The sequence below is a fragment of the Kribbella sp. NPDC050820 genome, from assembly GCF_040653975.1.
In the GTDB taxonomy this organism is placed as follows: Bacteria; Actinomycetota; Actinomycetes; order Propionibacteriales; family Kribbellaceae; genus Kribbella.
Window position 1 is genome coordinate 1 of record NZ_JBFAHB010000057.1, and the last position, 55,720, is coordinate 55,720.

57 protein-coding genes (1 of these 57 cut by a window edge) are annotated in these 55,720 nt (G+C 69.4%); 30 read left to right on the top strand and 27 right to left on the bottom strand.

Annotated elements, in window-relative coordinates; genetic code table 11:
* Positions 1-132: 132 nt before the first annotated feature.
* Entirely contained in the window at positions 133-519 is a 387-nt protein-coding gene (locus AB0H36_RS34815) for a hypothetical protein (protein WP_360533662.1), read from the bottom strand.
* Between the two features lie 159 nt (positions 520-678).
* On the opposite strand from AB0H36_RS34815, the gene AB0H36_RS34820 reads away from it, so the two are divergent.
* Positions 679-1,917 carry a carboxylesterase family protein gene (locus AB0H36_RS34820; RefSeq protein WP_360533665.1) on the top strand — a complete coding sequence of 413 codons (1,239 nt, stop codon included), beginning with the start codon at positions 679-681 and terminating at the stop codon, positions 1,915-1,917.
* Here AB0H36_RS34820 and AB0H36_RS34825 read toward each other — a convergent pair.
* Genes AB0H36_RS34825 through AB0H36_RS34835 form a run of 3 tightly spaced genes read right to left on the bottom strand, consistent with a single transcriptional unit; the run spans position 1,906 to position 4,076 of the window.
* Positions 1,906-2,535: a maleylpyruvate isomerase family mycothiol-dependent enzyme gene (locus tag AB0H36_RS34825; RefSeq protein WP_360533668.1), complete on the bottom strand. Its 630-nt coding sequence runs from the start codon at positions 2,533-2,535 to the stop codon at positions 1,906-1,908. The two genes, AB0H36_RS34820 and AB0H36_RS34825, sit on opposite strands and share 12 nt — an antisense overlap.
* A 24-nt stretch (positions 2,536-2,559) precedes the next feature.
* Positions 2,560-3,741 (bottom strand): RNA polymerase sigma factor, encoded by a 1,182-nt coding sequence (locus tag AB0H36_RS34830; RefSeq protein WP_360533671.1) that lies wholly within the window; start codon positions 3,739-3,741, stop codon positions 2,560-2,562.
* Complete coding sequence (locus tag AB0H36_RS34835; protein WP_360533674.1) at positions 3,738-4,076, bottom strand: YciI family protein; 339 nt, start codon at positions 4,074-4,076, stop codon at positions 3,738-3,740. The genes AB0H36_RS34830 and AB0H36_RS34835 overlap by 4 nt, the downstream gene beginning before the upstream one ends.
* A gap of 195 nt (positions 4,077-4,271) precedes the next feature.
* On the opposite strand from AB0H36_RS34835, the gene AB0H36_RS34840 reads away from it, so the two are divergent.
* The 4 genes from AB0H36_RS34840 (at position 4,272) to AB0H36_RS34855 (ending at position 8,476) form a co-directional block, all read left to right on the top strand.
* The gene (locus tag AB0H36_RS34840; protein WP_360533677.1) at positions 4,272-4,658 is read left to right on the top strand and encodes a VOC family protein; all 387 of its coding nucleotides are present in this window, start codon (positions 4,272-4,274) and stop codon (positions 4,656-4,658) included.
* Between the two features lie 46 nt (positions 4,659-4,704).
* On the top strand, positions 4,705-5,475 hold the full coding sequence (locus AB0H36_RS34845; RefSeq protein WP_360533680.1) for a phytanoyl-CoA dioxygenase family protein: 771 nt from the start codon (positions 4,705-4,707) through the stop codon (positions 5,473-5,475).
* 25 nt (positions 5,476-5,500) lie between these two features.
* Positions 5,501-6,994 carry a glucose-6-phosphate dehydrogenase gene (gene zwf / locus AB0H36_RS34850; protein ID WP_360533683.1) on the top strand — a complete coding sequence of 498 codons (1,494 nt, stop codon included), beginning with the start codon at positions 5,501-5,503 and terminating at the stop codon, positions 6,992-6,994.
* A 252-nt stretch (positions 6,995-7,246) separates the two neighbouring features.
* A complete protein-coding gene (locus AB0H36_RS34855; RefSeq protein ID WP_360533686.1) occupies positions 7,247-8,476 on the top strand; it encodes a serine hydrolase domain-containing protein in 1,230 nt (409 codons plus the stop codon).
* A gap of 42 nt (positions 8,477-8,518) precedes the next feature.
* On the opposite strand, the gene AB0H36_RS34860 is transcribed toward AB0H36_RS34855, so the two are convergent.
* A complete protein-coding gene (locus AB0H36_RS34860; protein WP_360533689.1) occupies positions 8,519-9,484 on the bottom strand; it encodes an ABC transporter substrate-binding protein in 966 nt (321 codons plus the stop codon).
* A 245-nt stretch (positions 9,485-9,729) separates the two neighbouring features.
* On the opposite strand from AB0H36_RS34860, the gene AB0H36_RS34865 reads away from it, so the two are divergent.
* From AB0H36_RS34865 to cobF, 6 genes are read left to right on the top strand one after another with little or no spacing between them, the layout of a single operon-like run.
* Positions 9,730-9,963 carry a hypothetical protein gene (locus AB0H36_RS34865; RefSeq protein WP_132213771.1) on the top strand — a complete coding sequence of 78 codons (234 nt, stop codon included), beginning with the start codon at positions 9,730-9,732 and terminating at the stop codon, positions 9,961-9,963.
* A 14-nt stretch (positions 9,964-9,977) separates the two neighbouring features.
* The gene (gene frdA, locus AB0H36_RS34870; protein ID WP_360533693.1) at positions 9,978-11,717 is read left to right on the top strand and encodes a fumarate reductase (quinol) flavoprotein subunit; all 1,740 of its coding nucleotides are present in this window, start codon (positions 9,978-9,980) and stop codon (positions 11,715-11,717) included.
* A gap of 2 nt (positions 11,718-11,719) precedes the next feature.
* Positions 11,720-12,463, top strand: a complete 744-nt coding sequence (locus AB0H36_RS34875) for a succinate dehydrogenase/fumarate reductase iron-sulfur subunit (RefSeq protein ID WP_360533696.1) — start codon at positions 11,720-11,722, stop codon at positions 12,461-12,463.
* Positions 12,460-12,840 carry a fumarate reductase subunit C gene (locus tag AB0H36_RS34880; protein WP_360533699.1) on the top strand — a complete coding sequence of 127 codons (381 nt, stop codon included), beginning with the start codon at positions 12,460-12,462 and terminating at the stop codon, positions 12,838-12,840. The genes AB0H36_RS34875 and AB0H36_RS34880 overlap by 4 nt, the downstream gene beginning before the upstream one ends.
* On the top strand, positions 12,837-13,193 hold the full coding sequence (gene frdD / locus AB0H36_RS34885; protein ID WP_360533702.1) for a fumarate reductase subunit FrdD: 357 nt from the start codon (positions 12,837-12,839) through the stop codon (positions 13,191-13,193). Before AB0H36_RS34880 ends, frdD begins: the two co-directional genes overlap by 4 nt.
* A 15-nt stretch (positions 13,194-13,208) precedes the next feature.
* Positions 13,209-13,964, top strand: a complete 756-nt coding sequence (gene cobF / locus AB0H36_RS34890; protein WP_360533705.1) for a precorrin-6A synthase (deacetylating) — start codon at positions 13,209-13,211, stop codon at positions 13,962-13,964.
* A gap of 158 nt (positions 13,965-14,122) precedes the next feature.
* On the opposite strand, the gene AB0H36_RS34895 is transcribed toward cobF, so the two are convergent.
* Together AB0H36_RS34895 and AB0H36_RS34900 are read right to left on the bottom strand one after the other, a co-directional pair.
* Positions 14,123-15,553, bottom strand: a complete 1,431-nt coding sequence (locus AB0H36_RS34895) for a DHA2 family efflux MFS transporter permease subunit (RefSeq protein ID WP_360533708.1) — start codon at positions 15,551-15,553, stop codon at positions 14,123-14,125.
* A 48-nt stretch (positions 15,554-15,601) separates the two neighbouring features.
* Positions 15,602-16,084 carry a MarR family winged helix-turn-helix transcriptional regulator gene (locus AB0H36_RS34900; RefSeq protein WP_360533711.1) on the bottom strand — a complete coding sequence of 161 codons (483 nt, stop codon included), beginning with the start codon at positions 16,082-16,084 and terminating at the stop codon, positions 15,602-15,604.
* A 133-nt stretch (positions 16,085-16,217) separates the two neighbouring features.
* Between AB0H36_RS34900 and AB0H36_RS34905 the strand changes: the two genes are divergently transcribed.
* The 7 genes from AB0H36_RS34905 to AB0H36_RS34935 all read left to right on the top strand — a co-directional run bounded on the left by AB0H36_RS34905 (position 16,218) and on the right by AB0H36_RS34935 (position 22,980).
* On the top strand, positions 16,218-17,393 hold the full coding sequence (locus AB0H36_RS34905) for an MFS transporter (protein ID WP_360533714.1): 1,176 nt from the start codon (positions 16,218-16,220) through the stop codon (positions 17,391-17,393).
* Between the two features lie 10 nt (positions 17,394-17,403).
* On the top strand, positions 17,404-18,519 hold the full coding sequence (locus AB0H36_RS34910; protein WP_360533717.1) for a precorrin-3B synthase: 1,116 nt from the start codon (positions 17,404-17,406) through the stop codon (positions 18,517-18,519).
* Positions 18,516-19,154: a precorrin-8X methylmutase gene (locus AB0H36_RS34915; RefSeq protein WP_360533720.1), complete on the top strand. Its 639-nt coding sequence runs from the start codon at positions 18,516-18,518 to the stop codon at positions 19,152-19,154. Before AB0H36_RS34910 ends, AB0H36_RS34915 begins: the two co-directional genes overlap by 4 nt.
* Positions 19,151-20,677 (top strand): precorrin-2 C(20)-methyltransferase, encoded by a 1,527-nt coding sequence (locus tag AB0H36_RS34920; RefSeq protein ID WP_360533723.1) that lies wholly within the window; start codon positions 19,151-19,153, stop codon positions 20,675-20,677. The genes AB0H36_RS34915 and AB0H36_RS34920 overlap by 4 nt, the downstream gene beginning before the upstream one ends.
* Before the next feature lie 76 nt (positions 20,678-20,753).
* Positions 20,754-21,458: a hypothetical protein gene (locus AB0H36_RS34925; protein ID WP_360533726.1), complete on the top strand. Its 705-nt coding sequence runs from the start codon at positions 20,754-20,756 to the stop codon at positions 21,456-21,458.
* An 87-nt stretch (positions 21,459-21,545) separates the two neighbouring features.
* On the top strand, positions 21,546-22,187 hold the full coding sequence (locus tag AB0H36_RS34930; RefSeq protein WP_360533729.1) for a hypothetical protein: 642 nt from the start codon (positions 21,546-21,548) through the stop codon (positions 22,185-22,187).
* A gap of 91 nt (positions 22,188-22,278) precedes the next feature.
* Positions 22,279-22,980, top strand: a complete 702-nt coding sequence (locus AB0H36_RS34935; protein ID WP_360533732.1) for an SDR family oxidoreductase — start codon at positions 22,279-22,281, stop codon at positions 22,978-22,980.
* A 36-nt stretch (positions 22,981-23,016) separates the two neighbouring features.
* Here the strand turns inward: AB0H36_RS34935 and AB0H36_RS34940 are convergent, their stop codons facing one another.
* Entirely contained in the window at positions 23,017-24,213 is a 1,197-nt protein-coding gene (locus AB0H36_RS34940) for a transposase (protein ID WP_360533735.1), read from the bottom strand.
* A 111-nt stretch (positions 24,214-24,324) separates the two neighbouring features.
* Here AB0H36_RS34940 and AB0H36_RS34945 point away from each other — a divergent pair, with 111 nt between their 5' ends.
* On the top strand, positions 24,325-24,807 hold the full coding sequence (locus AB0H36_RS34945; protein ID WP_360533738.1) for a 2,4'-dihydroxyacetophenone dioxygenase family protein: 483 nt from the start codon (positions 24,325-24,327) through the stop codon (positions 24,805-24,807).
* Here the strand turns inward: AB0H36_RS34945 and AB0H36_RS34950 are convergent.
* Entirely contained in the window at positions 24,797-25,675 is an 879-nt protein-coding gene (locus AB0H36_RS34950) for a LysR family transcriptional regulator (RefSeq protein WP_360533741.1), read from the bottom strand. The two genes, AB0H36_RS34945 and AB0H36_RS34950, sit on opposite strands and share 11 nt — an antisense overlap.
* Positions 25,676-25,686: 11 nt before the next feature.
* Complete coding sequence (locus AB0H36_RS34955) at positions 25,687-26,670, bottom strand: alpha/beta hydrolase (protein WP_360533744.1); 984 nt, start codon at positions 26,668-26,670, stop codon at positions 25,687-25,689.
* A 70-nt stretch (positions 26,671-26,740) separates the two neighbouring features.
* Here AB0H36_RS34955 and AB0H36_RS34960 point away from each other — a divergent pair, with 70 nt between their 5' ends.
* Both AB0H36_RS34960 and AB0H36_RS34965 read left to right on the top strand, forming a co-directional pair.
* Positions 26,741-27,271 (top strand): TetR/AcrR family transcriptional regulator, encoded by a 531-nt coding sequence (locus tag AB0H36_RS34960; RefSeq protein ID WP_360533747.1) that lies wholly within the window; start codon positions 26,741-26,743, stop codon positions 27,269-27,271.
* Between the two features lie 67 nt (positions 27,272-27,338).
* Positions 27,339-28,388, top strand: a complete 1,050-nt coding sequence (locus AB0H36_RS34965; protein ID WP_360533750.1) for an FAD-dependent oxidoreductase — start codon at positions 27,339-27,341, stop codon at positions 28,386-28,388.
* Positions 28,389-28,406: 18 nt separating this feature from the next.
* Here the strand turns inward: AB0H36_RS34965 and AB0H36_RS34970 are convergent, their stop codons facing one another.
* The 3 genes from AB0H36_RS34970 to AB0H36_RS34980 form a co-directional block, all read right to left on the bottom strand.
* The gene (locus AB0H36_RS34970; RefSeq protein ID WP_360533753.1) at positions 28,407-31,238 is read right to left on the bottom strand and encodes a glycosyltransferase; all 2,832 of its coding nucleotides are present in this window, start codon (positions 31,236-31,238) and stop codon (positions 28,407-28,409) included.
* Positions 31,239-31,446: 208 nt separating this feature from the next.
* A complete protein-coding gene (locus AB0H36_RS34975) occupies positions 31,447-32,493 on the bottom strand; it encodes a DUF5937 family protein (protein ID WP_360533832.1) in 1,047 nt (348 codons plus the stop codon).
* 17 nt (positions 32,494-32,510) lie between these two features.
* Positions 32,511-32,984, bottom strand: coding sequence for a GyrI-like domain-containing protein (locus tag AB0H36_RS34980; RefSeq protein ID WP_360533756.1), 474 nt, complete (start codon positions 32,982-32,984; stop codon positions 32,511-32,513).
* A gap of 102 nt (positions 32,985-33,086) precedes the next feature.
* Here AB0H36_RS34980 and AB0H36_RS34985 point away from each other — a divergent pair, with 102 nt between their 5' ends.
* Positions 33,087-34,379, top strand: a complete 1,293-nt coding sequence (locus AB0H36_RS34985; RefSeq protein ID WP_360533759.1) for a glycoside hydrolase domain-containing protein — start codon at positions 33,087-33,089, stop codon at positions 34,377-34,379.
* Between the two features lies 1 nt (position 34,380).
* Here AB0H36_RS34985 and AB0H36_RS34990 read toward each other — a convergent pair whose 3' ends face one another.
* Positions 34,381-34,752 carry a cupin domain-containing protein gene (locus AB0H36_RS34990; RefSeq protein ID WP_360533762.1) on the bottom strand — a complete coding sequence of 124 codons (372 nt, stop codon included), beginning with the start codon at positions 34,750-34,752 and terminating at the stop codon, positions 34,381-34,383.
* A 60-nt stretch (positions 34,753-34,812) separates the two neighbouring features.
* Between AB0H36_RS34990 and AB0H36_RS34995 the strand changes: the two genes are divergently transcribed.
* Entirely contained in the window at positions 34,813-35,274 is a 462-nt protein-coding gene (locus AB0H36_RS34995; protein ID WP_360533765.1) for a MarR family transcriptional regulator, read from the top strand.
* On the opposite strand, the gene AB0H36_RS35000 is transcribed toward AB0H36_RS34995, so the two are convergent.
* The 3 genes from AB0H36_RS35000 to AB0H36_RS35010 form a co-directional block, all read right to left on the bottom strand.
* Positions 35,271-36,539 carry a serine hydrolase domain-containing protein gene (locus tag AB0H36_RS35000; RefSeq protein ID WP_360533768.1) on the bottom strand — a complete coding sequence of 423 codons (1,269 nt, stop codon included), beginning with the start codon at positions 36,537-36,539 and terminating at the stop codon, positions 35,271-35,273. The two genes, AB0H36_RS34995 and AB0H36_RS35000, sit on opposite strands and share 4 nt — an antisense overlap.
* 70 nt (positions 36,540-36,609) lie before the next feature.
* Positions 36,610-39,429 (bottom strand): DEAD/DEAH box helicase, encoded by a 2,820-nt coding sequence (locus AB0H36_RS35005; protein WP_360533771.1) that lies wholly within the window; start codon positions 39,427-39,429, stop codon positions 36,610-36,612.
* Positions 39,430-39,438: 9 nt separating this feature from the next.
* A complete protein-coding gene (locus AB0H36_RS35010; RefSeq protein WP_360533774.1) occupies positions 39,439-40,320 on the bottom strand; it encodes an alpha/beta hydrolase in 882 nt (293 codons plus the stop codon).
* Between the two features lie 79 nt (positions 40,321-40,399).
* Here AB0H36_RS35010 and AB0H36_RS35015 point away from each other — a divergent pair, with 79 nt between their 5' ends.
* Entirely contained in the window at positions 40,400-40,867 is a 468-nt protein-coding gene (locus AB0H36_RS35015; RefSeq protein ID WP_360533777.1) for a MarR family transcriptional regulator, read from the top strand.
* A 17-nt stretch (positions 40,868-40,884) separates the two neighbouring features.
* On the opposite strand, the gene AB0H36_RS35020 is transcribed toward AB0H36_RS35015, so the two are convergent.
* From AB0H36_RS35020 to AB0H36_RS35035, 4 genes are all read right to left on the bottom strand, one after another.
* On the bottom strand, positions 40,885-41,757 hold the full coding sequence (locus tag AB0H36_RS35020) for a YegS/Rv2252/BmrU family lipid kinase (RefSeq protein ID WP_360533780.1): 873 nt from the start codon (positions 41,755-41,757) through the stop codon (positions 40,885-40,887).
* Positions 41,757-42,587 carry a twin-arginine translocase subunit TatC gene (gene tatC / locus AB0H36_RS35025; RefSeq protein ID WP_360533783.1) on the bottom strand — a complete coding sequence of 277 codons (831 nt, stop codon included), beginning with the start codon at positions 42,585-42,587 and terminating at the stop codon, positions 41,757-41,759. Before tatC ends, AB0H36_RS35020 begins: the two co-directional genes overlap by 1 nt.
* A 15-nt stretch (positions 42,588-42,602) precedes the next feature.
* Positions 42,603-42,905: a twin-arginine translocase TatA/TatE family subunit gene (locus tag AB0H36_RS35030; protein ID WP_360533786.1), complete on the bottom strand. Its 303-nt coding sequence runs from the start codon at positions 42,903-42,905 to the stop codon at positions 42,603-42,605.
* Positions 42,906-42,967: 62 nt separating this feature from the next.
* Positions 42,968-43,159 (bottom strand): hypothetical protein, encoded by a 192-nt coding sequence (locus AB0H36_RS35035; RefSeq protein ID WP_360533789.1) that lies wholly within the window; start codon positions 43,157-43,159, stop codon positions 42,968-42,970.
* Positions 43,160-43,360: 201 nt separating this feature from the next.
* Here AB0H36_RS35035 and AB0H36_RS35040 point away from each other — a divergent pair, with 201 nt between their 5' ends.
* Positions 43,361-44,551: a winged helix DNA-binding domain-containing protein gene (locus AB0H36_RS35040; protein ID WP_360533792.1), complete on the top strand. Its 1,191-nt coding sequence runs from the start codon at positions 43,361-43,363 to the stop codon at positions 44,549-44,551.
* 111 nt (positions 44,552-44,662) lie between these two features.
* On the opposite strand, the gene AB0H36_RS35045 is transcribed toward AB0H36_RS35040, so the two are convergent.
* Together AB0H36_RS35045 and AB0H36_RS35050 are read right to left on the bottom strand one after the other, a co-directional pair.
* Positions 44,663-45,640 carry a WYL domain-containing protein gene (locus AB0H36_RS35045; RefSeq protein ID WP_360533795.1) on the bottom strand — a complete coding sequence of 326 codons (978 nt, stop codon included), beginning with the start codon at positions 45,638-45,640 and terminating at the stop codon, positions 44,663-44,665.
* Positions 45,637-46,593, bottom strand: a complete 957-nt coding sequence (locus AB0H36_RS35050; RefSeq protein WP_360533798.1) for a WYL domain-containing protein — start codon at positions 46,591-46,593, stop codon at positions 45,637-45,639. Before AB0H36_RS35050 ends, AB0H36_RS35045 begins: the two co-directional genes overlap by 4 nt.
* 87 nt (positions 46,594-46,680) lie before the next feature.
* On the opposite strand from AB0H36_RS35050, the gene AB0H36_RS35055 reads away from it, so the two are divergent.
* From AB0H36_RS35055 to AB0H36_RS35065, 3 genes are all read left to right on the top strand, one after another.
* Complete coding sequence (locus tag AB0H36_RS35055; RefSeq protein ID WP_360533801.1) at positions 46,681-47,754, top strand: DUF3866 family protein; 1,074 nt, start codon at positions 46,681-46,683, stop codon at positions 47,752-47,754.
* A complete protein-coding gene (locus AB0H36_RS35060; protein ID WP_360533804.1) occupies positions 47,751-48,749 on the top strand; it encodes a hypothetical protein in 999 nt (332 codons plus the stop codon). Before AB0H36_RS35055 ends, AB0H36_RS35060 begins: the two co-directional genes overlap by 4 nt.
* 76 nt (positions 48,750-48,825) lie before the next feature.
* Positions 48,826-49,260, top strand: coding sequence for a hypothetical protein (locus AB0H36_RS35065; RefSeq protein WP_360533807.1), 435 nt, complete (start codon positions 48,826-48,828; stop codon positions 49,258-49,260).
* Positions 49,261-49,337: 77 nt separating this feature from the next.
* On the opposite strand, the gene AB0H36_RS35070 is transcribed toward AB0H36_RS35065, so the two are convergent.
* A complete protein-coding gene (locus AB0H36_RS35070) occupies positions 49,338-50,306 on the bottom strand; it encodes an FKBP-type peptidyl-prolyl cis-trans isomerase (RefSeq protein WP_360533810.1) in 969 nt (322 codons plus the stop codon).
* Positions 50,307-50,486: 180 nt separating this feature from the next.
* Positions 50,487-51,848: a Pup--protein ligase gene (gene pafA, locus AB0H36_RS35075; RefSeq protein ID WP_360533813.1), complete on the bottom strand. Its 1,362-nt coding sequence runs from the start codon at positions 51,846-51,848 to the stop codon at positions 50,487-50,489.
* A 183-nt stretch (positions 51,849-52,031) separates the two neighbouring features.
* On the opposite strand from pafA, the gene AB0H36_RS35080 reads away from it, so the two are divergent.
* Together AB0H36_RS35080 and AB0H36_RS35085 are read left to right on the top strand one after the other, a co-directional pair.
* Positions 52,032-52,295 (top strand): hypothetical protein, encoded by a 264-nt coding sequence (locus AB0H36_RS35080; protein WP_360533816.1) that lies wholly within the window; start codon positions 52,032-52,034, stop codon positions 52,293-52,295.
* Positions 52,252-53,565 (top strand): hypothetical protein, encoded by a 1,314-nt coding sequence (locus AB0H36_RS35085; RefSeq protein WP_360533820.1) that lies wholly within the window; start codon positions 52,252-52,254, stop codon positions 53,563-53,565. Before AB0H36_RS35080 ends, AB0H36_RS35085 begins: the two co-directional genes overlap by 44 nt.
* Before the next feature lie 459 nt (positions 53,566-54,024).
* Here the strand turns inward: AB0H36_RS35085 and AB0H36_RS35090 are convergent, their stop codons facing one another.
* Positions 54,025-54,762 carry a pseudouridine synthase gene (locus AB0H36_RS35090; protein WP_360533823.1) on the bottom strand — a complete coding sequence of 246 codons (738 nt, stop codon included), beginning with the start codon at positions 54,760-54,762 and terminating at the stop codon, positions 54,025-54,027.
* Positions 54,755-55,720: the 3' portion of an SMC-Scp complex subunit ScpB gene (gene scpB / locus AB0H36_RS35095; protein ID WP_360533826.1), read on the bottom strand. The gene runs 1,512 nt beyond the window's last position; only the last 966 of its 2,478 coding nucleotides appear in the window; its start codon lies off the right edge, out of view; it ends in the stop codon at positions 54,755-54,757. The genes AB0H36_RS35090 and scpB overlap by 8 nt, the downstream gene beginning before the upstream one ends.

Below are 55,720 nucleotides of genomic sequence, written 5' to 3' on the forward strand. Positions count from 1 at the left end.
TGTCGGAGCTGATGCGGCTCGCGTGGCGCACGGTCGGGGCGATCGTACGGCGGGTTTGTGCCGCCCCGGAGGGGCTTCGCCCCCCGGACCCCCCTTGGCTGTGGTTGCTGTCGGCTGTTCGGTGCGGGTTTGTTAGTCGTCGGGTAGTGCGATCAGGGACATGAGGACTCTGGTCTTGCCTGGTCTCTGCTGTCGGTGGGGTTCTAGGAGGGCGTTGATGGTCTCGCGGAGGTTCGTCAGCTCGGTCGGGTCGGCGTAGATGAGCTGCTGTGAGTAGGTGGGTTGGTTGAGGGTGAGGGTTCGCTCTGTCGTTCCTCTGACCTTGCGTTCTCGGACGACTGTTAGGTAGCCGGCGTCGATGAGGGTGGCTACGTGGCGGTAGAGGGTGGTGGTGGGGACGTCTGGGAGGTCTTGTTTCAGGGCTGTGGTGGTTACTTCCCGGCCTAGGGCCCGTTGGGCTATGCGCCAGCGGATGGGGTGGAGGAGGGCGTCTGGGACGGGGGTTTGGGGCTTGGGCATGGGGTCTCCCCATTGGTTTCAAGTTTGGTAATAATAGCGCGGATGGAAGCATTTCCCTTCGGCCGCGGCTGGTGGTACGTCGTGGGGCGTAGTTGGGAGGTTGACTGCTGCGCCGGGTGAGGTAGTGGAAGTCGGGCCTGTGCGCGGACGTCTTGCCACGTGAGCTACACAGGTGTGCCGTACGCCGCTCCCCCGGTCGGCGACAAGCGATGGCGTCCACCTGCTCGGCCGAAACCGTGGTCGGGGGTGCGCGACGCTACGGCGCCGAGCACCCCGTGTGCGCAGCAACTGGGGGCAGTCGGCTCAGAGGACTGCCTCTACCTCGACGTCCGGGTGCCACGTGGCGTGCGGCCGGGTGAGCGGTTGCCGGTCCTGGTGTGGTTGACGGGCGGCGGCTTCGTGACCGGAGCGGCCAAGGAGTACGACGGCACCGAGCTGGCCACGTCCGGCCGGCTGATGGTTGTCACGGTCAACTATCGCCTCGGAGCACTCGGCTACCTCTCGTCCCCCGCGCTCGGCGAAGGCAACTACGGTCTGATGGACCAGGCCGCTGCACTGCGCTGGGTACGGCGCAACGCCGCCGCCAGCTTCGGTGGAGACCCCGCCAACGTCACACTGGCCGGTCAGTCCGCTGGAGCACGCTCGGTGTGCGCACTGCTGGCCTCACCGCTCGCCCGCGGCCTCTTCGACCGTGCGACCGTCCAGAGCGGCGCGTGCGAGAACAGAGTGCCGACGCAGGCCGAGGCACGAGCGTTCGGCGCCCGCGCAACCGAGGAACTGGGCTGCACGGCCGCGCCTGATGTCGCAGCCTGCCTGCGCGAACGCCCTGCAGGCAAGGTGCTTGAGGCGCTCTCGCGGCAGTCGTCGTCGCTGACGGCAGCGCAGTACAAGGCGGTGCTGGTCGAGACGTTCGGCGACCGGGCGGACGCCGTACTCGCGAAGTACCCGGTGACCACCAGTCCGGCGCTGGCGTTGGCGACTGTGCTCAGTGACTGGGGTGGCTTCATCGGTGCGTGCGCTGTGCTGCGGACTGCCCAGGCGGCCGCCAGGCATCAGCCGGTCTACGCCTACGAGTTCGCCGAGGACAGCGGACGGGTGCTGCCGGACGGCTACCCGCTCGGCGCCTTCCACAGCTCGGACCTGCCGTACCTGTGGGCCGTCGATATGCCGCAGAACCCGTTCCCGCCACTCACCCCAGACCAGGAACGCCTGTCCGACACGATGATCGGCTACTGGTCGGCGTTCGCTCACACCGGCAACCCCAACGGCGCCGGACGTCCCAAGTGGTCCACCTTCAACAACTCCGGCACGGTATTGGGACTTGCCACGACTGGGGTCGCGCCAACGCCGTACGGCGCCAACCACCAGTGCGGCTTCTGGCAGGGTCTACCGCGCTGAGTGCGTGGTGAAGCGCGCCGCAGGGCCGCCAGTCAGGTGGTCCGATGGGAGGGTGCGGCCGCAGAGCACGAGGAGGAGGTCTTGGGCCTGGCCGGACAGGACCTCCCCGGTGCCGTGCGTCCAGTCGAGGTCGGTGGCGCGAAGCTGGACGCCGGTGAGGTCCACGCCGAAGTACTTGAGGTGACGGGGATTCACACCGTCGAGGACGCGACGCAGACGGTCCTCGGGCACCCGCCGGTCGATGCCCAGCGCAACGGTGATGTCGAGGCCGTGGACGACGTCGTGGGAGAGCGCACCCTCGTACCCGCCGCCCGGTGGCTTCCACGGGTGGTTGACGTTCTGCCGCAGGCACTCCGTGAGCTCGTGCCGCGAGAGCTCGGCGGCGTCCTGCCGCGCCTGGCGGTCCGAGAGCTTGTTGAACTTCCCGCCGGCCCGGACCATCCCCAGCAAGAACCGAGGCATGGACATCCGGTAGGGCATGGTGATGTGAGCGACGACCTCGCGCACCCGCCACCCCTCGCACAGGCTCGCCCTGTCCCAGTCCTCATCCCGCAACCCGCCCAGCAGCTCAGCAAGGTCAACTCGCTCCCCCGCCACCAACGTTCTGATCTCCGTCATACCCCACCGACGAACGGCCTCCGCTCAGACAGACAGCTCGTCCAGCCGGCGTCGCAGGTATTTCCGTTCGGCGTCTGTGGTGGCGAGGTCCAGGGCCTCGCGGTAGGACGTTGCGGCCTCGTGGTGTCGGCCGAGGCGGCGGAGGAAGTCGGCGCGAGTGGCTGGGAGCAGGTGGTAGCCGGCTAGTGGGCCGGCGGCGAGGTCGTCGAGCAGTTTCAGGCCTACTGCGGGACCGTCTGCCATCCCGATCGCTACTGCGCGGTTGAGTGCGACCACTGGGGTCTGCTTGAGCTGGCCGTACAGTCCGGCGATCTGCGGCCAGTCCGTGTCGGCCGCCGTACGCGCGGTCGCGTGGCAAGCCGCGATGGCGGCCTGCACCTGGTACGGACCGGGGCTGCCGCGGCGCAGGGTTGCATCCAGCAGCTCGACGGCCTCGGTGATGGCTGCGTGGTCCCAGCGGGTGCGGTCCTGGTCGTCCAGCGTCACCAGTACGCCGTCTGCGGTCAGGCGCGTGTCCCGCCTTGCGTCGTGCAGCAGCATCAGTGCGAGCAGTCCGGCGGCCTCGGGCTCGTCCGGCATGAGTTGCACGAGCAGTCTGGCCAGTCTGATCGCTTCACTGGTCAGGTTGCTGCGGAGGACGTCGGAGTACCCCTCGTTGAACAGCAGGTACAGCACAGCCAGTACGGCGGGCGTCCGCTCAGGCAGCAGGTGGGCAGGCGGGACGCGGTACGGGATGCCGGCGTGCTGGATCTTCTGCTTCGCCCTGGTCAGCCGCTTCGACATGGTCGTCTCCGGGACCAGGAACGCGCGTGCGATGTCCGCCGTACTCAGACCTGCCAGCGTCCGCAGCGTCAACGCGACGCGCGCCTCCATCGCCAGCGCCGGATGGCAGCAGGTGAACATCAACCGCAGCCGGTCGTCGGGTACGTCGTACGGCTCGTCGGGCTCGTACTCCACAGCAGCCACCTCTTTCAGCTTCGCGACGCCGACCGCCTCACGACGCAGCCAGTCGATCGCGCGGTTGCGCGCAGTGGTGGTCAGCCAGGCACCGGGCCTGTCCGGTACGCCGTCCCGCGGCCAGCGCTCCAGCGCCGCCGCGAACGCCTCCTGGGCGCACTCCTCGGACAGCTCCCAGTCACCGGTCACGCGGATCAGGGTGGCGACCACCTGGCCCCACTCCTGCCGGTAGATCTCCTCGAAGGTCACACGATCCCCGGCGGCGGCTCCAGCACCGGGCGGATCTCGATCGTCCCGTAGGTCGCGAACGGATGCTTGGCGGCGATCTCGATGGCCTCGTCCAGGTCGGCGCAGTTGATCAGCACGAACCCGCCGATCTGCTCCTTGGTCTCCGCGAACGGACCGTCGGTGAGCAGTAGCTCGTCGTTGCGAACCCGCACGGTGGTCGCCTCGTTCGGCGGCCGCAGCCCGGCCCCGCCCTCGACCACGCCGCGCTGCTCCATCTCCTCCGACCAGCCGCCGCACCCCTCGTTCGCGTGCGCCTCGGCCGTCTCGTCACCGCAGATCATCAGCAAGTACTTCACAGTCCTCCTCCAGGGGTCTCACCCCACCGACGAACAGCTCCAGCGGAAACAGACACCCCCACCGTAGAACGCCGGCGTCCCCGAGCACGTCGTACCCGGTCGGTGCCTTTCCGGGCGGTTTCTTGTTCGCTTTCCGGCCGGAGCGGACTAGCGTCGAAGGTGACGGATCGCCGGTGTCGAAGGGGAGGACTTGCGATGACCGGACGAGTAGTGCATTTCGAGGTGCCGTACGACGACGCCGACCGGGCGCGGGCGTTCTACGCCGACGTGTTCGGCTGGCAGGTCAACGTGATGCCGGAGCTGCAGTACACCAGTGTGTCGACCGGGCCTGTGACCGAGGAGGGGTTCCCGAAGGAGCCCGGCTACATCAACGGCGGCATGTTCGAGCGCGCCGGGGCGCCGGTCACCATCCCGGTGATCACCATCGACGTCGACGACGCCGACGCTGCGCTGGAGTCGATCGAGCAGCACGGCGGCAAGACGGTCGCGGCCAAGTTCGCGGTCGGCGAGATGGGCTTCGCGGCGTACTTCGAGGACTGCGAGGGGAACGTCCTCGGGCTCTGGCAGTCCGCGACCAGCTGAGTAATTCGGTCGCGGCCGGTCGCCGTACGCGGTCAGAGTGGTGAGCATGGTGACAGCGGCTCAGCATGAGGAGTTCGACCGCACCGGCCTGCTGCGGGTGCCCGGGGCGATCCCGGCGGGTGACGCGGCCGCGATGTGCGACCGGGTCTGGGACCACGTGCGCGCGGAGCATGGGATGGAGCGCGGCGATCCCGCGACCTGGCGCGTCGAGGAGCGGCTGTCCGGCCTGCGCAAGATTTCAGGCGGCCGGGAGTTCGAGCGCGTTGGCAGCCCGGCGGTCCGGTCCACCCTGGACGGGCTGCTCGGCGCATGGACCGAGCCGTCGAGGTGGGGTGTCCTGCTGGTCACGTTCCCACGCCATGAGCAGGCCGAGTGGGACGTTCCGTACGACGTCTGGCACAACGACTTCGTCCCGTACGACGCCGGCCGCGGGCTCCGCGCGGTCCAGATGTTCGTCCTGCTGAACGACATCCGGCCGCAGGGCGGCGCGACGCTCGTACTCACCGGCTCGCACCACCTGGTGGCCCGGTACGCCGACCCCGCCGAGGACGGCCCGCATCCGAAGCGGCTGCGGAAGGTGCTGACGGGCGTCGACCCGTGGTTGCGGCAGCTGTGGGTGCGCGACGATGCCAACGGCAACGACCGGGTCCGGCGGTACCTGGCCGACGGCGGCGAGGTGGACGGCGTACCGCTGCGGGTGGTCGAGCTGACCGGCCAGGCCGGTGACGCGTACTTCATGCACTGCGACACCTTCCACTCGGCCGCGCCCAACTGCGGGGACGCGCCGCGGATGATGGCGACGAACATGATCCGCTGACCGCCGGGTGCCTACACTTTCGGGTATGCCCGACCGCATCCAGACCATCGCCTATCCCGCGCCCGGATCGCGCCCGTCGCGACGGGATCCGGAGCCGCTCGCGCCGCACGTGATCGTGCTGTTCGGGGCCACCGGCGACCTGGCCAAGCGCAAGCTGCTGCCCGGGTTGGCGTACCTGCAGCAGTCCAAGTTCGCTCCCGACGTACGCATCATCGGGATGGCGACAGAGCAGCTCAGCTCCGACGAGTTCCGGGAGAAGGCCCGGGACGCGGTGGAGCGGTTCGGGACGCACCGGATGAGCAGCGAGGACCTCACCCAGTTCACCGACCGGCTCGAGTACGTGCCGGCCACCGCCGGGCCGGAGGCGCTCGCGACCGCGGTGAAGGCGGCCGAGGCCCAGCTCGGGCCGGACGCCTGCCGGCTGCACTACCTGTCCGTGCCGCCGAAGTCCGCGCAGGCGGTGGTCGCGATGCTGCGAGACGCCGACCTGGTCGACCGGGCCCGGGTGGTGATGGAGAAGCCGTTCGGCGACGACCTGGCCACCGCGATCCGGCTCAACGACTTCGTGCACGAGACGTTCGACGAGGCGCAGATCTTCCGGATCGACCACTTCCTCGGCAAGGAGGCGGCACTCAACATCCTCGCCTTCCGGTTCGCGAACGGCCTGTTCGAGCCGATCTGGAACCGCAACTTCATCGACCACGTGCAGATCGACATCCCCGAGTCCCTCGGCCTGGACCAGCGAGCCACCTTCTACGAGCCGACCGGCGCGTTCAAGGACATGGTCGTCACCCACCTCATGCAGGTGATGTCGTTCGTCGCGATGGAGCCGCCGACCGCGCTGGAGCCGCGGGCGATCTCCGAGGAGAAGAACAAGGTCTTCCGCTCCATGCTGCCGATCAACCCGGCCGACGTGGTCCGCGGCCAGTACAGCGGATACCGAGGCGAGGAAGGCGTCGCGCCGGACTCCGACACCGAGACCTTCATCGCGCTGAAGGTCGGCATCGACAACTGGCGGTGGGCCGGCGTCCCCTTCTACCTGCGCACAGGCAAGCGGCTGGCCGAAGGCATGCGGATCATCTCGATCGCCTTCAAGGAGGCGCCGAAGACCATGTTCCCGGCCGGCTCCGGCGTCGGAGGCCAGGGCCCCGACCACCTGACCTTCGACCTGGCCGACTCGTCGCGGGTCTCGCTGTCCTTCTACGGGAAGCGACCCGGCCCCGGGATGCGGCTGGAGAAGCTGTCGATGCAGTTCTCGACGCAGGAGACCGAAAGCGCGGGCGACGTACTGGAGGCGTACGAGCGCCTCATCCTCGACGCAATGCGCGGCGACCACACCCTCTTCACCACCGCCGAAGGCATCGAGTCCCTCTGGGACCGCTCCGCCCTGCTCCTGGAGGACCCACCCCCGGTCAAGCCCTACCAACCCGGCACCTGGGGCCCCAACGCCATCCACCAACTCATAGCCCCCCGAGCCTGGCGCCTCCCCTTCGAACGCGAATGGCGCGAGTCCAAGTAAGTCTTTCCCACGCTGCGACCACGCTTCGCTCCGCTCGCTCGCGCGGCTCCCGCCCGCCCTTGGTTCTGCCGGCAGAAATGTGGGCGGGCGGGAGCCGGGCGGAGCGGGCGACGGAGGAGCACGCGTAGCACGGCGTGGGAAAGAACTGCGTGGGGAAGAACTGCGTGTCAGGGCTGTGGCGGCTTCGTGTCAGGGCGGGCCGGGAGGGTTGCTGTCATGAGCGCGACCACACGGTATGAGGGAGATATCACGATGGGAACTGGCAGCACTGGCTTCTCGGCGGCAGGGGTGCGCCGACTGCACGACGTACTGCAGCGGCATGTCGACTCCGGGAAGGTGCCTGGGGTCGTGGCGCTGGTCAGCCGGGGCGGGGAGACGCACGTCGAGGCGATCGGGACGATGCGTCACGACGGCGGCGCCGACGTACGGCGGGACACGATCTTCCGGATGGCGTCGACGTCCAAGCCGCTCTCGATCGCGGGGGCGATGGTGCTGCTCGACGAGTGCAGGCTGCGGCTGGACGACTCGGTCGAGCAGTGGCTGCCCGAGCTCGCCGACCGGCAGGTGCTGAAGCGGATCGACGGTCCGGTGGACGACACCGAGCCGGCGCGGCGGCAGATCACCGTGCGGGACGTGCTGACGTCGACGTTCGGGCTCGGCATGGACATGACGGTGATCGGTACGCCGATCATGGGCGCGATCTTCGAGCAGGGGCTGACCCCGAACCTGCCGGAGCCGATGCCCGAGCCGGACGAGTGGATGCGCCGCCTCGGCACGCTGCCGCTGATGCACCAGCCCGGCGAGCAGTGGCAATACCAGCTCAGCAGCGACCTGGTCGGCGTACTCGTCGCCAGGGTCACCGGCCAGTCGTTCGAGTCGTTCCTGCGGGAGCGCATCTTCGAGCCGCTGGGGATGAAGGACACCGGCTTCCACGTGCCCGAGGACAAGATCGACCGGCTGCCGGACCTCTACGCCCCCGACCCGCAGACCGGCGAGTTCCTGGTCTGGGACGAGGCGAAGGGCGGACGGTGGAGCAAGCCTCCGGCGTTCCCGGGCGGCGGTGGCGGGCTCGTGTCCACCGCTGACGACTACCAGGCCTACTTCCAGATGCTGCTGAACGGCGGGATGCACGGGAACGAAAGGATTCTGTCCCGGGCCGTCGTGGAGCTGATGACCACCAACCGCCTGACCCCGGAGCAGACTGCCGCCCGGACCGACCTGGCGCGGGACAACGTGCACATCTCGTTCGGCCAGGGGCAGCACGGTGGCTGGGGCTTCGGGATGGCGGTGCGCACCTACCGGGGTGACTACGCGCCGGTCGGCCAGTTCGGCTGGGACGGCGGCAGCGGCACCTCGACGTACGCCGACCCGGCCAACCAACTGACCGGAATCCTGCTCACCCAAGTCGGAGCCTCCGCCCCCAACTCGATTCACTTCATGCACGACTTCTGGACCACCCTCTACCAGGCAATCGACGACTGACACCGAGGCCAGGGCCGGGGCGCCGCTCCGGCCCTGGAGTGGTCAGCCGGTGTGGAGGATCCGGAAGTTCGCGGGGTCGGCTGGGTCTCGGTCGACTACCTGGACCGGTGGCCAGGTCCATTGCCAGACGCTGATGCCTTCGGTGCGGGAGAAGCTGATCTGGCCGCGGGTTCCTGCTACTGAGACCTGCGGCCAGGATTGGCCGGTGCGGAGTACCTCTGCGAGTACGGCGATCGCGTCGTACCCCTCATACGCGACGAAGGACGGGGTTCCGTTGAGGGTCTTCTCGACTCGGGTGCCGAGTGGAGTGAGGTGCTCGGGAAGATAGCGCAGGAACGGGATCGCGGCGCCGTCGTCGCCGAGTAGCCTCGCCCACTCGGTGAACTCTGGTTGGCCGGCTGGGGCGCCGATCAGGGTGCCGGCGAGGCGCTGGTCGCCGCGGACGGCCTTGACGATCGGGACGGCCGGGTCTGGGATGCCGACCAGGAGGAGCAGGGCTGTTGCTTGGTTGGCGACTAGCTCGTCGCACACGTCAGTAGGGGTGAGGGTGGTTATGTCGAGTGCGATGACTGCGCCGCCGTGGGAGGCGACGTAGTCCTGCAGGATGCGGGTGCCGGTTGCCCAGTAGACGCTCGGTTGGGTTGCTACGGCGATGCGGGTGTGGCCGGCGCTGAGTAGGAAGTCCGCGTAGATCCTCCAACCGCGGGATTGCGGCGGGGAGAGGCGCGCTACCCAGTCGGTCGGCTGCTCGGTGAGCGCGTCGAGGACGGCTGACGAGCAGAGGTACGGCAAGCCGAGCGCGTCGGCGCGGGCGGCGGCCGATCGAGCGACAACGCTGTGGTACTCCCCCACCAAGGCAGCCACGCCTAGGTCCGCCAGCTCATCCACAGCGGCCGCAGCCTTCTGCGGATCGGCCGCGGTGTCCCGCACCACCAACTCGAGCGGCCGCCCGTCGATGCCACCCGCGTCGTTGACGTCGCTCAACCCCAGCGCCAACCCGGCGAGCAACTGTTCCCCCGCCTCAACCCACCCAGGCCGACTGAGCGGAGCAAGGGCACCAACCTGAACCGACGATCCCACCGGCGTGACCATGCCGCACATTGCATCCGCCACCATCACCGATCGGCAAGCCGATTACCTGCTCGCCCGAGGCGTGGGAAGGAACTGAGGCATTGCCCGGGGTTGGTTGTCGGGCGCACTATCGAGGTGTGATGTGAGTCACAAACATCTGGGTGGGGTCTGGAGGTGGGCGGATGACCGGGACCAGGACGCACATGACTGCGGAGCGGGCGCCGTGTGGGCGGGTGGGTGACGCCGACCGGAGCCAGGAGGACGACTTCGAGGGGTTCCGGATGGACGATGTGCGGTACGCCTGCGGGTGCCGCCGGATCCGGCACGAGTTTCATGACGGGAGTGTGCGGATCCAGACCGTGCGGCACGACGGCAAGATCCTGATGGACGAGCACAGCGGCGATCACGAAGCCTGACGGGGCGGGCGGACATGACATTTCACGACGTCGTGGTGATTGGTGGCGGCGGCGCGGGGTTGCGGGCTGCCATTGCGGTGGCGGAGACGAATCCGGCCTTGCGGGTGGCGGTGGTGTCGAAGGTCTATCCGATGCGCAGTCACACGGTGTCGGCCGAGGGTGGCGCCGCGGCGGTGGCGGCGGACGACGACTCGCTCGACGAGCACGCCTACGACACGGTGTCCGGCAGCGACTGGTTGTGTGACCAGGACGCGATCGAGGCGTTCGTGCAGGAGGCGCCGCGGGAGTTGCTGCGACTGGAGCACTGGGGTTGCCCGTGGAGCCGGCAGCCGGACGGGCGGATCGCCGTCCGGGCGTTCGGCGGCATGAAGAAGAAGCGCACCTGGTTCGCCGCCGACCGGACCGGCTTCCATCTGCTGCACACCCTGTTCCAGACCGCGCTGTCCTACACCGACATCATCCGGTACGACGAGTGGTACGTCACCAAGATCCTGGTCGACGACGGACGCGCGTACGGCGTCGTCGCGATCGAGCTGGCGACCGGCCGGATCGAGACCATCACGGCGAGCGCGGTGATCGTGTGCACCGGCGGCTGTGGCCGGGTCTACCCCTTCACCACGAACGCGAACATCAAGACCGGCGACGGGATGGCGCTCGCCCTGCGCGCCGGCGCCGCGCTGAAGGACATGGAGTTCGTCCAGTACCACCCGACCGGCCTGCCGTTCACCGGCATCCTGATCACCGAGGCGGCCCGCGCCGAAGGCGGCTGGCTGCTGAACAAGGACGGCTACCGCTACCTGCAGGACTACGACCTCGGTACGCCGTCCCCGACTCCGGTGATGCGCAGCATGGAGCTCGGTCCGCGCGACCGCCTCTCGCAGGCCTTCGTGCACGAGCTCGACAAGGGCCGCACGATCGACACGCCGTACGGGCCGGTGGTGAACCTGGACCTGCGGCACCTCGGCGCGAAGCTGATCGACGCCAAGCTGCCGTTCGTCCGAGAGCTGTGCTCGAAGTACCAGAACATCGACCCGGTCAAGGAGCTCGTGCCGGTCCGGCCGGTGGTGCACTACATGATGGGCGGCATCCACACCGACATCCGCGGCGCGACCTCGCTCGAGGGCCTGTACGCCGCCGGCGAGGTGGCCTGTGTCAGCATCAACGGCGCGAACCGGCTCGGATCGAACTCGTTGCCGGAGTGCCTCGTCTTCGGCAACCGGGCCGGCCGGGCCGCGTCGGTGTTCGCCGGCCGCTACCGCACCGCCGTACCGAAGGCGATCGAGGCGCAGGGACGCGACGAGGTACGACGGCTGACCGAGGAGCTGACCCGGCACGCCGAGGGGCACGAGCGGATCGCGGACATCCGGACCGAGATGCAGACCACGATGGAGAACGGCGCCGGGATCTACCGGGACGGCGACTCGCTGGCGAAGGCGGCCGAGCAGCTCGCGGAGCTGCGGCTGCGGTTCACGCATGCAGCGATCGACGACCACAGCACGAGGTTCAACACCGAGCTGATCGCGCTGCTGGAGCTCGACTTCATGCTGGACGTTGCCGAGAGCATCATCGCCTGCGCGCTGCGCCGGGAGGAGTCGCGGGGCGCACACCAGCGCGTCGACTTCCCGGCCCGCGACGACGAGCGGTTCCTGGCGCATTCGCTGGTACGGCGGGACCCGGACGGAACCAGCCGCGTCACGTACCTGCCGGTGACCATCACCCGCTGGCCGCCGGGAGAACGGGTGTACGGGAGGTAGGGATGGCAGACGAGATCACCCTGGAGGTAGCGCGCTACCGGCCCGACCAGGACTCCGAACCGGTGATGCAGTCCTACCAGGTGCCGCTGCGCGAACACTGGGCCGTGCTGGACGGGCTGTCGTACATCAAGGACAACCTGGACGGCACGCTGTCGTTCCGTTGGTCGTGCCGGATGGGCATCTGCGGTAGCTGCGGTATGACGATCAACGGCGAGCCGCAGCTGAGCTGCGCGACCTTCCTGACCGACTACGCGCCCGGTCCGGTGCGGGTGGAGCCGCTGCGCAACTTCCCGGTGATCCGCGACCTGGTCATCGACATCGACGACTTCATGACCAAGCTGCCCGAGGTCAAGCCCTGGATCGTCCGGGACGTGCACAGCCCGGTCGAGGAGGGTGAGTACCTGCAGACGCCGGAGCAGCTGGCCGAGTACCAGCAGTTCAGCATGTGCATCAACTGCATGCTGTGCTACTCGGCCTGCCCGGTCTACAGCCTCGAGCCGGAGTTCATCGGGCCGGCCGCGATCGCGCTGGCCCAGCGGTACAACCTGGACTCGCGCGACGAAGGGGCTGAGGAGCGTCGCGCCGTACTGTCGTCGCCGGAAGGGATCTGGGCGTGCACCTTCGTCGGTGAGTGCAGCGCGGCGTGCCCGAAGGGTGTGGACCCGGCCGGCGCGATCCAGCGGTACAAGCTGACCGCGGCGACGCAGTCGATCAAGGACCTGCTGATGCCGCGGAGCCGGCGATGAGCACGTACCAGCGGCCGCTCAACCTGTTCTGGTGGCTGGAGCGCCGGTCGTACCTGCTGTTCGTGCTGCGTGAGTTGAGCTGTCTCTTCGTCGCCTGGTTCGTCGTCTTCCTGCTCCTGCTGGTGAAGGCGGTCAGTGACGGACCGGCGGCGTACAAGGACTACCTCGACTGGAGCGGGCAGTGGTGGATGATCGCGATCAACGTGATCGCGATGGCGTTCGTGCTCCTGCACACGGTCACCTGGTTCGGGCTGGCGCCGCGGGCGATGGTGATCCGGCTGCGTGGACAGCGGATACCTCCGCCTCAGGTGGTCGTCGGGCACTACCTGTTGTGGCTGGTGCTGTCGGCGGTCGTCGCCTGGCTGGTACTGCGATGAACCGCCGCCGCCCGTACCCGGAACCGCTGCTCTGGATGCTGTTCAGCTCCGGCGGCATGGTCGCCGCGTTGATGGTGCCGATCCTGCTGTTCCTGTTCGGCATCGCGTTCCCACTGGACCTGCTGTCGCCGCCGGACCACTCGCACCTGCTCGCCATACTGCAGAACTGGATCACCCGGCTGGTCCTGTTCGGGCTGTGCGCACTGTGCCTGTTCCATTGGGCGCACCGCTTCCGCTTCACCCTGTACGACGGGCTCCAGCTCAAGCGGTACGGCGCACCGATCGTGGTGCTGTGTTACGGCGGCGCCGTAGTCGGGACCGTGGTCGCCGCCGCACTCCTGCTGTCCGTCTGACGTAGGGTCTGCGGCATGCGGGAGATCGTGGTGATCGGCGTCGGGGCGGGCGATCCGGAGCAGGTGACGATGCAGGCCGTGTCGGCGCTGAACCGGGTCGACGTGTTCTTCGTACTGGACAAAGGCGAGGTCAAGCAGGAGCTGGTCGACCTGCGGGAGGAGATCCTGCGCCGGTACGCGACGGACAAGGACTACCGGGTCGTCGTCGGCCGCGATCCGGAGCGGGACCGGACCACCAGCGCGTACGTCGAAGCCGTCGACGACTGGCGACGGCGCCGGGCCGACGTGTGCGCGGAACTGATCGCTTCCGAGCTCGGCGAAGGCCAAGTGGGCGCGTTCCTGGTCTGGGGCGACCCGTCGCTGTACGACAGCACGCTGGCGATCCTGGACGACATCCTGGCGCGGGGTGAGCTGGCGTTCGAGGTCGAGGTGATCCCGGGGATCAGCAGTGTGTCGACGCTGGCGGCACGGCACCGGGTCGGCCTGAACCAGGTGGGCCGGCCGATCCAGATCACCACCGGGCGCCGGCTGGCGAAGGCGTGGCCCGAGGATGTGGACGACGTGGTCGTGATGCTGGACGCGCAGACCGCGTTCACCGAACACCTCGACCAGGACGCGGACATCTACTGGGGTGCCTACTTGGGAACGCCGGATGAGCTGCTCATCTCCGGCCCGCTGCGCGAGGTGGCGTCGGAGATCGAGAAGGTCCGCGCCGAGGCGCGAGACCGCAAGGGCTGGATCATGGACACCTACTTGTTGCGCAGGAAGTAGACCAAAGGTGTAGGTGGGTTCGTCTTCGGGCCGAAGCGGGACCGGGGTGGTCTGGCTGACGCCCCACTGTCCGAGACGCAGCAGGTGCTGTCGAACCAGATGATCGACTACTGGACCGCATTCGCCCGCACCGGCAACCCCAACGGCTGCACCTCTGGTCAGGCATCCGCTGATCGACGGAGCAGCAGAGCGACAGTGAGTACGAGCGCCGCGAGGACGAAGCCAGCGGCAGCAAGCCACGCGGCGCCGTACCCATCTCGAAGAGCCAGTACGTCGCTCGCACCCTCACCCAACCGGCTAGCAGTCGTCGACGCAGCCAGCGTGGCCAGTACGGCGGTGCCGACCGCAGCGCCCGCCTGCTGCGCAGTGTTGTTGAGTCCGGAGGCCAGACCGGCGTCACCGGGCTCCGCACCCGACATGGCGAGCATGATCGCGGCCGGGATGGCCAGACCGATGCCGGCGCCCATCACCGCGAGCACTGGCGCGACGTTGACGACGTACGAGCCGTCGACAGGTGCCTGGCTGATCCACAGCAGGGCGACAAGGAAGGCGGCGAGTCCACCGGTGAGCATGACTCGTGGGCCGAAGCGGACTGTCAGGCGCGGTGCGATGGACAGCGACATCACGGCGTTCATCAGCGGCGCGGGGAGGAATGCCAGGCCAGTGGTGAGCGAGTCGTAGCCCAGCACGCGCTGCACGTACAGCGCGGTCGTGAACTGGAAACCGAAGCCGGCTGCGAACAGCAGCACCACGACGACGTTCGCCACCGTGACCTGTCGCTTGCGGAAGATGTGCAGGGCGAGCAGGGGGTTGGCGATGCGCGCCTGCCGCAGTACGAACGCAGCCAACAACAGCACCGAGACCATAGCCAGGATGAGCGTGCGCAGCAGCGACGCGTGCGGCTCAGCAGTCTGGACGATGGTGTAGACGCCAAGCGAGAGTCCTGCGGTCACCAGTACGGCGCCCAGCACGTCAGCGCCGTTGCCGAGGCCCAGGCCCCGCTCCCCCGCCAGCACCCGTACGGCGAATGCCAGCGAGAGCAGTCCGATCGGCACGTTGATCAGGAACGCCCAGTGCCAGCCGACGGTCTGGGTGATCACGCCGCCGAAGATCAGGCCGATGGACGCGCCGCTCGCCGCGGTGAAGCTGTAGACACCCATCGCCCGGGCCTGCTCACCCGGAGCCGGGAACAGCTTGACGATCATGCCGAGGATGACGGCGGACGCGAGCGCCCCGCCGACGCCCTGCAGGAACCGCCCGACGATCAGCACGCCGGCGCTGGTGGCGAGGCCGCACAGCAGCGAGGCGGCGGTGAACAGGGCGAGACCGGCGACGAAGACGCGCTTGCTGCCCAGCAGGTCGCCGACCCGGCCGGCCAGCAGCAGGAGGCCGGCGAAGGCGATCAGGTACGAGTTCATCACCCAGGCCAGGCCGGCCTGCGAGAAGCCGAGGTCCTCCTGGATGGTCGGCAGCGCGACGGTCACCACGGTGCCGTCGAGGATGATCATCAGCTGCATCACGCACAGCACGACCAGGGCCTTCACGCGGCCGTCGATCGTGGGTGCAGGGGTTGCCGAAGTGGTCGTCATGAAAACGACCATAACAGATAGTTCCGTAACAGACGATCTTTTAATGGATCATGGAGTGCGCTGGCGGGCTCGTCGTACCGGCTGCGCCTCGACCGGGGTGGACAGGTGGCCGTCGACGAGCTCGGCGAGGGCGTGCACGAACGGCGTGCGCTCGTCGGCGGCGAGCGCGGCCAGGGCCTCGGCGTGCACCCGGTCGACGATCCGCTGGCCTTCGTGCGCGATCTCGGCGCCGACGTCGGTGACTGCGATGATCCGGGCCCGGCGGTCGGTGGCCGACGGTTTGCGCTCGGCGTACCCGGCCTTCTCCAGCGCGTCGACGGTGACGACCATGGTCGTCTTGTCCAGATACGCCAGCTCGGCGATCTGGATCTGCGTCCGCTCCGCCTCGAGCGCATGCCGCAGGACGCACTGCATCCGCAGCGTGAGCCCGACCTCCGCCAGCGCCGCGGACAGCTGCGTCTCGAGCACATGACCGGCATGCGTCAGGTAGCCGGTGAGGTCTGGAACTGTCCGAGCTGGGGTTGCCGCCATACCTCGAGACTATCCCGCGCCAGATAATCCCGTCCCGGATCATCCCGGCGGAAAAGCGACATCGCGGTGCGCAGGTACGGCGAAGGCGGGAATCCGCCGGTGTTCGGCCAGTCGCACAGGTGGGGTGGAGGGCATGGCGACTGGGACGGTGGTGCGGGCTGGAGTGCGGGCTGGAGTGCGGGAGTGGTTGGGGGTGGGGGCGGTGACGTTCGGGATCTTCTCGATCGTCACGGCGGAGATGTTGCCGGTGGGGCTGCTCGGGCCGATGGGCAGCACTTTCGGGCTGTCGGCCGGGCGGACGGGGTGGTTGATGACCATGCCGGGGCTGGTCGCCGCGGTGGCGGCTCCGGTGGTGACGGTGGCGACTGCTCGGCTCGATCGGCGGGTGATGCTGTGCGCGCTGATGCTCGTGCTGGCTGCGGCTGACCTGCTCGCGGCCGCAGCGTCGGCCTACTGGCTGGAGCTGCTCTCGCGTGTCCTGGTCGGGCTGGTGATCGGCGGGTTCTGGTCCATCGGCGCGGGGCTGGCCGGGCGACTGGTGCCGGAGCGGCACGCAGTAGGGGCCACGGCGGTGATCTTCTCGGCGGTGCCGTTGGGCTCGGTCCTCGGTGTGCCGGCCGGGACCTACCTCGGCGACCTCGCGGGCTGGCGCACGGCGTTCGCCGTACTCGGGTTGCTGACACTGGCCGTGCTGGGTGGCCTCTATGCCTTCGTGCCGCCACTACCGCCTCTGCAGGTGACACGCCCCGCAGTCCTGCAGGCAGCGCTGAGACAACGTGACACCGGTGTGGCGCTGGCGCTCACCTGTCTGATCGTGACGGCACACTTCGGCACGTACACCTACGTCACCACGTTCCTGCGCGAGTCCATACAGCCGGAGCTCCTGAGTGGACTGCTGCTCGTCTACGGCGTAGCCGGCCTGGTCGGCAACCTCGTCGCCGGCAGCACCGCGGGCCGGCACCTACACGCGACGTTCCTGACCTGCGCGGGCCTCATAGCGGCCGCCACGCTGCTGTTGCCCATCCTCGGACGCAGTACGGCGGGAGCGGTGATCCTCCTGGTCGTCTGGGGACTCGGGTACGGCGGAGTGCCCGTCTGCTCGATGAGCCTCTTCGCCAAGGCGCTCCCCCGGACCCGCGAGGCGGCGACCGTGTTGTTCACCTCGTCCTTCCAGGCCACGCTGTCCGCCGGTGCTCTGCTGGGTGGGCTGGTCGTCGACGCGTGGTCGGTCTCGGTCGCGATGGTCTCCGGCGGGCTGTGCGCTCTGCTCGCCTGCACCGTGCTGCTGGGGTTCAGAAGGGCCACGTAGCATCTCGTGGATGCGTAGGACTGAGGCGGATCGGTGCCCCGGGGTGCTGGCAGTACATGAGGCGGCCGATGGAGGACTGGCTCGGGTGCGGGTGCCGGGTGGGGTGCTGAGCCTTGCGCAGCTCCAGGTGCTGCGGATGGCTGCGAGTGAGCTGGGTGACGGACGGCTCGAGCTGACCTCGCGGGGGAACGTACAGGTCAGAGGGCTGACGGAGGACGGTCCGCGGGAGCTGTCCCGGCGGTTGTACGACGCTGGACTGCTGCCGTCGATCACGCACGAGCGCGTGCGCAACATCCTCGCTTCACCGCTATCCGGTCTGGACGACCAGGGCACGTACGACGTACTGCCGCTCGTCAGCGCGGTCGATCGGGCCTTGTGCTCGCGTCCGGGGCTTGCGGAGTTGCCCGGGCGGTTCCTGTTCGCGCTGGACGATGGGCGCGGGGATCTGAGTGGAGTGCAGGCCGATGTGCTGGTGCGCGCGGTGGACGAGCGCGAGGCGCTTCTGAGCCTGGGTGGCTCGGCAGTGCGGGTCAGTTGGGCTGAGGTACCTGAGGTGATGGTCGCGGCGGCGGAGGCATTCCTGGCGGAGCGCGACGGCCAGGAGTGGCGGATCGCCGAGCTCGACGACGGAGGACGCCGGATCCTGAACCGCCTCGGACTGCCGACGACCGAAGAGCTGCCGACCGACACGGAAACCACCGGATCCTCGGTGATCACCGCCGGGAGGCACGGGTCGGCCCTGGTGGTGACGGTTCCGCTGGGCAGTCTCGGCCAGGAGCAGGCGGTTGTCGTCGCCGACGTGGCCGAGCAGGTCCGGGTCACGCCTTGGCGGTCGCTGGTCCTCGTCGCGCCGGCGGATCAGGGGGCGCGGCTGGAGGAGGTTGGCTTGGTCACAAAGGCGGACTCGCCGTGGAACGGTGTGACAGCGTGTGCTGGTCAGCCGGGGTGCGCGAAGGCGCTCGCGGACGTCCGGGCGGAGGCCTGGCGGGTGACCCCGCGGCTGCCGCGGCACGGACGGCCGATGCACTGGTCCGGGTGTGCGCGGCGGTGCGGGAAGCCGTCCGGTGAGTTCGTGGATGTGCTTGCGCTAGGCAACGGGTATTCGATCGACGGAGAGCGGATGTGAGTGGGTTCGAGTACGTGAAGGACGGCGCCGAGATCTACCGGCGGTCCTTCGCGACGATCCGGGCCGAGGCGGCGGGCGCGCTCGGCGGGCTCCCGGCCGACCTGGCGCAGGTCGCCGTACGGATGATTCACGCGTGCGGGATGACCGACCTGGTCGCGGACCTCGCGGCATCGCCCAACGCGGTCAAGAACGCGCGGGCCGCGCTGCAGGACGGGGCGCCGATCCTCTGTGACGCCCAGATGGTCGCGGCCGGCATCACCCGGAAGCGGCTGCCGGCGGACAACCAGGTCATCTGCACGCTCCAGGACCCCCGGACGCTCGAGCTCGCCGAACGCCTGCAGACCACCCGCAGCGCCGCCGCGGCCGACCTCTGGCACGACCACCTGGCCGGAGCTGTTGTTGCTATCGGCAACGCCCCGACCACGCTGTTCCGGCTGCTCGAGCTGATCGCTGACGGCGCACCCCGGCCGGCCGCGATCCTGGGCATCCCGGTCGGGTTCATCGGCGCAGCCGAGTCCAAGGACGCGCTGGCCGCGAACGACCTCGGGCTGGAGTACCTGGTGGTGCGAGGTCGTCGCGGCGGGAGTGCGATCACCGCGGCGGCAGTCAACGCGATCGCGAGCGAGGAGGAGTGAGCGGGCGGCTCTGGGGCGTCGGGCTCGGCCCGGGCGATCCCGAACTGGTGACGGTGAAGGCGGCCCGGCTGATCGGCGCGGCGGACGTGATCGCGTTCCACAGCGCGCGGCACGGCCGTAGCATCGCCCGCTCGGTCGCGGCGCCGTACCTCACCGAGGGGCAGATCGAGGAGCACTTGGTCTACCCGCTGACCACGGAGACGACCGACCACCCGGGCGGCTACCAGGGCGCGATGGACGACTTCTACACGGACTGCGCTGCCCGGCTCGCGGCGCATCTCGATGCCGACCGCGACGTCGTCGTACTGGCTGAAGGGGATCCGCTGTTCTACGGGTCCTATATGCACATGCACAAGCGGCTGGCCGACCGGTATCCGTGTGAGGTGGTTCCCGGCGTCACTTCGGTGAGCGCGGCGGCCGCCGTACTCGGTCGGCCGCTGTGTGAGCGGGACGAGATCCTCACCGTGCTGCCCGGCACGCTGCCGCCTGATGTCCTGGCGGACCGGCTGCGGAACACCGACGCGGCCGCGGTGATGAAGCTCGGCCGCACGTTCGCCAACGTGCGCGAGGCCTTCGAACTCGCCGGTCGCGAGGACGAGGCCTGGTACGTCGAACGCGCGACGACCGACGCGCAGCGCACCGCTCCCCTGGCCGACGTGGACCCGGCAGACGTGCCGTACTTCTCGCTCGCCCTGCTCCCGAGCCCGATCAACAACACCTTCACCGCCCCGACCCCCAAGACCGAGGCGGAGGGATCGGTGACCGTCGTCGGTCTCGGACCCGCCGGACCGGAGTGGATGACCCCGGAAGTGCGGGCGGCGATCGCCGGCGCCGACGACCTGATCGGCTACGGCCCGTACGTCGACCGACTGCCGGACCGCGCCCGTCAGCGCAAGCACGGGTCGGACAACCGGGTGGAGTCCGAGCGGGCCGCCTTCGCGCTCGACCTGGCTCGCAAGGGCGCCAAGGTGGTCGTGGTGTCGTCCGGTGATCCCGGTGTGTTCGCGATGGCCAGCGCGGTCACGGAGGTCGCGTCCGAACCCGAGTACGCCGACATCGCCGTACGCGTGCTGCCCGGGATGACCGCGGCCCAGGCGGTCGCCAGCCGGGTCGGCGCGCCACTCGGGCACGACTACTGCGTCCTGTCGCTGTCGGACCGCCTGAAGCCGTGGGACGTGATCGCCGGGCGAGTCTCTGCTGCGGCCGCGGCCGACCTGGCGATCGCGATCTACAACCCGGCCTCGAAGTCCCGCACCTGGCAGGTCGCCGCCACCCGCGACCTGCTCCTCGAACACCGTTCGCCCGGTACGCCGGTCGTCGTCGGACGCGACGTGGGCGGTCCGGAAGAAGAGATCACCGTCACCACGCTCGCCGAACTGGACCCGGAAGCGGTTGACATGCGGTGCTTGCTGGTGATCGGGTCGTCACAGACCCGCACCGTGCCCCGCCCGGCCGGCCCTCTGGTCTTCACTCCCCGCCGATACCCGGCGACGGTGAGTGAGCCCGCGCCAGAGGCCGGTTAAATCCGCCGTTCCGGCTGTGTAGGAACAGCCTCGGTGGGTAGGACCCGCGCGGAGCTGACCAGTGAGGAGATGCGGAATGGTCCAGCAGTACGGCGAGACCGCCACGATGAGGCAGCCTGTCGCCGCGGCGCCGGTGCCTGAGAATGCGGATGCGAACACGACCCAGAAGTACGAGGAGGCGCGGGCGGCAGCCCACCGGGCGATGAGCACTGTCACGATCATTCCTGACCGGCCACTGCCGGTCGAGCCGGTCGTCGACCCCGACCTGCTGTCGTACCGCGGCTTCAAGTTCGGCGCCGCGTTCTTCGGCTGGCTGATCGCCATCGCGATGTCGGTCGTGCTGTCGCTGGCCGTGTCCGCGGCCGCCGTGGGTACGGCGGAGGTCCTCGACTACACCCGGGCCGACGCCGAGGCGCAGGCCGGCGCGGCGGGCATCACGGCTGCGGCCATCGCCGTACTGACGATGTGCCTGGCCTTCTACTGCGGCGGGTACGTCGCCGGGCGGCTGGCCCGCTTCGACGGTGGTCGGAACGGGTTCGGGGTGTGGATGTTCGCGTTCCTGTTCTCCGTGCTGGCGGCCGGGGCGGGTGCGCTGCTGAACAACCAGTACGACCTGGTCTCCGAGGTGAACCGGCCGGACGTGGCGGTGTCCACCGACAGCATCACGACCGCGGGCATCATCGCCGCCGCGGCCCTCGTCGTACTCACGCTGCTGGCCGCCATCCTGGGCGGCAAGACCGGCAAGCGCTACCACGACAAGATCGACCGCCTGCTCGACTAGCGGTCAGTCACCACCTCGCCACGCTTAGCCAGCCCTCCGACGGGTACCGGAGGTGCGACACGGGGCTGTCTGGCGAGGAGAACTGACATGGCCCAGCAGTATCGAGAGGACACGCAAGCTGAGCGGCTCGGCGCGGCCGAGCCCTATGACGACGACCGGCAGGTCACCACGACCGAGCCGCTGTACCGGGCGGATGTCCCGGCCACCGAGGTCGACCCGGCGTACCGGGGCTTCAAAGGTGGCGCCGCGTTCTTCGGCTGGCTGGTCGCGGTCGGCCTGATCGCGCTGCTGAGCGGGATCGTCGGCGCGGTCGCCGCCGCCATCGACTACGCGGTGACGATCGACTGGAACGCGGCCGAGGCAGAGGCCGGCACGATCGGCATCGTCTCCGGCGGCGTGCTGCTGCTGATCCTGGCGATCGCCTACTACAACGGCGGGTACGTCGCCGGCAGGCTCGCCCGCTTCGACGGCGGCCGGCAGGGCTTCGGCGTCTGGCTGATCGGCCTCCTGGTCACCTTGATCGTCGCGGCGATCGGTGCCCTGGCCGGTTCGCAGTACGACGTGCTGGACCGGGTGGACCTGCCGTCCCTGCCGCTGACCGACGAGACGATGACCGCCGGCGGGCTGATCGCCGTCGGCGCGGCCGTGCTGGTGACGCTGTTCGCGGCCGTGATCGGCGGCAAGGCGGGACAGCGGTACCACCGCCGGATCGACGTGAGTGGCGACTGACCTGAGGAACGGGACCCGGGCTGCGGATGGGGGGCATCCGCTGTCCGGGTCTTCGTTGTGCTGACCTGGACAGCGGTGCAGGATGCCGGACATGGCTCGGACCGCGCTTGTCATCGGAGGTACGAGCGGTATCGGCGCGGCCACCGCGCTCCGGCTCGTCCTCGACGGCGCTTCCGTGGTCGCCGCCGGGTTGAAGGTCGCGGAGGCGTCTCCCGAGCTGCAGCGGTCAGCTCAGCTGCACGAGCTCGACCTCCGCGCGCCGGATGCGTTGGAGGAGCTGATCGGGTCGCTCGACCGGCTCGACGTACTGGTCAATGCGGCCGGCATCATCCGGCGCGGCCACGAGCACCGGCCCGAGGTGTTCCGGGAGGTCGTCGAGATCAACCTCACCGGCGCGATGCGGGCTGCCGAGGCCGCGCACGACCTGCTCGCCGCGAGCCGGGGCTGCATCGTCAACGTCGCCTCGATGCTGAGCTACTTCGGCGGGCCGCTGGTCCCCGGGTACAGCGCTTCGAAGGGCGGGATCGTGCAGCTCACCAAGTCGCTCGCGGTCGCCTGGGCGGCCGAGGGCATCCGGGTGAACGCGGTCGCGCCCGGCTGGATCGCCACCGACCTGACCGCCGCCCTGCAAGCCGATCCGGACGCGGCCGCCCGGATCATCTCCCGTACGCCGATGGCCCGCTGGGGCAGACCGGAGGAGGTCGCCGGTGCGATCGCCTTCCTGGCGGGCCCGGACGCGGGATTCGTCACCGGCGCCGTCCTTGCTGTAGACGGCGGCTACCAGAGCATTTGACGTCCTCCCCGCCGGAATCGGTAGGGATTCCAACTACTACGCGGAGGTAGCGTGTTGAGGTTCACGCTTCGGCGAGACCCGTACCGGCGTCTCTCGGCGTGCGCTGACGGCCCGTCCGGCCGCGATATTGACTGCCGCGTTCACGTCCGCGTGCGCCCGATACCTGCAGGCGACGCACCGGAACACCGATTGGCTCTCGCGGTTCTCCGGTGCGCGGTGCCCGCAGACGCTGCAGGTTTGCGACGTGTACGCAGGGTTGATCTTCTCGACCCGTCCCGCTGCCTTGTGCTGGAGGCGCCGGACGAGCAGGCCCCAGCCATTCGAAAGGATGCCGCGGTTGAGTCCGGCTTTGGCGCGGCGACGGTTCGGCAGATGGACGCCGGGCTGTACGGGGTCGGGTTTGGGTTTTGGTCGCTTGGTCATCCGAGCGACCCGCAGGTCCTTCACGCGGATGACGTCGAAGCGCCTGGCCAGGTCGGTGCTGGCCTGCTCGACCCAGTCCTTGCGGCGGTCGGCGACCCGGGCGTGCAGCTTGGCAAGCGCCGCCTTCACCCGTTGACGGCGACGCGACCCACGGCGGCAGCGCGACAGGCGACGCTGAAGCTGCTTCAGCCGCTCATGCTCATGTGCCGACGGACCGGGACAAGACAGCAGCTCCCCAGTGGACAGGGCCGCCGAAACAGCGACGCCGCGGTCCACGCCGACGACCTCACCCGTCCCCGGTGCGGGAATCGGCGGGGGGATCACGGCGAACGCGATATGCCAACGACCCACCCGGTCACAGGTGACCCGGTACGACCTCGCGGCGGGGACAGGTCGGGTCAGCCGGAACCGCACCCAGCCGACCTTGGGCACCAGCACGCCGCCCCACTTCCGGTTCAGCTTCACGATCCGGGACGCCTGGGAGCCGACGATGCGGAACCCCTCATGCAGCCCGGCCTTGCGCCAGGCCGGCCGTCCATGGGTGCCGCTGTAGAAATTCCTGACCGCCTGTCCGAAATCTCGCAGCGCTTGTTGCTGCACAGTCTGCGACCCCGCCCGCAGCCACCCGAACGTCAGTCGCGCCGCGGTCAACTGCCGGCACTGCTCAGCAAAGCCAGGTGCCGGTGTGCTGTCACGGGACCACATCGACCACTGCTCGAGCGCCAGGTTCCACACGTACCGCGCGTGGCCGCAATGCTCCAGCAACGCCACCCGCTGCGTCGGAGTGGGGCACAGCCGGTATCGGGACACGTCGTCAACCCAATCAGTCAGGACCGACAGTCTCTACGCCATGAAAGACGGCGCGGTCGCTGCCCATGCTTGGCGGCTCCACTCCCTACGAAAACATGTGAAGGAGCGTCGATGATCCCGGTTTCGGCAGGAGTTCCCGCGGAGATCGCCGTACCGGCGGTGCCCGAGGACGACCGGTTGTGGGTGCCGCAGGCGCCGGACGTGTGGTTCCGGCCGCTGATGCTGAACACGATCACCGGGCAGTGGTGCAACCTGCTCAAGGTGACCCGGTCGGGCATCGTGTCCCGGCACCGGCACCCGAGCGCCGTGTTCGGCTACGTGATCAAGGGCAAGTGGCAGTACGACGAGCACGACTGGGTCGCCGAGACCGGGTCGTTCGTGTACGAGCCGCCGGGTGAGATCCACACGCTGCGGGTGCCGGAGGACTGCACCGAGATGATCACGTTCTTCAACATCTCCGGCGCGATGATCTACGTCGACGACGCCGGCAACCAGACCGGCTACGAGGACACCTTCACCAAGATCCAGCTCTGCCGCGACCACTACGGCGCGAACGGGCTGGGCAGGGACTACGTGGACCAGTTCATCCGGTGACGGCACGGACCGCTTCGATCACCTGACCCAGCGCGGGCGAGGGCGGGCTGTCGCGCCGGGTGAACAGGCCGACCTGACGCTCGACGCCGGGGTCGGCGATCGGGACCAGACGGACGCCGGCCAGATTCGCGGTGGTGACCGCGAGCTCGTTGGTCACGCCGACGCCGAGACCATGCCGGACCAGCGAGAGCAACGTCTGCGGCTGGTTGGTGCGGAAGGCGGACTCGGGGCTCAGGCCCGCCGACGCGAACGCCAGGTGCGACTCGAACTGCCGCGGCCCGTCGCTCTCGCCGATCGAGATCAGCGGCAGCTCGGCGAGTTGCTTCAGGCTGACGGCCGGGCTGCCCGCGAGCGGGTGCTTCTCAGGGAACACGGCGGTCAGCGGCTCGCGCCACAGCACCTCGTGGGTGAGCGACTCGTCGGCGACCAGCGGGTGGACCGGGCGGATGGCGAGGTCGATGTCGCCGCGGACCAGGGCGCTCTCCAGGTCGACGCTGGGTCCTTCGACGAGGAGGAGCCTGACGTTGGCGGGGAGGCGGCGGACGACCTGGGGGAACAGCCAGGCGGCCGCGCTCGGGTAGGCGCCGAAACGGACCTCTCCCCCGGCGGACATGTTGTGGACGAGGCGCAGGATCTCCTCGGCCTGCGGGAGGAGCGCACGTCCTTCCGGCGTGAGCCGGGCCGGATGCGCGGTGCGGTCGAAGAGCTGGACGCCGAGGGCCTTCTCCAGGTCGGCCACGTGCTCGCTGATCCGGGACTGGCCGCGGAAGACGGCCTTGGCGGCCGCTGAGAAGCCGCCGTGGCGGGCGACCGCGACAAAGCTGACGATCCAGTCCATCCGAAAGCCGTACGCCGCGGTCAGGTCCATCTGCCCAGTATTCAAGCCAGGTCCGTACCACGACTCGCCGCATCCGCGGTGCCGTCGCCGGACTGAATCATCGGCAGTACCCGGCTGACCAGCGCCTCGCGGAAACGCTCGGGTTGAGTGAAGGCTGCGAAGTGGCTGGCGTCCTCGATCAGCGCGATCTCCTTGTGCGGCGCGTCGATGTGCGCGACGTAGTCCTGCGCGAGGTCGGTCAGGGTGAGCACGTCGTCCGCGCCCTGGAAGACGAAGACCGGCAGCTCATAGCGGGCGGGCAGATCGTAGGCGTTGAAGGACATGTACTCACTGAACATGGCCTTCTGGGTGGCCAAAAAGCCGGCGAGCAGATGCCACGCCTCCCGCTTGGTGTAGACCTCCCCCTTGAGTGCCAGCGGGAACAGCAGCTTGCTCACGGCATTGGGCGTGACGGGGTCGGTCGCCATCGTCCACTTCATCTTGATCTGCCACGCCTTGAGGTCCCAGGCGGCCGGGTCGGCGCCGATCTTCTCCAGGGCGCGGACGGCCTTGGAGTTGCCGGCCGCGGTCACCCGCTCCAGGCAGCGGGCGTAGCCGAGGGCCTCGTTGCGGTGCATGTCGGCGTACAGGTCCGTGGTGACCAGCGCGGAGTACAGGTCCGGGCGGCGCTGCGCCAGCGGCAGGCCGATGATCGTGCCCATCGAGCCGGCCATCAGGACGATCTTGTCCTTGTCGAGATGGGTCCGCAGGAACTCGGTGACCTCGATCGCGTCCTCGAGATGCCGCTCGAACGGGGCTGTCTGCTTGGTGCCGCGGGCGCGAGTCTTGCCGCAGCCGCGCCGATCCCACTGGACGACGGTGAAGTCGCGCTCCCAGGAACGGATCAGCGGCGTGAACACCGCGTACGGCGAGCCCGGGCCGCCGTGCAGGACCAGGAGCACGGGGTTGTCGGCGCTCTCGCCGCGGATCTGGATCCACTGCTCGACGCCGCCGATGCGGAGGTAGTGCTGCTCGTTGATCGTCATGTGAAGCATCGTACGCAGGTCTTAGACATCTGTGCAAGACGATTGTCTGAGAACTCTGTATGATGTGGGCATGGGAAACCGGGAAGCCCTGATCCAGGGCGCCAAACAATGCTTGTTCGAGAAGGGCTTCACGCGGACGACGGCACGCGACGTCGCGACCACCGCCGGCGTGAGCCTGGCCGCGATCGGGTACCACTTCGGCTCCACCGAGGCGCTGCTCAGCCAGGCGCTGTTCGAGGCCGTGGGTGAGTGGGGCGCGCGACTCAGTGAGGCCATGGCTGCCGGTGGCGACCCGGCCGCCATCTGGGACGGCGTCATCGCCTCGGTGCAGTCCGACCGTCCGATGTGGACAGTGCAGTACGAGCTGGTCGGGCAGATCGACCGCGCGGAGCAGCTCCGCACGTTCCTCACCGATTCCCAGCGGTACGCGCGAAGCGAGCTGGCGGATCTCCTCGGCTCTCCCACTGGGGACGAGGAGCGGCGCCTACTCGGCGGGCTCTACCAGGCGATCCTGGGCGGCCTGGTCATGCAGTGGCTCATCGACCCGGACAACGCGCCCACCGGCGCCGACATCGTCGCCGCACTCAAGCTCGCCGCCTAGCCGGCACAGCCCCGAACCTCGGAGCTGGCCGGGGAAGAGCCGTCGGGTCCGGGGTGTTGGTCTGGGTGTGAAGGTTGTCGTGATCGGCGCGGGACAGGCGGGGTTGTCGGCTGCCTACCACTTGGTGCGGCTCGGGTTCACGCCGTACGACGAGGTCGTCGTACTGGACCGGAATCCGGCGGCGGGTGGGGCGTGGCAGCACCGGTGGGACTCGCTGACCATGCGGGACGTGCACGGGATCGCGAACCTGCCGGGAGTGCCGGTGCCGCCCAGTGCCGACGGCGACCGGGCGAACGCGTTTGTGCCGGCGTACTTCGCGGACTACGAGCAGCGGTTCGCGTTGCCGGTGCTGCGGCCGGTGGTGGTGTCGAGTGTGCGTCGGGTCGGGTCGCAGTTCGAAGTGCGGACGTCTGGTGAGACCTACCTGACCGAGGCGATCGTGAACGCGACCGGGACGTGGAACCGGCCGTTCATTCCCTGGTATCCGGGGATCGAGAGCTTTCGCGGGCGGCAGCTGCACACGGCGGACTATCGCGGGGCCTCGGCGTTTGCCGGCCAGCACGTGCTCGTGGTCGGTGGCGGCGCGTCGGCGGTGCAGTTGCTGGCGGAGATCTCCGAGGTCGCGACCACGACCTGGGTGACGCGTCGGCCGCCGGAGTGGCGCACGGGTGAGGACTTCAGCCCGGAGTACGGGCGGCAGGTGGTCGCCAAGGTCGAGGAGCGGGTACGCGCGGGACTACCGCCGCGGAGCGTGGTGAGCGTGACCGGCCTGCACCTCCGCGAGCAGGAACAGGACGCGCTGCGGCGCGGCGTCTACGAGCGGCAGCCCATCTTCTCCCGCATCACCCCCGACGGCGTCGAGTGGCCCGATGGCCGCACCTTGCACGTCGACACCATCCTCTGGGCCACCGGCTTCCGCGCCGACCTGGCCCACCTGGCCCCACTCCACCTCCGTGAGCCCTCCGGCGGCATCCGCATGAACGGCACCCAAACCGTCCTGGACCCCCGAATCCACCTCATCGGCTACGGCCCCTCAGCCAGCACCATCGGCGCCAACCGAGCCGGCTTCACCGCCGCCCGAGCGCTACGCAACCTCCTCCAACCAGCCGCCGCCTGAACCACCCCACGCGCCCCGCTACACCCGCTCGTCCGTCGTCGCTCCCTTCGAGGCGTTCTCCCGGTAGGTGTGCCACTTGGTCGGCGGGGGTTCGGGTGGGGCGGGCGAGAGTTGGCGGACGGTGGTGGCGCCGGGGGCCCAGGCGGCTTCGGGCAGCCTGTCGCCCATGACGTCGGCGTACACCGACCGGATGACCTCGGCCTGCGCGGCCCAGGAGAACCGGTGCAGCAGCCGGGGGTCGTCGGCGATGCGCTTGGCGATGCGGTCGCGGTCGGCGAGCACGTTCCAGACCGCCTGGACGAGGCTGTCCACGTCGCCCGCGGTGTAGACGGCGCCGAGGTCGAGCTCGTTCACCAGGTCGGCCTGGGCCGGGGTGTCGCTGGTGATGATGGGCAGTCCGGCGGCGATGTACTCGCAGAACTTGTTCGTCACCGCGATGTCGTGGTTGGGCGCGTGCAGCAGCGGGCTGAGGCCGATGCTGGCCGAGCGCAGGTACAGCGGCACGACCTCGGCGTCGACGAACGGCGCCAGGTGCACGCGGTCGCCCACGCCCAGCTCGGCTGCGCGGGTCAGCAACTCCGCGGTGACGGAGTTGGCCCGCGCAACGATCGCGAGGTGGACCTCGGGCAGCTGGGGCAGTGCCTCGACGACCGTCCCGACGCCGCGGGCGCGGTTGACGCCGCCGCCGTACACCAGCAGCGGGACGTCCTCGGACAGTTGCAGCAGCTCGCGCAGACCCGTGACCTCGGCGTCTTCCGGCGGCTCGACCGGCGCGTTCAGGACGACGTCGGGCAGGCTGGCCAGCTTGTGGTCGCGCTGCAGCCAGCGGGCCAAGGGCTCGGACACCGTGATGACGCGGTCGGCGTCGCGGATGAACTCGCGCTCGAGGTCGCTGTATGCGGCGACCCGGCGCGGGGCGACCACCGGCACGCCCGGGATGTACTCGTGGGCGTCGTAGATGATCTTGATCGTGCGGCCATCCAGGGCCGCCCGGTGCGCCGCGCGCGCCGCGATGCCGAGCATGAACACGTCGTGCACGTGGATGACCTCGATCTGCATCCGGTCCAGCAGCGGGCCCAGCGTCAGCTCTTGGTCGACCAACTCGGGCATCACCCGCCGCCAGCGGCCCGACGGCAGGCGGCGGTGCAGAGCGAGCAGCCGCTCGCGCCGCTTGCCGATGCCCAGGTCGGTGAGGTCGGTCGTCTGGTGCTTGGCCCGCCGGACGAGATAGGCGCGGGCGTGCAGGATGGCGCGACGCAGCCGCAAGGTCCGCCAGGTCACCGCCCGCCGCAGCCGGTCGACGGCCGGCCGCAGGGTCGGCCGGGACGAGCCGCCGGTGCGCTGGCGGTCGCGGCGGTCCCGGCCACGCTCGGCGCGCAGCTCGCGGCTGTCGTACTGCCAGCGGCCGTAGGCCAGCTTGTACTCGGCCTCGGTTCTGAACCACGGGTTGAGGTTGGCCTTGATGGTTGCCCACCGCTTGCGCCAGCCCGTCACCAGGACCTTCGACTGGATGGGCGGGCACAACACCTGCACCTTGCCGAGCCGGCGGATACCCCTGAGTCTGCGCCCGGGGATGCCGATGCAGGTGACGTCGAGGTCCCAGTTGGCCACTGTCTGCGCGTACTTGAGCACGCGGGCGTCGACGACGATCTCGTTGCCGGCCATCATGACGACCTTGGGCCGGACCCACGGCGGCTTCCAGTCCGCCGGCACCGTGCTCGGCTGCTCCACGAACGCGGCGAGCGTCTCGGCCGACCGGCGGCCGTCGTGCACCTGCTCGACAAAGGCCGGCCCGCGCGCCGCGACCGCGCGGGCCCGCTCCGGGTGCGCGATGAGGTCGAGCACGACCTGCTCGACGGTGTCCGGCGTCGCATCCACGATGGGCAGCTCGAGCCCGGTGTCGGCGGCCACGCGGTCGCGGACGTGCTGGGCGATGTGACCCACCACTATCCGGCCCGCCGCCATGGCCTCGCACGCGGCGACGCCGTAGCTGCCGACGCGGAACTGGTCGAGGACGATGTCGGCGTCGCGGTAGACGGCCGGCATGTCCGCCGGATCGACGCCCTCGACCCGGCGGTAGGTGATGAGCCCCCGCTGGGCCAGGCGCTCCATGATCGGGTCGATGAGCTCGGAGCCCTTCATGGCCGACTTGCTGGGCGCGTGGGCCACCACCGGCTTCTCGTGTGCGAGCACCGGGGCGTCGCTGCGCCAGGTGTCGACGTCGACGACCACCGGGCACCACGCAGCGTTCGGGACGTAGTCCAGAAGGTCAGGCGTCGAGACGTAGACCGGGCCCGGGTACGACGTGAACAGCTCGACAGCCCGGGTCGCGTTGCGCTCGAGCAGTTCGACGGTCTCGTCCTCGAGGTCGGGGAACGGCGACCACGGCTCGAGCTCGACGTGCCGGCTCGGTACGCGGACATCGGAGCCGTGCGCCATCAGCCCCAGGTGCAAGCCCTTGGAGATCAGGTGCTGGATGTCGCCGGCCGCGTCCGGTCCGTGCAAGGGACCGAAGATCGGCCGCGCCGCCTCGATCAGCACGTGCGTGTAGTTGCGCACGACATGGTTGTAGAAGTTCAGCTGCCATCGACGATGGCGCCGGTACGTGCGCGCCGGGACGCCGTAGTCGACCGGGTAGTCGAGGACTCCCCTGAAGAACGCGAACGAGGTCGCCAACGTGTCGGGTGCCCGCTCCTCGAGCGCGCGTGCCCATCTGGTGCCCTGCCCCGCGAAGTTGGCCGGGCCGACCAGCAGCCGGACGGGCGCGTCCAGCCGCGCCGGCATCCCGTCCCGGGTCGCCGGTGCGCTTTCCGGGCGCGCGTCCCTGCCCTTGTCTGTACTGCGATCCACTGTGTTGCCCCCCACGCCGCTGACAAGATCGCGCTGCGTTCTTGAGATTGCGGACTATACCGGTATTTGGGCAGGCGCTGCCCAGGACGGTTGCTGCTGGTGGCGCTCTTCCCCCTCTGTGTCCAGCGGGCCCGAGAGGTTGCCTCGGACTACTGGATAGATGCAGCGAACGTGCCGTTTGGTTGCAACGAATCGCGCACTTTCTTCGTCACCTCATCACGAGGTCCAGAAGGTCGGTGCCGAGGTTGCGGAAGGCGTCCTCGTCCAGGCGGTAGGCGACGAAGCGGCCCTGGCGTTCGGCGGTGACCAGGCCGGCTCGGGTGAGGGCGCGGAGGTGGCGGGTGACCTGCGTCGGGTGCAGTCCCCAGAGGCCGGCGATCTCGCCGGCGGTGCGGGGCTCGCTGGCCACGGCCCGGCAGACGAAGAGGCGATCCGGGGCGGCGAGGGCTTCCAGGCGGGCGCGGACCTGCTGGGCCGTGGGCACGGCCGGACCGCGATCGGCGGCCGGGTAGATGATCGTGAGCGGCTCCCCCGGCACCTCGCCGAGGAACAGGTGCGGCGCGATGTAGTTGCTGGGGACAAGCAGGAGCGAGCGTTCACCCAGGTCGATGCGCTTGTTCTGGACTTTCTGGACCAGCAGGCTGTCCTTGTCCCGCACGCTGATCGCGCCGTCCAGCGAGCACAGCATCGCGGCCACCCCGGCGCGGATCGCCAGGTCGCGATCCTGCCGGCCGCGAGCGGCCAGCGCATCCCGGGACTGCTCCCACACCTCCTCGAACCACTCCGACCAGCAGGCGTCGAGCAGGTCGAGGAACCGCCGTACCGGTTCGGCCGGGTCGGTCAGCAGCGCCTCGACGAGGGCGCCGACGGGCCGGCCCCGGCTCCGGGCCCAGCGCAGTACGGCGTCGGCGTCAGTGGCGCGACTGTTCGACGGCAGGCCGCGAAGGGGACGGATCAGGTCGGCCGCCAGGTCCTCGGGCCGGCGGGACCGCAGGGCCTCCAACTCGTCCTGCCAGGTCGGCACGCCGGTCGCCGTACTCGTCGCGAAACAGCGTGAGCGGACCGCCCGCACAGTCCACGTCCACTGCGCGAGCTCGGCCCGCAGGCCGTCGGACAGCGGTACGGCGGATGCCCACTCGGTCCGACCGTGGTGGCGCGGCTCGGCCAGGACGTGCAGGGCGCAGCCGAGCTCGATCAGCGGGGACGCGACATGCCGGATCCGTTCCGGGTCAAGCCGGCTGATCCCGGCGAGCACGTTGGGCAACGGCGGGCTCAGTCCTTGAGCTTGAACTCGAGGTCGGTCTCCCAGTCGTTCATGTCCGGGACCTCGCGCGGGTCGGACCGGTAGATCTCGAGCCGGGCCGTCCAGTTGTTGCCGTGGGCATCCCACTCCAGGCCCTGCTCGGCCGCCCACTCGAGCAGGTCGCGGGTCGCGCCGAGCAGGCCGTCCGGGTGGCCGTGGTGGGTGGCGCTCACGTACCGGCCGGCCGGGAGCACGCCCGCGACGATCTCCCCCTCGCCGTGGTGCAGGTCGTCGACCGGGAACCCGATCTCCAGCACCAGCCCGGCTTCCATGTCGACGACGTCGTACTTGAAGAACGGAGCGTCGTTCGGGGCGACCTCGTGCGCGGCCAGCCAGGACACCACCTCACCCATCCGATCGGCGAACGCGCCGATCCCGTCCATCGCGACTTTCCCCCGCAACGCGACGTACGGCCGCTCCTCGCGCTTCACGATCTCCGGCATCCCACGACCTCCCGACTCGACGCTTCCCTCAACTTAACGCCTGCGCAGGACTGGCGCCCGCCAGGCTCCCGGCTGTCTACTACTCAGGTGGGGGTGATCGTAATGATCCGGGTCAGGGTGCTGGCGGTGGCTGTCGCGGTATTGGCATTGGGGTTGCCGATGACGGCTTCGGCCGAGCCGACGACGCCGTTGACCTATCCGGCGGGGAGTACGGCGACGCGGTTCACCGGGTATGCGTTCGACACGTGCACGGCGCCGACGGTCGCCCAGATGACGGCGTGGAAAGCCTCGCCGTACAAGGCGATCGGGATCTACATCGGCGGCGTCAACCGCAGTTGTGCGCAACCGCAGCTCACGCCCAGCTGGGTCAGCAGCGTGACGCGAATGGGCTTCCGGCTGATTCCGATCTACGTGGGCTACCAGGCGCCTTGCACGTTCCGGACCAACGCCGTGAAGATGACCGCGCCGTCCGCCACCACCCAAGGCGGCCTCCAGGCCAGGGATGCGATCGCCAGAGCCCGGGCGCTCAACCTGCTGGCCGGTAGCGCGATCTACTTCGACCTGGAGCACTACAACGCGGCTGATGCGACCTGCAAGACGACGGTGCTGCGCTTCTTGTCGGCCTGGACGAAGGAGCTGCACCGGCTCGGGTTCCTCTCCGGCGTGTACGCGCACCAGAACTCGGGAGCGCCACACCTCGCGTCGGCGTACAACTCCACGTCGTACGCCCGGCCGGACGCGCTCTGGATCGCCCGCTGGGACGGCATCAGCTCGCTCACCGGCTGGCCGACCGTGCCCAACTCCTTCTGGGCGGTCGGCCAACGCGGCAAGCAGTACCTCGGCGACCACAACGAGACGCACGGCGGCGTGACGCTCAACATCGACAGCGACCGCTTCGACGCGCCGGCGGCGAGTGTCTGGTACACGTACACGGTCCGGACCACGATCCACTCGTACGCCGGCCCGTCTACCGCGTACCCGGTCCGGTCCACGATCGCGGCGAACGCCGGCGTACGGATCGTCTGCCAGACGTTCGGGCCGAAGATCGGCACCACCAGCGTGTGGAACAAGCTGATCGACGGCACCTACGTGACCGACTACTACGTGCGGACACCGAACAAGACCGGCTACTCCGCACCCATCCCCGGCTGCAGCAACGCCTTCCAGACCACGATCAACAACCTGACCCGCCGGCACGGCCCGGGTACGTCGTACGCCGCGTACCCAAGCCCGCTTCCGATCGGGTCCCTGGCCTGGGTGACCTGCCAGCGCGCCGGCTCCAGGGTCGGTACGACGTCCGTCTGGGACCGGCTGAGTGACGGCAGCTGGGTCACCGACTACTACGTCGCCACCACCAGCAACACCACCTACACCGCACCGCTCCGGCGCTGCTGACTCACTGCGCCCACGGCGGCTGAACCGTCGTACCGTCCGCCATCGTCCCGGTGAAGCCGGCGGTGACGGCGACGTACAGCTCGGCCGGGCCGGCGCCGAGGTTGGTCAGTCGGATCGGCTCCCCCGCGGCGACCACGACGGCGTCGCCGGCGCCGAGCTTGTCGCCGTCCGGGGTTACCTGCACAGTGCCGTCGAGCACCATGAACACCTCGTCGCGGTCGACGGTGTGCGGCTGGTCGCCGCCGGCGCCGGGATCGACGGTGAGCTTCCACGTGCACAACCCGGCCGACCCGAGGCTCGGCGCCGCCATCACCGTGAACCGCACGCCGGGCAGCTCGAACACCGGCGCCTCGCCCGCTCGGACAACCTGCATGTCCCCTCCTTCAGATAGTCAAGCTGACTTGACCAAGCCAGCTTGACTATCATGGAGGGCATGACACGATCTGGCAAGCCTGATTTCGGGATCCTGCTGCTGTTGGCCGAGCAGGAGTTCGTCCGGGGGCTGCGGGCCGAGACCGCCGCGCAGGGGTTCGACGACCAGGGCCGGTCGGACGGGTTCGTGCTGCGCACGCTGGGCGCCGGGCCGACGAGTATCAGCGGACTCGCGGAGCGGCTGGAGATCACCAAGCAGGGCGCGAGCCAGATCGTCGACGACATGGAACGGCGCGGATACGTCGAACGGCGTCCCGACCCGTCCGACGCCCGCGCGCGCCTGTTGCACCTGACCCCGCGGGGCGAGGCGGCGCTCAACGCGGCCCGGAAGTTCCACCAGGCCTACGAGCGCAAGCTCCGAAGGCAGTACGGCGACGACGCGATCGACACCGTCCGCGCCGTACTGACCTCGATGGCAGGTGAGGCGCAGGTGCGCACCCCACACTTCAGGTCGCTGTTCTAGCTGAAGTACTTGGAGAAGTAGTCGTGGGTCGGCCAGGTCTGCACGCCGTTGGCCGCGGTCCACATCGCCGCGTCGATGTCGGCGTACGACTTGCCGCTGGCGTCGTCGCGGCGGTTGAAGATGGCCGCCCAACTCATCCCGGACGAGGTCCGGACCAGCAGGCTGTAGGTGCCCGGCAGGCTGCCGGTGTGCCAGGTGTTGCGCCCGGTGCCGCCCGACGTCGGACGCACCTGCCAGCCGAGGCCGTAGTACCAGCCGTTGCTGATGCCGGTCTCCGGCTTCGCCCAGATCGCGTTCAGCGAGGTGGAGTTCAGCACCGAGGACGACGCGTCGAACATCCGGGCCCAGCGGACCAGGTCCGGCGCGCTGGCGATCCAGCCGCCGTTCGCGTCCTGGATCCGCATGCTGAATGTCCCGTACGGCGATGCCACCGTCGCGCCGGTGTTGTCGAGCACGGTCCTGCCGGTGTACTGCGACTCGTACGGCATCTCACCCGTGTGCTTGGCGATACTCCAGCCCAGCGCCATCCGCTTGATCTTCAGCGGGGTCAGCAGCTTCTGCTGGACGTAGGCCGCGTAGCTCATGCCGCTGACCTTCTCGATCACCCGGCCGGCCAGCACGTAGCCGAAGTTCGAGTAGACGACCTTGGTGCCCGGCGCGTGGTTGATCGTCTGGCCGGCCATGTACTTGATCACGTCGGCGTGCTTGAGCTCCATCGGCACGTTCAGCGCCTTGGAGATCGTGGCGTCCTTGAAGTTCGGGTCACCGGTCAGGTCGCGGTCCCAGCCGCCGAGGTGCTGCAGCAGCCGCTTGATCGTCACCGACGACCAGCGCGCGTCCCGAGTCTGGCCGGTCGGCGGGGTGATGGTGAGGATCTTGGTGACCGGCGTGGACAGGCTCAGCTTGCCGTCCTGCACCAGCTTCATGATCGCGGCCGCGGTGATCGACTTCGACACGCTCGCGATCCGGAACAGCGAGGTCGGCTGGACGTCCAGCGAGGTGGACGTGCTGTAGCCGCGGGCAAGCACCAGGCGGCCCTTGTAGGTGACCGCGAGCTGGCCGCCGGTGATGCCGCGGGCCTGCATGAAGGTCTTCATCTGGCTGTCGAACCCGGCCAGCGCGGTGACCGCGGTGCCGGTGGTCTTCCAGGTCGCGGCGGCATCGGCGGAACGACTGAGCACCGTCGTCCCCACTCCGGTGCCGACGGCGGCAGCCGCCCCGGTTGCGACAGCAAACTTCCCGAGGTTGCGGCGCGACAGCTCCACGAACGTGTTCTCCTTCAGGTGTTCAAGGCAGGGGGCAGTGCCTGAGGAGTCTCTCACCGCGTGGGTTCGTCTACGGCTCGTCGACCACCGAGGCGTACGAGATCACACCGCGCCGGATCTGGTCCACGACAGCTCGTGCGGTGCTGCGCAGCTGGGTGTCACCGGCGGCGTCGGCGACCTGCTCGGTGAGGTCGATCAGTTGCTTCACCCAACGAACGAAGTCACCCGCGGCAAGGTCGGACTCGTACAGCACCTCGGCCAGCGAGGCGCCCGAGGCCCAGCGGAACGCCGGCCAGCAGAACCCGAGGTCCATCGACCGCAGGAAGTCGACCCGCATGTCGCGCTCCAGGGCCGACAGGTCCCGCCAGATCGACCCCATCCGCTCCAGCGCCTGCCGTACGTCGCCACGCGGCAACCGTGGTGACGTCGGCTCGTCCTTCGCCCGCGACTCGTAGACGAGCGCAGCCAGGCACGCGGCCAGCTCGGGCACCGTCAGGTCGTCGAACACGCCCTGCCGCAGGCACTCCGCCGCGACCAGGTCGAGCTCGGTGTAGATCCGCGCCAGCCGGTCGCCGGCCTCGGTGGTCTTGTCGCCGTCCAGGTAGTGCAGTGCGTCCAGCACCTGGCAGACCCGGTCGAACTGGCGGGCGATCGTGTTCGTCCGCTGCTCGATCTTCCGCTGCACGTCGCGGTTCTCCCGGTCGAGCCGGAAGTACCGCTCGGCCCAACGGGCGTGGTCCTCGCGGTCCGAGCAGCCGTGGCACGGGTGCGCGCGCAACTGCGCCCGCATCTCCTGCAGCTCCGGGTCGTCCGCATGACTGACCGCGTCGCGGCCGCGGGCGCGCGACGGCGGCCCGTCCTCACCCAGCATGTCGGTGCGGCTCCGCAGCACCTGGGCCAGCTCGCGCCGCTGCTGCGGGTTGCGCGGGTTGAACTTCTTCGGGATCCGCAGCGACCCGATCGCCTCGACCGGGGTCGGGAAGTCGATCATCGACAGCTTGCGGACCTGCCGGTCCAGCGTCAGCACGGTCGGCCGCGGGCCCTCCCGCTCCGAGCGCATCCCCGGGTCGAGCACCAGCGCGAAGCCCGCGCTGCGGCCGGCCGGGATCCGGACGATGTCGCCGATCCGCAGCTTCTCGATCGACTCCTGCGCCTCGATCCGGCGGTCGAGCTTGCGCCGCTTCGACCCGGACGCCTCGCGCTCACCGATCCGCCGGCGCAGGTCGGCGTACTCGAGGAAGTCGCCGAGGTGGCAGTCGATCGACTCCTTGTAGCCCTCGAGCGCCTCGGTGTTGCGATGCACCTGCCGGGCCAGCCCGACCACCGCCTGGTCGGACTGGAACTGCGCGAACGACAGCTCCAGCATGTCGCGGGCCCGGGTCCGGCCGACCTGGCGGACCAGGTTGACGGCCATGTTGTACGACGGGGAGAACGACGACCGCAGCGGGTACGTACGCGTCGAGGCCAGCCCGGCCACGGCGCGCGGATCGAACCCGGGCTGCCAGAGCACGACCGCGTGCCCCTCGACGTCGATCCCGCGCCGCCCGGCCCGTCCGGTGAGCTGGGTGTACTCCCCCGGGGTGATGTCGACGTGCGCCTCGCCGTTCCACTTCGACAGCTTCTCGAGCACGACGGTGCGGGCCGGCATGTTGATGCCCAGGGCAAGCGTCTCGGTGGCGAACACGACCTTGATCAGGCCGCGTGCGAACAGTTCCTCGACGACCTCCTTGAAGGCCGCCAGCATGCCCGCGTGGTGCGCGGCGATCCCGCGGCTGAGCGCCTCGGCGAAGTCGTGGTACCCGAGCACGCCGAGGTCCTCGTCCGGCAGGTCCGCGGTCCGCTCGGCCAGCACCCGCTTGATCTCGTCCCGCTCGTGCGGCTTGGTCAGCCGCAGGCCGGACCGCAGGCACTGCAGCATCGCGTCCTCGCAGCCCTTGCGGGAGAAGATGAAGTAGATCGCGGGCAGCAGCGCGCCGGCGTCCAGCTCATCGACCACGTCGGACCGGAACGGCGTGAAGTGCGTCCGGCTGGGCCGGTTCTTCGGCAGGTCGCGCCGCCGCCGCGGCTTGCGCGAGTCGTCGCGGAAGACCCGGTTGTCGTCGCGGGCGATCCGGACCAGCTGCGGGTTGACCAGGTCCTTCAGGTCGGGCTGCGCCGCCTTGGCCGGGTTGCCGGACTTGTTCTTCGCAGGTGCGCCGACCCTCGCGGTCGGCGCTTCCCCGGCGAACAGGTCGTGCAGCCGCTTGCCCACCATCACGTGCTGGAACAGCGGCACCGGCCGCTTCTCCTCCAGGACGACGACGGTGTTGCCGCGGACGGTCTCCAGCCAGTCGCCGAACTCCTCGGCGTTGCTCACGGTCGCGGACAACGACACCACCGACACCGAGTCGGGCAGGTGGATCAGCACTTCCTCCCACACCGCGCCGCGGGAGCGGTCGGCCAGGTAGTGCACTTCGTCCATCACGACGTACGACAGGCCGAGCAGGGTGCTGGAACCGGCGTACAGCATGTTCCGCAGCACCTCGGTCGTCATGACGACGATCGGGGCGTCGGAGTTGATCGAGTTGTCACCGGTCAGCAAGCCGACCTTGTCGGCGCCGTACCGGCTGACCAGGTCGGCGTACTTCTGGTTGCTCAGCGCCTTGATCGGGGTGGTGTAGAAGCACTTCTGCCCGCGCTGCAGGGCCAGGTGGACGGCGAACTCGCCGACCAGCGTCTTGCCGGACCCGGTCGGCGCCGCCACCAGTACCTGATGCCCGTCCTCCAGCGCCGCACAGGCCCGCAACTGGAACTCGTCGAGCTCGAAGTCGTACAGCCGCCTGAACTCCACGACCGCCGGATGCTCCTGGTCCGAGCGAAACACGGCGTACTTCTCGGACGGAGTGCTCATGCCCCCAATCTATGCGACCCGACCCCCAAGAAACGTCGCGGCGTGGTCGAGGGCCTCGTCGGCCTCGTCCAGGAGGCCGGCCATCAGGGGGTAGACGTGGGGTGCGCCGGCGACTACGTCCAGGCTCACGTCGACGTCTTGTTCGGCGGCGTGGGTGGCCAGGCGGAGGGCGTCGTCGAGGAGGACCTCGGCGCTGCCGACCTGGATCAGGAGGGGTGGGAGGCCGGTCAGGTTGGCAAGCAGGGGGCTGGCCAGGTCGTGCTTGGGGTCGTGGCCGGCGAGGTAGTGGTCGGCGTACTCCTGCATGTGGGCGCGGCTGAACAGCGGGTCGAAGTCGCCGCGGGTGTCCATGCTCGCGCCGGACAGCGTGAGGTCGGCCCAGGGCGAGAAGACAACGGCAGCGGCCGGCAGCCGGAGGTCCTCGCGTCGCGCGGCCAGCATGGTGGCGAGGACCAGCCCGCCACCTGCGGAGTCGCCCGCGATCACCATCGGACGGCCGGTCTCCACGAGCGCTTTGTACGCCGCCAACGCGTCATCGAGCGCAGCCGGGAAGGGATTCTCCGGTGCGAGCCGGTACTCCAGCGAGACCGCCTGGAAGCCGGTACGGCGGGCCAGCGGGGCCGCCAGGTTGGCGCCGGTCCGGGCCGAACCGACGACGTAACCGCCGCCGTGAAGGTAGAAGATCACCGCGTCGCCATCCGCACCGGCGACATCGACGTCCAGCGCCGGGACGCCGCCCAGCGTGCGCTGCGTCAGCGTGACGTCGTCGCCGAGCGGCCGGGTCGCGAACAGTTCGTCGAACCCGGCCCGCTGCTCCGCCACGGTCCGGCCGAGGTCGCCCTTGGTGATGATGGCTCGCGCCGCGGCGCGTTGTTCGAAGGTCATCGTCATCCTCCGCTGGATGATAGATTCCGAGGAATATAGTTCCTGGTAACCAGATTCCTCAGCAGCTCATTCCCCAGGATGCCGAGTGACCGATCTCACAGCACTGTTCACCGACCTGGTCCGGCTGGAGACGCGGCTGTACAACGTGCTCGACGCCCGGCTGAAGGCGGAGCACGACCTGCCGCTGGGCCAGTTCGAGTTCCTCCGGTTCATCGCGGCCCGCGGGTCGGCCCGCGTGCACGACCTCGCCCACCAGATGGCGATCACCGTCGGCGCGACCAGCAAGGCCGTCGACCGGCTCGAGTCCGCCGGCCGCGTCCGCCGTACGGCGAATCCGCACGACCGCCGCTCGTCGCTGGTCACGCTCACTCCGGAAGGCGAGCGCATCCTCGCCGCAGCAGCCCCCACCGTCGAGGCGGAGCTCACCACCTGGGTGGGTTCGGTGCTGCCTGCCGGCGTCGTCGAACAGTTGGCAACGACCCTGTCCATGCTCCGTCAACGAGCCGAAGCAGACCACCGAACTGACCGCCCCGAACCCAGGGTCACGCCTTAGAGAGGGAAGGTTGTGTCTCAGGCGAAGACGGTGAGGGCGCCTGGGGCGATGGTGATGTCGACCGGGAGCGGGCCGAGCGGCTCGCCGTCGGCGTACGCGGTGATACCGGGCGACTCGATCCGGACCGACTTGCCGCGCAGCGTCAGCAGCCGGGGATCGCCGACGTGCGTGCCCTTGGCGAGCTTCGGGAACAGCTGCAGCAGGGTCAGCCGGGACAGCGGCGAGATGATCGTGACGTCCAGCAGGCCGTCGTCGATCTCGGCGCCGGCGCAGATCTGCAGTCCGCCGCCGTACGTCGGCCCGGTGCCGACTGCGACCAGCATGGCCCTGGTCTCGATCACCTGGTCGTCGACGGTCACGACGTACTCGAGCGGGGTGAAGGTGCGGAGCTCGGCGAGGGTGGCGACGGTGTAGCGCGAGTTGCCCTTCGGCCAGCTCATCGCGTTGGCGCGCTTGTTCACCAGGGAGTCGAAACCGCCGGCAACCACGGTGGTGATGTACTCGTCCTTGGCCACCGCGAGGTCGACCGCCCGGGTGTTGCCGGCCACGATCAGGTCGGCCGCCGCGGCCGGATCCTTCAGCGGTACGCCGATCCCACGGGCGAAGTCGTTGCCGGTGCCGGCCGGGATCGCGCCGAACGGCATCCCGGACTTGGCCAGCACCTGGGCGCCGAGGTGGATGGTGCCGTCGCCGCCGATCAGCGCGACCGCGTCGGCGCCGGAGGCGATCACGTCGGCCGAGATCCGGCCGACGTCCTCGGCACACGTCGTCGAGTACTCGTCGACGGTGAGCCCGGCCGCCTCCAGCCGCCCGCGGACGACCGGCGCCACCCGGGCACCGAGGCCCTTGCCGGAGGTCGGGTTGACCACCAGCGCTACTTTCCTGCTCATCAGTCGGCCAGGAGCTCTTCGGTCTTGCGGGCCCGGCGGCGGTCGTTGAGCCGGGAGATCACCTCGGCGATGAAGAACAGCACGCACATCGGGATCGCCAGCAGGCACATCGTGAACGGGTCACCGGACGGGGTCGCGACCGCCGCGAACACGAAGATGACCAGCACGATGTACGGCCGGAACCGGCCCAGCGCGGCGCCGGGGACGATCCCGAGGATGTTCAGCAGCACGACCACCAGCGGGATCAGGAACGCGACCCCGAACACCAGCATCGTGCGCAGCACGAAGTCGAGGTAGTCGGGCAGCTCGACCAGGTTCTGGATGTCGAGCGGGGTGAAGCCGAGCAGGATCTCGATGCCCTTCGGCAGCGTCCAGTAGGCCACCCAGATACCGCCGGCGAACAGCGGGGTGGCGAGCGCCGAGAAGACGTAGGCCCACTTCCGCTCGTTGCGGTGCAGGCCGGGCGCGATGAACGCCCACAGCTGGTAGAGCCAGACCGGCGCGGCCAGGATCAGGCCGAACAGCGCCGAGATCTTGATCCGGAAGGTCAGCGCGTTGCCGACGCCGGGGAAGGTGAGCTGCGGGGTCTTCGTGTTGCCCGCGTCCTTGGCCATCTCGGCGACGCTGGTCAGGAACGGCTTGGTCAGGAAGTCGAAGGCCTGGTTGTAGAAGATCCAGCCCACGATCGTCCCGGCCACGATCGCGAGCACACTGATCACCAGCCGGTTGCGCAGCTCGATGATGTGCTCGCGCAGGGTCATCCGACCCTCGTCGTCCTTCGGACGGCGCTCCTTGGGTTCCTTACGCCGTCCGATCTTCACCAATGACACCGGCGGGTGCTCGGCTCAGTTGGCCGTGTGCGGCGGCAGGCCGTCGCCTGCCTGGCCGTTCACCTGGTTCGGCTGCTGGGCCGCCTGCGGCTGCGCCTGGGGGGCGGCCTGCTGGGTCGGCGCCTGGGCCGGCTGGGTGGTGCCCTCGGTCAGCTCCGGCTCCTTCTTCTTCGGGCCGACCTCTTCCTCCCAGATCTTCTTCGACTTGCCGAGCTGCTTCACCAGAGCCGGCAGCTTGGCCGATCCGAACAGCAGCACGACGATGGCGAGGATGATCAGCCACTCCGCGCCCTGGGGCATACCGATGAGTGGTGCCATGTCGATCTCCCTTTCACAAAACTTCTAGGTGGACGCTCGAGCGTGCGAACGTGGGCCGAATACTACGCCGGTGCTCGCTGATCCTCGCGGGTCTGTCCAGACCCGGCCGTGGACATCGCGGCGTCCAGCTTGGACTGGGCGGCGACCAACTCACGCGTCAGCGCCTTGCCCTGGCCCCACAGCCTCTTCGCGAGCAGGGCGAGGACGAGCAGCCACACCGCCACCACACCGAGGAAGAGCAGGAACCAGTACATACCCAGGAGCCTAGCCGGTTCCCGGCGCTCGCCCACGTCCCGCGGGGAGTCTCGGTGGACAACGGTGCCGGAACGTGATGGTAAAACCGGGTGTCTCGCAGCCGACGCGGCCTTCGGGCTGCCGGTCGGCCGGTGAGCGGGCAGACTGCTTCCGCGAGCGTGTGAGCACGGAAACTTTCGGTACGGCGAGGGGGCGGCTGGATGGTGCGGTTCGGGGTCGAGGAGCGGCGGACACGGATCGGCCGGCGGCACCGGCTCGGGCCGGACGTCCAGGCCGCGGACCCGGTGGCCGCGGCCACGGCCATGGTGGCCCTGCACGCCACCGATCCCGCCACCGTCCACCTGTCCGTGGCTGCGCGTGTGCCTGGGAGTGAGGTGGCGGGCACGGAGCGTGCTCTGTACGACGACCGGACGCTGATCCGGATGCTCGGCATGCGCCGAACGGTGTTCGTCGTACCCACTGCTTTTGCGCCGGTGGTGCAGGCGGCGTGCACGGACGACATCGCGGTGAAGCAGCGGAAGCTGCTGGTCAAGCACCTGACCGAGGCGGGGATCGCGCCGGACGTGGAGGCGTCCGGGAAGTGGTTGCGGGCGGTCGAGGAGTCGACGGCCACGGCGCTGACGCTGCGCGGGTCTGCGACCGCTCAGGAGCTGTCTGCGGACGAGCCGCGGCTGCGGAGCCGGCTCAGCATGGCGGAGGGGAAGGCGTACGCCGCTCAGCCGTACGTGACGAGCCGGGTGCTGTTCCAGCTGTCGGCTGAGGGGCGGATCGTGCGTGGACGCCCGCTGGGGACGTGGCTGAGCAGCCAGCACCAGTGGTCACCGGCGGAGGACTGGGTGCCGGGCGGGCTCGGTGACAAGCTCGCCGCTGAGGAGGCGCGGGTGACGCTGGCTCGAGCGTGGCTGTCGTCGTTCGGCCCGGGTACGGCGGCTGACCTGCAGTGGTGGGCCGGTTGGACAGGCGGTCAGACGAAGAAGGCGTTGGCTGCGGTCGAGGCGGTCGAGGTGGACCTGGACGGGCAGGTGGGCTACGTGCTGCCGGGTGACGATGCGCCTGAGGTGCCGGTGGAGCCGTGGGTGGCGTTCCTGCCGGCGCTGGACCCGACGCCGATGGGCTGGAAGGACCGCGACTGGTACCTCGGCGAGCACAAGGCGAAGCTGTTCGACAACACCGGCAACGTGGGACCGACGGTCTGGGCCGACGGCCGCATCATCGGCGGCTGGGGCCAGCCGGAGTCCGGCGAAGTCCGCTACCAACTCCTGGAAGACGTCGGCTCCGACACCCTCGCCCTGGTCGAGTCCGAAGCCGCCCGCTGGACCGCCTGGCTCTCAGGCGTCCGCGTAACCCCCCGCTTCCGCGCCCCCCTCGAAAAGAACCTCAGCCAGGGCTAGCCCCACCCCACCCGCGTTCGAGGGGATATCCCCTCGACCTATGCCTTCTCCGGTCGTCTACGAGGGGAGAAGGCACACCACGAGCGGATATCCGCTCGAACGAGGCGTTCGTCAGGACGGGTCGTCGTACGCGGAGAGGGCTTCGCGGGCGGTGGCGGCGATCTGGGTGGTCAGGTCGGGTGGGTCGAGGACTGTGGCGGCGCCGCCCAGGCGGAGGACCAGGCGCTGGAGCCAGCCGGTGTCGGCGACGCGGAGCTTGACGATGAGCGAGTTCTCCGGGCCTTCTTCGACCGACTCGTTCGGGTAGTACTCGGCGACCCAGCGGGCCGGCGGCGCGAGCCGGATGGTCGCCAGCAGGTCCCGCTCGGACGGCTGGAACATGCCGTTCGACAGGTCCCGCGGCGTCGCCTCCGGCGGCGGCTCGCTCGGCAGCTCGAGCAGCTTCACCGCAGCGATCCGGTCCAGGCGGAACAACCGGACGTCCTCGGCCAGCCGGCACCAGGCTTCCAGGTACGTGCGCCCCTCGGAGACGACCAGCCGCATCGGGTCCACGTCCCGCTCGGTGGTCTCGTCGCGCGACGGTACGTCGTACGTCAGATGCAGGCGACGCTTCCCTGCCAGGGCCCGGTTGACCGTCTCGGCGATCTCCGGCGCGGCCGGCTCGACGTGTACGTGGGCCGCCGCACCCTCACTCGCGGCCGCAGCCTCCCCCGCAGCGCGCTCGAGCTTGGCGATCGCCCGGTCGACCGCGTCCCGGTCGCTCCCGGCGGTCACCTCACGCAGCGTCCGGAGCGCGGTCAGCAGCGCCAGCGCCTCGTCCGCGGCCAGCCGCAACGGACGGGCCAGGTAGTCGGCGTTGTTGATGTGGATGACGCCGTCGCCCTCGGCCGCCTCGATGTCGATCTCGATCAGATCGCCCATCTGCGCACCCGGCAGCCCGCAGAACCACAGCACCTTCAGGTCCGCGAGGATCTGCTTCGGCCGGACGCCGAACTCCTTGGCGACGTCGTCGACCCGCGCACCGTCGTTCTCGCGCAGGTAAGGCACCAGTGCCAGCAGCCGCTGCACTTGGTCACGCGCATTACTCATACCCCGGCCACCGTCCGGAGTCTCCAGAGCACACCGTCCAGTACGTCGCCTGGGCCCTCAACCACCGCGTCCGGGCCGTAAGAGGCGATCTCCTCGGCCAGCACGCCGGAGTCGCCGTACGGGACGTGCAGGAGGTCCCAGCCCTCCTCGTACGGCTCTATGGCGTTCGCACGGCGCCGCAGGCTGACGCATGAGCCGGTGCGAGCCCGCACCTTCGCCTCCGACGTCGGCCGCGGCGGCGCGAGCTCGGACACCAGTGACCGCAGGTCGGTGCCCTCCGGCACGGTGAACGCGCCCGGCTCGCCGACCGTCTTCACGTCCCCACCGATCCGGGACAGCCGGAACATCCGGGTCGCCTGGCGGTCGCGGTCCCGGCCCACGACGTACCAACGGCCGTGCCAGGAGACGATCCCCCAGGGCTCCAGGGTCCGAGTGGTCGGCTCCGACGCGCCGCTGCGCAGGTGCTGGAACCGTACGGCGGTCCGGCTGACCACGGCCGACCACAGCGGGTCGAAGGCCGGCTCGGACGCGCCGACGTGCGGCTCGATGGCGCTCAGCGCGGACTGGTCGGTCTGGATCCCGGCCGCCTTCAGCTTGAGCACGGCCGACGTGGTCGCCTCGGCCAGGCTGGCGTGCTGCCAGACCCGGGCGGCGACACCCAGTACGGCGGCCTCGTCCGGCTCCAGATGAACCTCGGGCAGCTCGAACACGTCCCGGCGGATCCGGTAGCCGACCTCGTCCGAGAAGAACTTGTCGATGGTGCCCATCTCGATCGGGATGCCGAGGTCGCGCAGCTCGTCCTTGTCCCGCTCGAACATCTTCTCGAACGCGTCGTCGGTCTGGCCCGCGTACCCCTCGACGACCTCGCGGATGCGTTCCTTGGTCACGTAGGTGCGCGCGACCAGCAGGCAGATGACCACGTTGAGCAGTCGCTCACTCTTCCGCGCCGACACCCGACCACCTTACGGCCTGAAAGCGTCAAACCCCGCCCTCCCGCACCGAAATCTTCGAACACACCTTCGAGGCACTACAGTCGGCGTGTGATTCGGTGGCGCGACGGTGTGGTGCGTGAGGTCGGACGGAGCTGGGCGGGCGCTGTTGAGCTGACAGTGACGGTCGGTTCGCAGGCTGTGCGCGCGCTGGCCTACCCGGAGCTGGTCGGTTCGCCGGTGGCCGGCGACCGGGTGCTGCTGAACGTCGGCGCGCTCGACAAGGGCCTGGGGACGGGCGGGTACGCCTTGGTGGTCGCCGTACCGGACCGGCTGCCGGAGGACCCTCCTGAGCACGGCCACCTGGTCAAGGCGCGCTACACGCCGCTGCAGACGATGGTGCTGGGCGCGGACGAGCAGGACTCCCCCGACCACGACGTACTGCGTGACGCGGACGACCTCTTCCGTACGCCGGTCGTCGTGGCGGACCTGCACTCGGCGCTCCCCGCCGTACTGGCCGGTCTGTACGAGGCACGGCCGACCACGCGGGTCGTCTATGTGATGACTGACGGTGGGGCGCTGCCGCTGGCGTTCTCGCGGACTGTGGCGGCGCTGCGGGACAGCGGGTGGCTGAGCGGGACTGTGACCGTTGGACAGGCGTACGGCGGGGATCGGGAGGCTGTCACGGTCCACACCGGGCTGCTGACCGCCGTACACGTGCTGACGGCGGAGCTCGTCGTACTGACGCAGGGGCCGGGCAACCTGGGGACTGGGACCCGGTGGGGGTTCTCCGGGGTGCAGTCGGGTGAGGCGGTCAACGCGGTCGGCACGCTGGGCGGGCGGGCCGTGGCGTCGCTGCGGATCTCCGAGGCCGACCCGCGGCCGCGGCACCGCGGGATCTCGCACCACAGCCTGACCGCGTACGGCCGGGTGGCGTTGCAGCCGGCGGATGTCGTCGTACCCGATCTGCCGGGTGAGTTCGGTGACGCGGTCCGCGACGCCGCCGAACCACTCAAGGCCCGGCACCGCGTCGTGCGCGTGGGAGTGGACGGCCTGTACGACGCCATGCGTGCAGCGCCGGTCAAGTTGTCGACGATGGGCCGCGACCTGGACGCCGACCGCGCGTACTTCGAGGCGGCCGCCGCAGCCGGGCGCCATGCCGCCGGACTCGTGGACGTGCCGTGATCATCACCGCCGCGAGCTTCCCGACGCCCGAGTTCATCATGACGACGAACAATCCGGCAGTCTGGGACCAGAAGGCGCGGTTCGCCGACTTCCAGGCGGCTGCCGCCAACCAGGCGCTGGAGAGGTTGAGCGGGACGCTGGACCGCCTGTCGACGCCGGACGAGCGATCGATGGCCTTCGTGCAGCTGTACCGCGACCTCGCGGAGTGGCGGTATCGCCTCGCCCACACCGCCGAGGGCCAGAGCCCTGGCGCCGAGCTCGAGCAGTACCACCTCCCGATCGGCGGCCATCGCATGGTCGATCGCTTCGGTCCGGGCCGCCGGCGGGAGCTGACGACCGACCGGGCCACCGGCCTGGTGGTCCGGGTCGACGAGACTCCTGGCAGCCGGACGTCGGCCCGGATGGGGGCAATCATCGAGGCGCGGTTCCAGGCTGAGGCGCCACCCGGCCTGGAGACGCTGCAGAACCACGTGCGGTTGCCGGACGGCCGGACGATCCCGGGGAACGTGCTGATGCGCGGGAGCGCCGCCGCAGAGGCGTACGGCGTCGCCGTTCCTCCCGAGGGGATCTGGTGCACGATGACCGGTGCGGAGGCCGATCGGCATGCTCTGCAGCGGGAGGCGTTCACTGTGCTGGGCGATCTGGAAACACAGCGGGCCGAGGGCCGAGGGGACCTGATTGCCGATCCGGACGCGCGGCGGGCGTTCACTGCGGCGGAGTACTACCTGTACCAGGGGCCGGAGTACCAGCGCGGTGGGGACGCGACGATCAGAGTGCTGCTGGCGGCCTCGCACGCCCGCATCTTCGACGCGGCGCCGAAGCTGCCGCACGACATCGACCTGATGGCGTACGCCGCTGGACAGGACGAGTTCCACAGGCACGTGGACAGCACTCAGGCGGTGTTGTCGAGCGGTGCTCCGGTCCTGGCCGGCCAGGGTCAGCAGCCAGTGGCACGGCGGCAGCAGCAGCGTGGGGTAGCGCCGGAGCGAGGGTGACCGGTGGGGGTACGTCCACCTCGAGTGTGGTCGCAGTACTCCTGATGCTCAGGGCTTCGGCGGCGACGCTGGAAGCATGGCAACCACTACTGCAGTCGAAGCCCCACTGACGGCCCGTTGGGCGACCCTGCTGTGGTTGCTCGCCGTCGGTGCGGGGGTCGCGGAGTCCGTCGTCGGCGCGATCCAGGCGGACAGCTCGCTACCAGCTCTCGCGGTCCAGCTCGCCGTACGGACGCTTGTGTACGGCGGACTGTTCGTCACCATCGACCGCTACTTCCGTCACGGCGTCCCCTGGTCCCGCTACCTCCTTGCCGGGCTCCTGGGCACCGTCGGCCTCGCGTCCCTCGTCTACCAACCCATCACCTGGCTGGCCGACCACCAGCTCAGCGACCTCAGTTGGTCTCCCTCGTTCTTACTCTCGGCAGGCCTGCGCACCATCCACCTCAGCGCCCTGCTGGCCGCCCTGGCCCTCACCTTCCACCCGGACACCAACCGCTGGTTCCGCCGATAAACACACCGAGAGCCGGCCTCCCACGTAGGGAGACCGGCTGTCGGTAGCTGCTTCGGTTACCGACCCTGCTGCTTCGGTTACTGACCCTGCTGCTTCGGGGCCGGGAACGCGTTCAGCACGTCGATGACCGCGAAGGCGCTGACGGTCTTGCCGGCGGCGTCCTTGGTCGGGGGCAGCTCGACGAGGACGCGGCTGCCGATCGGGATACCGGCGAGGGCGTCCAGCGGGCCGGCCTGGCCGTTCGGGCCGGGGCCTACCTGCAGCTGGTCGGTCGGGGCGCCGGGCTGCGCGGGCTGGCCCTGCGCGGCGGGCTGGCCGTCCCAGGTGCTGGCCTGCTTCTTGCCGGCGTAGTCGAACACGACGTACCGGCCGATCAGCTGGCTGCCCTTCTCGATCGGCTTGCCCTTGCCGGTCGCGAACACCACCGGCTTGCCCGGCTTCGCCGGCGCCTTGCTGCCCGCCGGGACCGTTACCTTCGGCTCCGCGTTCAGCGCACCGGTGACCTTGATCGCACTCGCCGTCGAGGCCGCCGGGGTGGCGTCCAGCGGGGTGTCGTTGGCGGCCGCGCCGACCAGGTCGACGACGAAGATCAGCGTGTCGTCCTTGGTGATGCCGGCTTTCTCGTTGCCGCCGGAGGGGCCGTAGCCCTTGTCGGCAGGGATGGACAGCATCACGCGGCTGCCGATCTTCTTGCCGACCAGGCCCTCGTCCCAGCCGGCGATGACGCCGCCGACCCCGATCGGGAACGACGCCGGCGCACCCCGGTCGTAGGAGTTGTCGAAGACCTTGCCGTCCCGCCAGATCTGGCCGAGGTAGTTCGCGGTGAGCAGCTCGCCCTTCTTGACCGCCGGCCCGTCGCCCTCCTTGAGGACCTCGGTCACCAGGGTCTTGTCCGGGTCACCTTCGCGGTGGGTGACGGTCGGCTTCTGGCCGAACTCCGAGGTCACCTTCACCCCACCGGCTCCGAACTCCGGTTCGTCGGAGCCACAGGCGGCCAGCCCGGACCCGAGCGCGACCACCGCGACCAGACTCAACAACTTGCGCACGAAACGAGCACCTCGAAACATCCCGGCGCGATCCGCGCCGCTCGACTCGGAGGGCAGAAACCCTCTCGGGGGCAACAACGCGCCCACCCTAGCCTGCGCACGCAAAGACACCATCGCCCGGCCGCGTCACCATTGCGTCACACCACGTACGGTGACAGCGAGTTCGTCGTACGGCGGACCTCACATGCTGGCGATGAGTTTTTCCACTCGTTCGTCATGGGACTTGAACGGATCCTTGCACAGCACGGTGCGCTGGGCCTGGTCGTTCAGCTTCAGGTGCACCCAGTCGACGGTGAAGTCGCGGCGGCGCTCCTGCGCGCGCTTGATGAACTCACCGCGCAGCCGGGCCCGGGTCGTCTGCGGCGGCACCGACTTGGCCTCGAAGATCCGCAGGTCGTCGACCACCCGGGTGACCGCGCCCTTGCGCTCGAGCAGGTAGTACAGCCCGCGTGGCCGGTGGATGTCGTGGTACGCCAGGTCGAGCTGGGCGACCCGCGGGCTGGCCAGGCCGAGGTTGTTCTGCTGCCGGTAGCGCTCGATCAGGCGGTACTTGATCACCCAGTCGATCTCGCGCTCGATCCCGCTCAGGTCACCGGACTCGATCGCCTTCAGCGTCCGCTCCCACAGCGACAGCGCCCGCTCGACGGCCGGCGTCCCGAGCTCGCGGCGGTCGACGAAGTCGCGCGCCTTGGTCAGGTACTCGCTCTGGATGTCGAGGGCGCTGGCCTCGCGGCCGTTGGCGAGCCGGACCTCGCGGCGGCCGGTCATGTCGTGGCTGATCTCGCGGATGGCCCGGATCGGGTTGTCCAGGGTCAGGTCGCGCATCACGATGCCGGCCTCGATCATCCGCAGTACCAGGTCGGTGCTGGCCACCTTGAGCAGCATGGTGGTCTCGGACATGTTCGAGTCGCCGACGATGACGTGCAGCCGGCGGAACCGCTCGGCGTCCGCGTGCGGCTCGTCGCGGGTGTTGATGATCGGCCGGGACCGGGTGGTCGCGCTGGAGACGCCCTCCCAGATGTGCTCGGCGCGCTGGCTGACCGAGTACACCGCGCCGCGCGGGGTCTGCAGCACCTTGCCGGCGCCGCAGATCAGCTGGCGCGTGACCAGGAACGGGATCAGCACGTCGGCCAGCTTGGCGAAGTCCCCGTGCCGGCTGACCAGGTAGTTCTCGTGGCAGCCGTAGCTGTTGCCGGCCGAGTCGGTGTTGTTCTTGAACAGGTAGACGTCGCCGAAGATGCCCTCGTCGTGCAGCCGCTTCTGCGCATCCACCAGCAGGCCCTCGAGGATCCGCTCACCGGCCTTGTCGTGCGCGATCAGGTCGGTGACCGAGTCACACTCACCGGTCGCGTACTCCGGGTGGGAGCCCACGTCGAGGTAGAGCCGCGCCCCGTTGCGGAGGAAGACGTTGCTGCTCCGCCCCCAGGACACGACGCGCCGAAACAGGTACCGCGCCACCTCGTCCGGGGTCAGTCGGCGCTGACCGCGAAAGGTACACGTGACGCCGTACTCGTTCTCCAGACCGAAGATTCGCCGGTTCACACACCCACACTACGTGGCACCTCCGACAACCGGGCCATGTCTCAGGCGCGCCGTTTCACGGCGTTACCCCTTTGATGTCAACCGACTGCGAGTGGAGCGCTCTCCGGACGACGGGTGGATCTCCGGGTGGAGGTCGATCCGACAGTAGTGACGACCCAGGTTGCGGATGCCAGCGTCGGCGTCATGAGGAGACGAACCTTCACCGCCGTACTCGCCTCGACGATCCTGACCGGGGTGTCGCCGGCCTTCGCCCGCAGTGGTGACCTCACGCTTCGGCTTCCGCCGCCGACGGGACGACTCCTGGTCGGTACGACGAGGTTGCCTCTGGTGGATCGTGATCGCACTGATCCGTGGAACGGCGCCGGCGTGCGTGAGCTGATCGGCGGGCGGCGCGACCGCGGCGGTGTCGCTCGACGATCCGCGGGTCCGAGCGGCGGTCAACCTTGATGGGTACCTGGATTCGCTGGACGGTGAGCTGCACCCGATTGCTGAGCATGGCACCGACAAGCCGCTGCTGCTGGCCGGGACGGACGGCTTCCGCGACGATCGCTTCGACCGGAGCTGGGCGGCCGTGATGGCTCACGGCGGACCGGTACGGCGCGTCGAGCTTCGGGATGCGAACCACTGGGTGTTCACCGACTACGCCGCCCTTACTCCGCAGCTGCAGGCGGCCGGCCTCGTCACGCCGTCGGCTCGGGCTCGGCTGATCGGCAGTACGTCTTGCGGGATCAGCGCGTACGCGTGCTGGTGCGGAGCTTCTTCGATCGGGCGCTGTAACTTTCTGGCGACGGAGTGCATCGACGTGGGTATGAGGAGACTCACCGGGTTGGCCGGCACGCTGAGCGCCGTACTGCTGGCGGCGACACTCGTCCCGACGGCAACGGCGAGCACCACCGCCGTCTGTGGACTCAGGCTGGGGTCGGTGACGGCATCGGGCGGTCACCGCCTCCAGCAGATCTCCGCGACCACGCCGCCGAGCGTTGTACAGTCCGTCGACGGGCCGAAGGACCTGTTCCCGGACGGGCAGGTGCGGCTGGCCACTGCGGTCGGCTGGGAGCCCGGTACGAGCGAGGGCGAGCACCGCTTCGCCACGGTCTCGATCGGCAACAGCCTGTACGACGTCTACTACCACGTCGGCGACAACCTGACCGATGTCACGCCGGGCACGTACGAGCAGACGCTGATCGGGGGCGGCTGGACGCCGAGCATCACGTACGTCGAGGAGTCGTTCTACTTCGCCGCCGACGGGTCGCACCGGGCCAACAACTACGCGCTGTGGTCCGGGACGATCCACCGCTGGAACCAGGGCTGGGGCCAGCCCAAGGTGTTCAAGGGGTTCGACGCGGTCAAGACGATGACGCTGATCAGCCAGACCCCGACGTACGACACCTTCCTCGCGAACACCCGCGGGGGCGCGCTCTACACGATCCGGATCCCGCTGAGCAGCACCGCCGTACCGATCGTGAAGAAGGTGCGGACACGGACGTGGCAGGGCTTCGAGACCCTGATCGCGGAGAAGTGCGGCCGGGCGAGCACGCTCCTTCTCGGCATCGACAAGGACACCGGCTCCGGCTACCTCTACGCCATGAGCCACGCCAACGGAACCGCCACCATCATCAACTCCCTCGGCAAGGTCCCCGGAACCTTCACCGACCCCACCCACTTCCGCTTCCGCCAAACCCTCCCCACCCCCACCGCCGCCCTCAACGGCGAGTAACCCCACCCCCACAACAAGCGCCACACAACGCCTCGCCCCACACAACAACTCCACCCGCACGCCCCCCGTACAAAGACTCGGTGCGCACGACTCGGCCTGCACGACAACCCGGCCCGAACGACAACTCGGCGCGTACGACGACTCGGCCTGCACGACGACCCGGCCCGCACGACGACTCCGCCTGCACGACGGCTCCCGTCGTAGGACGGCTCCCCCCGTACGACGGCACGGCGCGCACGACGGCTCGGTGCGTACGTCGGCTCCGCCTGTACGACGGCTCGGTGCGTACGTCGGCTCCGCCTGTACGACGGCTCGGCCCGCCCACGACCCGACATGCACCACGACTCGGCCCGCACGACGACTAGACCTGTACGACGGCACCGCCCGCACAACGACTCGGTGCATACGGCGGATTCGCCTGTACGGGGCGCCGCTTGTACGGAGCTCCCGGCGGGTGGGTTAGAGGTCGACCAGGTCGAGGAGTTGGCCTAGTTCTTTTTGGTCGAGTTCGCGGAGTTCGCCGGTGTGGAGGTTGCCGCGGCGGACCGGGCCGATGGCCGTGCGGGTGAGGCGCTTGACCGGGTGGCCGACCGCGTCGAACATGCGGCGGACGATCCGGTTGCGGCCCTCGTGCAGGCTGATCTGAATGAGCGTGCGGCCGCGGATGCTGGAGATCACCTTGACCGTGTCCGCCTGCGCCGGTCCATCGTCGAGCTGGACGCCGTCGAGGAGATTGCGCAGTACTGCTGGCTTCACGTTGCCGTCGACTTCGGCGACGTACGTCTTGGAGACCTCGTACGACGGATGCGCGAGCCGATGCGCGAACTCGCCATGATTCGTCAGCAGCAACAACCCCTCGGTGTCGGTGTCCAGCCGGCCGATGTGAAACAGCCGCTCCGGCCGTTCCTCGACGAAGTCCGCAAGGCAACGCCGCCCCTGGGGATCCGACATCGTGGAGACAACGCCGCGCGGCTTGTTGAGCACCAGGTACACGTGCGCGCTGGTCGGCGGAATCCGCTCCCCATCAACCCGAATCACCGAAACAGCCGGATCCACCCGCCGCCCGAACTCGGTCACCACCTGCCCGTCGACCTCGACCCTGCCCTGCTCGATCAAGATCTCCGCATTACGCCGGCTCGCCACCCCCGCCTGAGCCAACACCTTCTGCAGCCGAACCCCCTCGACCTCCTCACCCATCACGCCCCCCATCCCACCCCCGCAACCGCTCCCAAGCCAAACTCCCCGCCACCCCAGCATCCTCCGCCGCACCACCCTGGTCCGCCGTGCCAGCCTGGTCCGCCGTGCCAGCCTGGTCCGCCGTGCCAGCCTGGTCCGCCGTGCCAGCCTGGTCCGCCGTGCCAGCCTGGTCCGCAGTACCAGCGTCAACCTCGGCGGCAGATCCGTCTTCCACGAATGCCTCGTCCGCCCCGCCACCCGCACTCACGTCAGACGTGCTCGCCTCGTCGCCCGCACTCACGTCAGACGTGCTGACCTCGTCGTCGGCGCTCGCCTCATCGTCAGAAGTCGCCGCGGGCGTGCCGGCCTCGTCAGTCGGCGTATCGCTCGCGGTCCGCTCATCGGCAGCCTCGAACTCGTCGGACGGCTCCAGCTGACCCGGCTCATGTACGACGTCCAACTCAACCGACTCGTCGGTCGCCAGATCCCCGTCGATCCCAGCGTCACCCTCAGCAGACTCGCCTTCCACGACGGTTGCCTCGTCCGACTCACCGAGCTGATCCAGCGTCTCGTCGTCCGCGTCATTGTCAGCAGTCGCCGGCACGGTGACCTCGTCGGTCGGCTCCTCGCCTGCGGTCGGCTCGTCGTCCGGGCTCACCTCGGTCGCGCTCGCCTGGTACTCGTCGGACGGCTCCAGCTCACCCGGCTCATGTACGACGTCCAGGTCGGCCGGCTCGTCGGTTGCCAGATCGCCGTCGATCCCGGCGTCGCCCTCGGCAGACTCGTCGGCCGGTGGTTCGTCGGCGGCGTCGAACTCGTCGGATGGCTCGAGGTCGCCCGGCTCGTGGTCGACGTCCAGGTCGGCTGGCTCGTCGGTTGCCAGGTCAGCGTCGATGCCGGTCTGGTCCTCGGCGGTCTCGTCCGGCGCGGCGTGGGCCGCATCCGCCGAGGAGGACGGCGGCACGTCGAAGTCCGCGTA

Coding starts and splice junctions, on each gene's coding strand:
- AB0H36_RS35030 (WP_360533786.1), bottom strand. CDS start 42,905: ATGGCACCACTCATCGGTATGCCCCAGGGCGCGGAGTGGCTGATCATC.
- AB0H36_RS35005 (WP_360533771.1), bottom strand. CDS start 39,429: ATGAGCACTCCGTCCGAGAAGTACGCCGTGTTTCGCTCGGACCAGGAG.
- AB0H36_RS34980 (WP_360533756.1), bottom strand. CDS start 32,984: ATGCCGGAGATCGTGAAGCGCGAGGAGCGGCCGTACGTCGCGTTGCGG.
- AB0H36_RS34815 (WP_360533662.1), bottom strand. CDS start 519: ATGCCCAAGCCCCAAACCCCCGTCCCAGACGCCCTCCTCCACCCCATC.
- AB0H36_RS34945 (WP_360533738.1), top strand. CDS start 24,325: ATGATCCCGGTTTCGGCAGGAGTTCCCGCGGAGATCGCCGTACCGGCG.
- AB0H36_RS35090 (WP_360533823.1), bottom strand. CDS start 54,762: ATGGGTGAGGAGGTCGAGGGGGTTCGGCTGCAGAAGGTGTTGGCTCAG.
- AB0H36_RS34905 (WP_360533714.1), top strand. CDS start 16,218: ATGGCGACTGGGACGGTGGTGCGGGCTGGAGTGCGGGCTGGAGTGCGG.
- AB0H36_RS34990 (WP_360533762.1), bottom strand. CDS start 34,752: ATGCAGGTTGTCCGAGCGGGCGAGGCGCCGGTGTTCGAGCTGCCCGGC.
- AB0H36_RS34995 (WP_360533765.1), top strand. CDS start 34,813: ATGACACGATCTGGCAAGCCTGATTTCGGGATCCTGCTGCTGTTGGCC.
- AB0H36_RS34880 (WP_360533699.1), top strand. CDS start 12,460: ATGAGCACGTACCAGCGGCCGCTCAACCTGTTCTGGTGGCTGGAGCGC.
- AB0H36_RS34930 (WP_360533729.1), top strand. CDS start 21,546: ATGGCCCAGCAGTATCGAGAGGACACGCAAGCTGAGCGGCTCGGCGCG.
- cobF (WP_360533705.1), top strand. CDS start 13,209: ATGCGGGAGATCGTGGTGATCGGCGTCGGGGCGGGCGATCCGGAGCAG.
- AB0H36_RS34895 (WP_360533708.1), bottom strand. CDS start 15,553: ATGACGACCACTTCGGCAACCCCTGCACCCACGATCGACGGCCGCGTG.
- AB0H36_RS34840 (WP_360533677.1), top strand. CDS start 4,272: ATGACCGGACGAGTAGTGCATTTCGAGGTGCCGTACGACGACGCCGAC.
- frdD (WP_360533702.1), top strand. CDS start 12,837: ATGAACCGCCGCCGCCCGTACCCGGAACCGCTGCTCTGGATGCTGTTC.
- frdA (WP_360533693.1), top strand. CDS start 9,978: ATGACATTTCACGACGTCGTGGTGATTGGTGGCGGCGGCGCGGGGTTG.
- AB0H36_RS34825 (WP_360533668.1), bottom strand. CDS start 2,535: ATGACGGAGATCAGAACGTTGGTGGCGGGGGAGCGAGTTGACCTTGCT.
- AB0H36_RS34875 (WP_360533696.1), top strand. CDS start 11,720: ATGGCAGACGAGATCACCCTGGAGGTAGCGCGCTACCGGCCCGACCAG.
- AB0H36_RS35010 (WP_360533774.1), bottom strand. CDS start 40,320: ATGACGATGACCTTCGAACAACGCGCCGCGGCGCGAGCCATCATCACC.
- AB0H36_RS35045 (WP_360533795.1), bottom strand. CDS start 45,640: ATGAGTAATGCGCGTGACCAAGTGCAGCGGCTGCTGGCACTGGTGCCT.
- AB0H36_RS34960 (WP_360533747.1), top strand. CDS start 26,741: ATGGGAAACCGGGAAGCCCTGATCCAGGGCGCCAAACAATGCTTGTTC.
- AB0H36_RS34925 (WP_360533726.1), top strand. CDS start 20,754: ATGGTCCAGCAGTACGGCGAGACCGCCACGATGAGGCAGCCTGTCGCC.
- AB0H36_RS35020 (WP_360533780.1), bottom strand. CDS start 41,757: ATGAGCAGGAAAGTAGCGCTGGTGGTCAACCCGACCTCCGGCAAGGGC.
- AB0H36_RS34910 (WP_360533717.1), top strand. CDS start 17,404: ATGCGTAGGACTGAGGCGGATCGGTGCCCCGGGGTGCTGGCAGTACAT.
- AB0H36_RS35065 (WP_360533807.1), top strand. CDS start 48,826: ATGGCAACCACTACTGCAGTCGAAGCCCCACTGACGGCCCGTTGGGCG.
- AB0H36_RS34935 (WP_360533732.1), top strand. CDS start 22,279: ATGGCTCGGACCGCGCTTGTCATCGGAGGTACGAGCGGTATCGGCGCG.
- AB0H36_RS34845 (WP_360533680.1), top strand. CDS start 4,705: ATGGTGACAGCGGCTCAGCATGAGGAGTTCGACCGCACCGGCCTGCTG.
- AB0H36_RS35080 (WP_360533816.1), top strand. CDS start 52,032: ATGAGGAGACGAACCTTCACCGCCGTACTCGCCTCGACGATCCTGACC.
- AB0H36_RS34955 (WP_360533744.1), bottom strand. CDS start 26,670: ATGACGATCAACGAGCAGCACTACCTCCGCATCGGCGGCGTCGAGCAG.
- AB0H36_RS35035 (WP_360533789.1), bottom strand. CDS start 43,159: ATGTACTGGTTCCTGCTCTTCCTCGGTGTGGTGGCGGTGTGGCTGCTC.
- zwf (WP_360533683.1), top strand. CDS start 5,501: ATGCCCGACCGCATCCAGACCATCGCCTATCCCGCGCCCGGATCGCGC.
- AB0H36_RS34985 (WP_360533759.1), top strand. CDS start 33,087: ATGATCCGGGTCAGGGTGCTGGCGGTGGCTGTCGCGGTATTGGCATTG.
- AB0H36_RS34865 (WP_132213771.1), top strand. CDS start 9,730: ATGACCGGGACCAGGACGCACATGACTGCGGAGCGGGCGCCGTGTGGG.
- AB0H36_RS34855 (WP_360533686.1), top strand. CDS start 7,247: ATGGGAACTGGCAGCACTGGCTTCTCGGCGGCAGGGGTGCGCCGACTG.
- AB0H36_RS34900 (WP_360533711.1), bottom strand. CDS start 16,084: ATGGCGGCAACCCCAGCTCGGACAGTTCCAGACCTCACCGGCTACCTG.
- AB0H36_RS35040 (WP_360533792.1), top strand. CDS start 43,361: ATGGTGCGGTTCGGGGTCGAGGAGCGGCGGACACGGATCGGCCGGCGG.
- AB0H36_RS34950 (WP_360533741.1), bottom strand. CDS start 25,675: ATGGACCTGACCGCGGCGTACGGCTTTCGGATGGACTGGATCGTCAGC.